The 57,671-nt window shown below is 40.8% G+C and carries 48 protein-coding genes and 1 pseudogene (2 of these 49 only partly in view); 16 read left to right on the top strand and 33 right to left on the bottom strand.

Going from position 1 to position 57,671, the window contains the following annotated elements; genetic code table 11:
• The 6 genes from KQI49_RS01585 to KQI49_RS01560 form a co-directional block, all read left to right on the top strand.
• Positions 1-74, top strand: the 3' end of a protein-coding gene (locus tag KQI49_RS01585; RefSeq protein WP_216486136.1) for a hypothetical protein. 613 nt of this gene lie to the left of the window's left edge; 74 of the gene's 687 nt are visible here — the last part of the coding sequence; its start codon lies off the left edge, out of view; it ends in the stop codon at positions 72-74.
• A 157-nt stretch (positions 75-231) separates the two neighbouring features.
• Positions 232-921: a hypothetical protein gene (locus KQI49_RS01580; RefSeq protein WP_216486132.1), complete on the top strand. Its 690-nt coding sequence runs from the start codon at positions 232-234 to the stop codon at positions 919-921.
• A gap of 70 nt (positions 922-991) precedes the next feature.
• A complete protein-coding gene (locus tag KQI49_RS01575) occupies positions 992-1,159 on the top strand; it encodes a hypothetical protein (protein ID WP_216486130.1) in 168 nt (55 codons plus the stop codon).
• A gap of 288 nt (positions 1,160-1,447) precedes the next feature.
• Positions 1,448-2,125: a hypothetical protein gene (locus tag KQI49_RS01570; protein WP_216486127.1), complete on the top strand. Its 678-nt coding sequence runs from the start codon at positions 1,448-1,450 to the stop codon at positions 2,123-2,125.
• Between the two features lies 1 nt (position 2,126).
• Positions 2,127-4,013 carry a DUF6792 domain-containing protein gene (locus KQI49_RS01565; protein ID WP_216486124.1) on the top strand — a complete coding sequence of 629 codons (1,887 nt, stop codon included), beginning with the start codon at positions 2,127-2,129 and terminating at the stop codon, positions 4,011-4,013.
• A complete protein-coding gene (locus KQI49_RS01560) occupies positions 4,013-4,351 on the top strand; it encodes a hypothetical protein (protein WP_216486121.1) in 339 nt (112 codons plus the stop codon). Before KQI49_RS01565 ends, KQI49_RS01560 begins: the two co-directional genes overlap by 1 nt.
• A gap of 733 nt (positions 4,352-5,084) precedes the next feature.
• Here KQI49_RS01560 and KQI49_RS01555 read toward each other — a convergent pair.
• The 6 genes and pseudogenes from KQI49_RS01555 to KQI49_RS01535 form a co-directional block, all read right to left on the bottom strand.
• Positions 5,085-6,065 (bottom strand): Rpn family recombination-promoting nuclease/putative transposase, encoded by a 981-nt coding sequence (locus tag KQI49_RS01555; protein WP_216486118.1) that lies wholly within the window; start codon positions 6,063-6,065, stop codon positions 5,085-5,087.
• Between the two features lie 421 nt (positions 6,066-6,486).
• Positions 6,487-7,641 (bottom strand): endonuclease/exonuclease/phosphatase family protein, encoded by a 1,155-nt coding sequence (locus KQI49_RS01550; RefSeq protein WP_253286602.1) that lies wholly within the window; start codon positions 7,639-7,641, stop codon positions 6,487-6,489.
• A gap of 65 nt (positions 7,642-7,706) precedes the next feature.
• Positions 7,707-7,967: an FIMAH domain-containing protein gene (locus KQI49_RS18840; protein WP_371817498.1), complete on the bottom strand. Its 261-nt coding sequence runs from the start codon at positions 7,965-7,967 to the stop codon at positions 7,707-7,709.
• A gap of 3 nt (positions 7,968-7,970) precedes the next feature.
• Positions 7,971-9,227: pseudogene (locus tag KQI49_RS01545) on the bottom strand (exo-beta-N-acetylmuramidase NamZ family protein); the annotation flags it as partial.
• A 332-nt stretch (positions 9,228-9,559) separates the two neighbouring features.
• Positions 9,560-10,147: a CalY family protein gene (locus KQI49_RS01540; protein WP_216486111.1), complete on the bottom strand. Its 588-nt coding sequence runs from the start codon at positions 10,145-10,147 to the stop codon at positions 9,560-9,562.
• Positions 10,148-10,235: 88 nt separating this feature from the next.
• Positions 10,236-12,269, bottom strand: coding sequence for a glycoside hydrolase family 3 protein (locus KQI49_RS01535; RefSeq protein WP_216486108.1), 2,034 nt, complete (start codon positions 12,267-12,269; stop codon positions 10,236-10,238).
• Between the two features lie 446 nt (positions 12,270-12,715).
• Between KQI49_RS01535 and KQI49_RS01530 the strand changes: the two genes are divergently transcribed.
• The 3 genes from KQI49_RS01530 to KQI49_RS01520 all read left to right on the top strand — a co-directional run bounded on the left by KQI49_RS01530 (position 12,716) and on the right by KQI49_RS01520 (position 15,565).
• Complete coding sequence (locus KQI49_RS01530) at positions 12,716-13,819, top strand: M24 family metallopeptidase (RefSeq protein ID WP_216486106.1); 1,104 nt, start codon at positions 12,716-12,718, stop codon at positions 13,817-13,819.
• Between the two features lie 218 nt (positions 13,820-14,037).
• Positions 14,038-14,331, top strand: coding sequence for a hypothetical protein (locus tag KQI49_RS01525; protein WP_216486104.1), 294 nt, complete (start codon positions 14,038-14,040; stop codon positions 14,329-14,331).
• 256 nt (positions 14,332-14,587) lie between these two features.
• Positions 14,588-15,565, top strand: coding sequence for a proline dehydrogenase family protein (locus tag KQI49_RS01520; RefSeq protein ID WP_216486102.1), 978 nt, complete (start codon positions 14,588-14,590; stop codon positions 15,563-15,565).
• Between the two features lie 38 nt (positions 15,566-15,603).
• Here the strand turns inward: KQI49_RS01520 and KQI49_RS01515 are convergent, their stop codons facing one another.
• Together KQI49_RS01515 and KQI49_RS01510 are read right to left on the bottom strand one after the other, a co-directional pair.
• Positions 15,604-16,302, bottom strand: a complete 699-nt coding sequence (locus KQI49_RS01515; protein ID WP_216486100.1) for a CpsD/CapB family tyrosine-protein kinase — start codon at positions 16,300-16,302, stop codon at positions 15,604-15,606.
• Positions 16,277-17,041, bottom strand: coding sequence for a YveK family protein (locus tag KQI49_RS01510; RefSeq protein ID WP_216486098.1), 765 nt, complete (start codon positions 17,039-17,041; stop codon positions 16,277-16,279). The genes KQI49_RS01515 and KQI49_RS01510 overlap by 26 nt, the downstream gene beginning before the upstream one ends.
• A 758-nt stretch (positions 17,042-17,799) precedes the next feature.
• On the opposite strand from KQI49_RS01510, the gene KQI49_RS01505 reads away from it, so the two are divergent.
• Positions 17,800-19,044 carry a C40 family peptidase gene (locus KQI49_RS01505; RefSeq protein ID WP_253286601.1) on the top strand — a complete coding sequence of 415 codons (1,245 nt, stop codon included), beginning with the start codon at positions 17,800-17,802 and terminating at the stop codon, positions 19,042-19,044.
• Positions 19,045-19,397: 353 nt separating this feature from the next.
• Here KQI49_RS01505 and KQI49_RS01500 read toward each other — a convergent pair whose 3' ends face one another.
• Positions 19,398-20,366 (bottom strand): nuclease-related domain-containing protein, encoded by a 969-nt coding sequence (locus tag KQI49_RS01500; protein ID WP_216486097.1) that lies wholly within the window; start codon positions 20,364-20,366, stop codon positions 19,398-19,400.
• A gap of 748 nt (positions 20,367-21,114) precedes the next feature.
• Here KQI49_RS01500 and KQI49_RS01495 point away from each other — a divergent pair.
• The 3 genes from KQI49_RS01495 (at position 21,115) to KQI49_RS01485 (ending at position 23,242) form a co-directional block, all read left to right on the top strand.
• Complete coding sequence (locus KQI49_RS01495; protein ID WP_216486096.1) at positions 21,115-21,696, top strand: DeoR family transcriptional regulator; 582 nt, start codon at positions 21,115-21,117, stop codon at positions 21,694-21,696.
• 155 nt (positions 21,697-21,851) lie between these two features.
• Complete coding sequence (locus KQI49_RS01490) at positions 21,852-22,448, top strand: SCO family protein (RefSeq protein ID WP_216486094.1); 597 nt, start codon at positions 21,852-21,854, stop codon at positions 22,446-22,448.
• 41 nt (positions 22,449-22,489) lie between these two features.
• Entirely contained in the window at positions 22,490-23,242 is a 753-nt protein-coding gene (locus tag KQI49_RS01485) for a FixH family protein (protein ID WP_216486092.1), read from the top strand.
• A gap of 341 nt (positions 23,243-23,583) precedes the next feature.
• On the opposite strand, the gene KQI49_RS01480 is transcribed toward KQI49_RS01485, so the two are convergent.
• From KQI49_RS01480 to nadX, 21 genes are all read right to left on the bottom strand, one after another.
• Positions 23,584-25,530: a DUF2207 domain-containing protein gene (locus tag KQI49_RS01480; protein ID WP_216486090.1), complete on the bottom strand. Its 1,947-nt coding sequence runs from the start codon at positions 25,528-25,530 to the stop codon at positions 23,584-23,586.
• Positions 25,531-26,263: 733 nt separating this feature from the next.
• Positions 26,264-26,503 carry a hypothetical protein gene (locus KQI49_RS01475; protein ID WP_216486088.1) on the bottom strand — a complete coding sequence of 80 codons (240 nt, stop codon included), beginning with the start codon at positions 26,501-26,503 and terminating at the stop codon, positions 26,264-26,266.
• A gap of 120 nt (positions 26,504-26,623) precedes the next feature.
• Positions 26,624-28,276, bottom strand: coding sequence for a GMC family oxidoreductase (locus KQI49_RS01470; protein ID WP_216486086.1), 1,653 nt, complete (start codon positions 28,274-28,276; stop codon positions 26,624-26,626).
• A 24-nt stretch (positions 28,277-28,300) separates the two neighbouring features.
• Positions 28,301-29,056, bottom strand: coding sequence for a gluconate 2-dehydrogenase subunit 3 family protein (locus tag KQI49_RS01465; RefSeq protein ID WP_216486084.1), 756 nt, complete (start codon positions 29,054-29,056; stop codon positions 28,301-28,303).
• A 499-nt stretch (positions 29,057-29,555) separates the two neighbouring features.
• Positions 29,556-30,719 carry an anhydro-N-acetylmuramic acid kinase gene (locus KQI49_RS01460; protein WP_216486082.1) on the bottom strand — a complete coding sequence of 388 codons (1,164 nt, stop codon included), beginning with the start codon at positions 30,717-30,719 and terminating at the stop codon, positions 29,556-29,558.
• Positions 30,720-30,764: 45 nt separating this feature from the next.
• Positions 30,765-31,814: a serine hydrolase domain-containing protein gene (locus KQI49_RS01455; RefSeq protein ID WP_216486081.1), complete on the bottom strand. Its 1,050-nt coding sequence runs from the start codon at positions 31,812-31,814 to the stop codon at positions 30,765-30,767.
• Between the two features lie 135 nt (positions 31,815-31,949).
• The gene (locus KQI49_RS01450; protein ID WP_216486080.1) at positions 31,950-32,912 is read right to left on the bottom strand and encodes a GNAT family N-acetyltransferase; all 963 of its coding nucleotides are present in this window, start codon (positions 32,910-32,912) and stop codon (positions 31,950-31,952) included.
• A 141-nt stretch (positions 32,913-33,053) separates the two neighbouring features.
• Entirely contained in the window at positions 33,054-33,980 is a 927-nt protein-coding gene (locus KQI49_RS01445; RefSeq protein ID WP_216486079.1) for an N-acetylglucosamine kinase, read from the bottom strand.
• Between the two features lie 13 nt (positions 33,981-33,993).
• Positions 33,994-34,884 (bottom strand): MurR/RpiR family transcriptional regulator, encoded by an 891-nt coding sequence (locus KQI49_RS01440; RefSeq protein ID WP_216486078.1) that lies wholly within the window; start codon positions 34,882-34,884, stop codon positions 33,994-33,996.
• Positions 34,885-34,919: 35 nt separating this feature from the next.
• A complete protein-coding gene (locus KQI49_RS01435) occupies positions 34,920-37,082 on the bottom strand; it encodes a metallophosphoesterase (RefSeq protein ID WP_216486077.1) in 2,163 nt (720 codons plus the stop codon).
• Positions 37,075-37,974: an N-acetylmuramic acid 6-phosphate etherase gene (gene murQ / locus KQI49_RS01430; RefSeq protein ID WP_216486075.1), complete on the bottom strand. Its 900-nt coding sequence runs from the start codon at positions 37,972-37,974 to the stop codon at positions 37,075-37,077. Before murQ ends, KQI49_RS01435 begins: the two co-directional genes overlap by 8 nt.
• 10 nt (positions 37,975-37,984) lie before the next feature.
• The gene (locus tag KQI49_RS01425) at positions 37,985-39,133 is read right to left on the bottom strand and encodes an exo-beta-N-acetylmuramidase NamZ family protein (protein WP_216486073.1); all 1,149 of its coding nucleotides are present in this window, start codon (positions 39,131-39,133) and stop codon (positions 37,985-37,987) included.
• A gap of 30 nt (positions 39,134-39,163) precedes the next feature.
• Positions 39,164-39,781, bottom strand: a complete 618-nt coding sequence (locus KQI49_RS01420) for a YesL family protein (protein ID WP_216486071.1) — start codon at positions 39,779-39,781, stop codon at positions 39,164-39,166.
• 66 nt (positions 39,782-39,847) lie between these two features.
• Complete coding sequence (locus KQI49_RS01415; RefSeq protein WP_216486069.1) at positions 39,848-40,738, bottom strand: carbohydrate ABC transporter permease; 891 nt, start codon at positions 40,736-40,738, stop codon at positions 39,848-39,850.
• 12 nt (positions 40,739-40,750) lie between these two features.
• Entirely contained in the window at positions 40,751-41,698 is a 948-nt protein-coding gene (locus KQI49_RS01410) for an ABC transporter permease (RefSeq protein WP_216486067.1), read from the bottom strand.
• Between the two features lie 69 nt (positions 41,699-41,767).
• Positions 41,768-43,390, bottom strand: a complete 1,623-nt coding sequence (locus KQI49_RS01405) for an extracellular solute-binding protein (RefSeq protein ID WP_216486065.1) — start codon at positions 43,388-43,390, stop codon at positions 41,768-41,770.
• A 205-nt stretch (positions 43,391-43,595) separates the two neighbouring features.
• Entirely contained in the window at positions 43,596-43,847 is a 252-nt protein-coding gene (locus KQI49_RS01400; RefSeq protein ID WP_216486063.1) for a hypothetical protein, read from the bottom strand.
• 133 nt (positions 43,848-43,980) lie between these two features.
• Complete coding sequence (locus KQI49_RS01395) at positions 43,981-45,588, bottom strand: extracellular solute-binding protein (RefSeq protein WP_216486061.1); 1,608 nt, start codon at positions 45,586-45,588, stop codon at positions 43,981-43,983.
• Positions 45,589-45,729: 141 nt separating this feature from the next.
• Positions 45,730-47,310 carry a beta-N-acetylhexosaminidase gene (gene nagZ, locus KQI49_RS01390; protein WP_216486059.1) on the bottom strand — a complete coding sequence of 527 codons (1,581 nt, stop codon included), beginning with the start codon at positions 47,308-47,310 and terminating at the stop codon, positions 45,730-45,732.
• A 156-nt stretch (positions 47,311-47,466) separates the two neighbouring features.
• The gene (locus KQI49_RS01385) at positions 47,467-49,344 is read right to left on the bottom strand and encodes a beta-N-acetylhexosaminidase (RefSeq protein WP_216486056.1); all 1,878 of its coding nucleotides are present in this window, start codon (positions 49,342-49,344) and stop codon (positions 47,467-47,469) included.
• Between the two features lie 590 nt (positions 49,345-49,934).
• Positions 49,935-50,714: an aspartate dehydrogenase gene (nadX, locus tag KQI49_RS01380; RefSeq protein ID WP_216486054.1), complete on the bottom strand. Its 780-nt coding sequence runs from the start codon at positions 50,712-50,714 to the stop codon at positions 49,935-49,937.
• A gap of 475 nt (positions 50,715-51,189) precedes the next feature.
• Here nadX and KQI49_RS01375 point away from each other — a divergent pair, with 475 nt between their 5' ends.
• From KQI49_RS01375 to KQI49_RS01365, 3 genes are all read left to right on the top strand, one after another.
• Positions 51,190-51,570: a DnaA N-terminal domain-containing protein gene (locus KQI49_RS01375; RefSeq protein WP_216486052.1), complete on the top strand. Its 381-nt coding sequence runs from the start codon at positions 51,190-51,192 to the stop codon at positions 51,568-51,570.
• A 270-nt stretch (positions 51,571-51,840) separates the two neighbouring features.
• Complete coding sequence (locus KQI49_RS01370) at positions 51,841-52,407, top strand: uracil-DNA glycosylase (protein ID WP_216486050.1); 567 nt, start codon at positions 51,841-51,843, stop codon at positions 52,405-52,407.
• Between the two features lie 335 nt (positions 52,408-52,742).
• Positions 52,743-54,098, top strand: coding sequence for an MATE family efflux transporter (locus KQI49_RS01365; protein WP_216486047.1), 1,356 nt, complete (start codon positions 52,743-52,745; stop codon positions 54,096-54,098).
• Positions 54,099-54,344: 246 nt separating this feature from the next.
• Here the strand turns inward: KQI49_RS01365 and KQI49_RS01360 are convergent, their stop codons facing one another.
• The 3 genes from KQI49_RS01360 to hemH form a co-directional block, all read right to left on the bottom strand.
• Positions 54,345-55,352 carry a nuclease-related domain-containing protein gene (locus KQI49_RS01360; RefSeq protein WP_216486045.1) on the bottom strand — a complete coding sequence of 336 codons (1,008 nt, stop codon included), beginning with the start codon at positions 55,350-55,352 and terminating at the stop codon, positions 54,345-54,347.
• A 183-nt stretch (positions 55,353-55,535) separates the two neighbouring features.
• Positions 55,536-56,951 carry a protoporphyrinogen oxidase gene (hemY, locus tag KQI49_RS01355; protein WP_216486043.1) on the bottom strand — a complete coding sequence of 472 codons (1,416 nt, stop codon included), beginning with the start codon at positions 56,949-56,951 and terminating at the stop codon, positions 55,536-55,538.
• On the bottom strand, positions 56,948-57,671 hold the 3' portion of the coding sequence (gene hemH, locus KQI49_RS01350; RefSeq protein ID WP_216486041.1) for a ferrochelatase. Its footprint extends 215 nt past the window's final position; 724 of the gene's 939 nt are visible here — the last part of the coding sequence; its start codon lies beyond the right edge, outside the window; it ends in the stop codon at positions 56,948-56,950. The genes hemY and hemH overlap by 4 nt, the downstream gene beginning before the upstream one ends.

Here is a 57,671-nt window from a genome sequence, read left to right as displayed (position 1 = left end):
TTGAGCACAAAGTAAAAAGTCTTATGAAGTCGGTAGAATTTAATGATGTGGAGCTTGAGGGTGGAGAGGGTTAAGTGGGAGTATTTTCAGAGTCTATAAAAGAGACTTGATAAACTGATCAACACCAACTGTTATAGATAATAATAAGTTCCCCCCCCTGCTCTTCCCTTTTCAATAATGATACCTCTGTTTCTAAGGTGAAAAAAACAATACGAAAGGAGATTCTCCTTGATGAAAAGGTCTTTATATTTATTTGTCAGTGTACTTATTATTTTAATAATCGGCGGTTGTGGATTCATGGAAAAGGACGTTGCGGACATGGATCCGAAAGACTTGCCGGATGTGACTGCTTTTCAAGATGATTTTACTAGGGAATTTATGGCATCCAAAGAACCTGTGGAAGAAGGTTATTATGAATTTGAATCGAAAACTGGTGGATATACGATGAAGTTTCCGGAAAATGCGAGACTAAGTAAAAGGTTTTACGAAAGAAACAAACGAACTTTTGAGCGATTACGGTATGCTGAAAACGAAAATGAATTATCATCCTCCTATGCTGTTATTTCTACTTACAATCACTTTCAAAAAGCTAGAGAAACGGAGAGGCTGCTGTATTTGTTATCAAGTTCTGTAAATTATGAAGGCGATTATGAAAAACTAGACCACTTAGATAACACTATTTATTTTGCGACTTTAGAAGAAACAGTCAAAGTTGAAGATAAAAAAGCAACTTGGTATAACTTTTTCGGATTAATTAAATCAAAGAAAAGCAATCAATCATTAAGATATATTATTAGTATAAAGTGTGATAAACCGAACGAAAATTGTTCTTATGATTTAGATGCTATTGAGCATAAAGTAAAAAGTCTCATGAAGTCAGTAGAATTTAATGATGTTGAGATCGAGAAGGGAGAGAGTTGAGTGAAAGTATTTTTAGAGTCTGCCTGATAAGCTGATCAACACCAACTATTACAAGAGAGTTTTTGGGCTAGTGAAATCTAACAGTAGTAATCAATCATTAGAATATATCTATAATGTTCAATGTGAAAATCAGCCCGATAATTGCTCCTATGACTTAGAGACAATTGAACAGAAAGTAAAAGACATTATGAAGTCGGTTGAGTTTAAAGATATGGAGCTTGAGGGTGGAGAGAGTTAAGTGGAAGTATTTTCAGAGTCTATAAAAGAGACTTGATAAACTGATCAACAGTATCTGTTATATATAATCAATTAAGTTCCACATCACCCCCCTATTCTCCTCCCCCATCAAATGATGATTCTTCTATTTCATATCTTCTCAGTATAACTAGTTCTAAAGAATGGTTAACTTCGAAATTAACTAGTCAAAAAGTTTCAATTTTGACCACTTTCTAATTTGCTACTCCTTTGTCTTAGACTGTATGGTATTATAAGGAAAAAACACCTATACGAGAGGAGTTTCTCCTTGATGAAAAAGTCTTTATGTTTATTTGTTAGTGTACTTATTATTTTAATAATTGGGGGTTGTGGACTTATGGAAAAAGATGTTGCAGACATGGATCCGAAAGACTTGCCGAACGTGACTGCTTTTCAAGATGATTTTACTAGAGAATTTATGGCATCTACCGAACCTGTTGAAGAAGGATATTACACGTTTGAATCGAAAACTGGTGGATATACGATGAAGTTTCCGGATGATGCCTCTATAGACAAAGGGTATTACGAGAGAAAAAAGGATACATTTGAACGTGTTAGTTACGCAGAGGAAGTTGATGAAGACTATGTGTCCTATTATGTTATAGCAACTTATGACAACTTTAATAAAAGTCAAGACGTTGATGATTTATTATATCTTTTATCCAGTTCACTAAAGTACAAGGGTGAATATGAAGATTTTGAACATGAAGACAACACCATATATTTTGCATCAAAGGAAAATGTGACTAAAGATAAAATGACTACGTGGTTTCGGTTTTTCGGATTGATTAAATCAAATAGAAGTAATCAATCGTTACGGTACATATATAGCATAAAATGTGAAGAGCCAGAAAATAAATGTTCTTATGATTTAGATTCTATTGAACAAAATGTTAAAGATACCATGAAATCAGTCGAGTTTACGAATATCGAACTTGAGGAGGAATAAAGTGAGTGAGAATGTTTTTCAAAACAGGCTGATGCAAGAAGAATATAGCGGGCTAACTGAAAAAGAAATTCGTCAAATTTATATAGAAGAAACAGGCAAACAACCCCCAGAGTCAATTGACATATATTATTCTGAGGATTATGTTGACAAAATAGACAGTTATGGATTCAATGGCACAATCATCCACCTTTATGATGAAGAACAAGATATCAATCAGATGTATACTATTACACGTGGTTCAGAGGCTTCTGAAATCGATAATTGGCGTCCTGAAGATTGGGCTTATAACCTTATGGGAATCTTTGTAGGACAAAATTCAGATCAGTATGAAGCAGCCAAACTTTTTGATAATAAAGTAACTAGAATAATAGAAAATAAATATGATGACGCTAAAAATAATTTGAACAAAATTGGCTTAGGGCACTCACTCGGTGGTAACTTAATTACATTAATACAACTCACCGATGATATATATGATGATGTGTTTACTACAAATGCAGCTCCTCCCACAACTTTTCAATTAGCAAATATTGACGTAGACTTTTTGGAAAACTTATCCAAAGAGTATAATATAGATTTTATGAATAACTTCAACGCCATCTACAACCTCAACCCAACCGAGCTCGAAGCTTTCGCAGAGGAATATTATAAAGAAGCTGGTGAAAACATCAACCACCTTGTTATGGATCAGGATTTTTTAAATGCATTGAGTGTGGTTAGAGGGTTTATTGAGGTAGGAAATTTCCAAAGGATGGATGCTTATGCTGATCAGGATGTGAGGAGTCTTGATGATTTGTTTGCTGAGTTGCCTGATGGGGTTATCAAAGATATTCAAATCTTTTTTGCTGAAAACTACTCGGATATTTATAATAGCGATGGATTTGATGGTTTACTACAGAGTTTAACTGGGATTAATCCTGACATTATCGACTTAATGACAGGGACAGAGACTGATAAAGAATATAAATTTTATGAAGTGGGCTACGATTTTGTGAAAATGATCAATGATTCGATTAAAAAAGTACCGGTAGCGCTTGAACATATTAAAAACTTGTATACACAGGCAAGGCCCATCATTAATTCACTAGTGGATTTGGGGTACTTGGATAAAAATGAAGGTAAATTAATTTTATCGGAATTAGAAAGCTTGGAAAATGATCTGACTGAACTTAAAGACTTACTCAATGCCGCGAAAGGTTCCCAACTCCTCCCCACCGTATTTAAACCAAGTTATCTCATTTATGCAAATAGAATTAAGGAATTGTTTGCCAGTATTGGAGACAGATTTAATAATTTAAGTGAATATACCGAGGATATTTTTGATCTTATTTTAAAGAATGTTGACGCACATAGCTTAAAAGTAGTCATAAAGGCTTTAGCATCTGACTTAAATAAATCGTATGAATCTGGGAATGTGTATGTCCATGTTGTCATTGATGGAGAAGAAATCAAAGTCAATTTGTCATCATTAACTAAGGTGTATCTTGAAGGTTTAACAGTGCTTGAGTCCAAAGAGTTTTATTTAAGTCTTCTTAAAAATAGTTATGAACATGAATATCTTGACGATTTCCCCACTCGTAAGAACAAAATTGTTGATAAAATGGATGATATGGAAGCAAATCCGTCACATTATCAGCAACATTTTTTAGGAAGCTTTACTTATGATACTGAAGCATACTATCGCTTGACGAAAATTAATGTTCATGATGATTTTCCTGTATTCCCGGACGACAGTTTTACAGCTGTTTTTGATAATATGTTCAATTTTATTGAAAGTGAAATAAGCAAAATGAGGGATCTTCTTCAATCCATCATGGATGGAATAGAGTCTTTATTTGATAAGGATCAAGAACTTGCCGATACTAATTTTACTTTGGAGGGAATGTGATGGTGGACACACAAACACAACTTATTCATTACCAGTTTGAAACCGAGACAGACTTAACGGATAAGGCGAATAAGTTCCTGACATATTTAGAAAACTTAGAGGAACAGTCTAAACAACTCCATCTCTTAGCGGAGAATGAACTCAGTTCAAACCTAGGTTTAATTATTGATGAAGCTAAAGAAAAAATTCAGCAGCGAACGGAATATCAACAACTCTATTATGACGCCAGTAAATCCAGTATGAAGAATATGGCAGCTAAATATACAGATATCGTTAATTCTATGAATTCTCATCAGTTAACGATCTATTATGATGTCATAAAAAATGACGAATCTTAATGCCAAGTGAATAATCATGTACAGTCGCTTCCAATTGGGGCGATTTTTTTGTTGGTTTTATTTGTTGTGGATTGAATGTTTTGAACCTAGATGACGTCTGTCAATCCTACGGAGGAGAAAGTCATAGTAATCGTCGTCTTCACCTATATTCAAAGAGCGGTAATCAATGCTGCAGAGATAGTCAGCGCTCTTAAAGAGTACATCGTATCCGTTATAAGATATTACTGTCTCTAGCTGTAAAAAACAAAACACACACGCCCCTAATTTCTACTATTTTAAGGATTTCCCCCTAATAAAGTATTATTTTCCAGAAGACCGATAGTCGAAAGTATCAATTTAAGCTATTACTTCTTTATTAATCTTTTTCTTTAATTTGTATGATAATATAAGGAAAAAACACCAATACGAGAGGAGATTCTCCTTGATGAAAAGGTCTTTATGGTTATTTGTTAGTGTACTTATTATTTTAATAATTGGTAGTTGTGAACTCATGGAAAAAGATATTGCACGAAGGTAATCAATTACTAAAATATATATTTATATTGAATGTGTTAGTGACGCTACTAATCCTAAATACTCTGATGAAGTAGAAGTAATTGAAGATGATGTAAAGGAAGTCATTAAATTAAGGACATAAAAGTGTGTGCGTTAATATTAATATATTTTAACATCCACAAGAAAAGACACTCAGAATATAGCATGCGTGTAGGTGGTATGATGGTGCTAAATATTGTTACTGCCCTTCTTCCTTAAGCTTTTCGACTTCCTTTATATCCATATGAGTGACGTCTGCCACGAATTCTAGACTTAATCCTTTTTTCAGCATTTCAATAGCTACTAATCTTATTCCTTCTTCTCTGCCTTTTTCGTGCAAAATATCTGCGATTGTCATCATAAGTTCGCTCCCTTCTGAATAGGTAGTTTCTAATTTTTGGACGATGGTGTCCACGTCTTGCGGTGATAGGTCTCTTGCGGCGTTGAATATATAGCGTACTGCAGTTTCGAAATATTCTATGCCTGTTTGTTTATCTTCAAGTTCTTTAAAATAATATACTGCTTTTTCAATTAATGTGAGGACTTCTTGTGCTGTTTTTGCCTGTTGGACGTCTCGAAATAGCGTTATCATTATTTTAACACGTGCGTCGCCTTTTATTTCATCATCTGTATAGTTTGATAAGTCGTAAAGCAAATATTCATAATCAGGGGTATACCTTTTGGCGGCTGGAGGTGATTTTTCATATTCTAAAATCATGCGAGCTAGTCTTGTTTCATGGTTCCATTCGCTTGAACCGTGATAAATGACGAGTGGGATAATGACTGGGAGATGGTCTGTTTGTTTTTTTGTCACGTTCGTGTTCCAGATTTCGACCATGTATTTCAGTAGTTGAAAGATGACGCTCTTATCAGGATAGCTTTTGTGTTCGAATAGGAAATAAATGTACCCTTCTTTTCCAGCTATTTCTGCGCTGAAAAGCAGGTCGGAAAACCTCTCTTTCATGTCCTTGTCGATAGAGCTATCTTTTTCCGGGTATAATGTAGTTGTGTTAACCATTTTCAAGGTGTCAGTGGGTAAATAGTTCTGCAAGAAATCTCTTGCCACGTCAACATTTCCAAGGGTTTCTTTAAAAAGCTTGTCATGTGGATTCTGAATTTTTCCAGGTGGTTCTTGCGAGTATTGCGAAGTCTCCTCTCTGACTGTCAGTGCGATAGTCATTTGATCACTTCCTTGGGGGAGTAGTTGGTGAGGTTGTGTGTGGGTAGTCTGGCTTTAGTATACCATTTTCCCATTTGCCGGACAAATTAACTTAATATTGAAGTATTTATTTTAGATAACCCGGCCATAAGCGTTTTATCTGAGTGCTTGGTGCTGGTGATAGTTTTTTAAATGAGATAAACGTCCCTCGTCGTCTGCTCGAGATGACATGAATGGTGCTCGACCTGGGGGTGGGGCTGCTCGAGTTGAGGTGGATGCCGCTCGACCTGAGAGGTGCATCGCTCGAGTTGAGATGGATGCCGCTCGACCGAAGCCGGTTCCCGCGCGAGTGAGAGCTGACCCCGCGCGAGTGGCCTTTTCCAGCATATTTAAGCGTTAATACATTGTAACCAAGCTATTTTAAGGTCATCTGGATATCATTTTATTCCTTATTCCACTGATTGATTAAAAACTCGGTATCTGCATACAGTTCTGTATATGTTCTGTCGGTAATATGTTCTTTTTCCATTTGATAATCAAGAAGTGTTTTAAAATTTTCTAAGTGTTTCACGATCTTTGTTGCATTGGATTGTTGCTCATAATGTTCTAATGCTGCCAAATGAATATCAATTGAATGGGCAGTTTCTTCGTCTGCGAACTCATCTTGGTTGACAAGTTTTTCTGCTAGGCTTCGCATGGCTTTTAGTGAATCCGAATGTTCACCGCGAAAAGAAATATCCGCTGTTACAGGCAAATGATCAGAAGCGAGTGAATCGGTAACTTTCGTTGAATTGACGTCCATTCGTGGTGAAGTCAAAACATAATCAATCCGCTTAATGGGCTCGTCTGCCGGAAACGTATAACCTTTGTCATCAAGATTAATATCCCACGCATCATTAAACCACTGAAAGACAGGTTGTAATTCAGGAGCGTCTGGATTCGCATTTAAGTCACCAACCAAAATGCTATAAGGGTGTTCTGCCATATGATCGAACATGTCCTCCACTTGCATCTCCCTAACGGTTGGATCCCCTCGATAATCTAAATGAGTCACGTAAAACCATACATCTTCTCCTTCTACATCCAGTTGCGCTTCAAGAAAACCCGGCTCTAATTTTGGCTCTGGATCAGGGTCTTGAGTTGATAGTCTCGTGATTTCCCTATTATAAGCATTTTTAATAGGATACTTACTTAAAACGCCAACACCATATTGTCTTCGTTCATCACCCTCTTCCAAAGGGTCAAAATCATAAATGGGTGCAAAAAAGTAATGCATATCTAACTTGTCTGCTAGTTTTTCTATTGTATTCTCATAGTCACTTCTACTGCCCCAATGTACATCGACTTCCTGGAGGCCGATAATATCCGCTTCTGTTTCTCGAATGGTATCGGCTATCCGATCAAGGTCGTATTCACCATCCATTCCACTACCCGCAGCCATATTATAAGTCGCTACTTTACTTGTCACCACACTTGTCAGCCGACTTTCATTATCAGTATTTTCCGCGTGAGCTTTGCTGCTGGTCGCTGACATAAACGTCAATGATGAAACAATTAAAAAGACCGTCAAACATAAAGAAATATACCTTTTCAACATCCCCACTCTCCCATCCTTTTAACAACTCCCCCATCTTAATAGATGAGGGAGTTGTACTCAGTCTTTTATTCCCACTGCTTCAATAATGACTCTGTATCGTGTTTCAATATGTTATAAGCTTTATCTGTAATCAAGTTTTTATTGTTCTGTTGATCGAGCAATAACAGCATGCCTTCGAGATGTTTCTGCATTTTATCAGCAGCATCTCTATTCTCGAATTGGTTGAGGGCTGTTACATGCATCGTCAACTTACGCATAGCCTGCTCATCAATATCCCCAGTTTCTTCTAAGTCATGAAGTGAAGATTCGAGGTCCTCAATATTCATTTTATAAATGAGATAATCCCTACGTACATCTTTAAACGAATTTAAATCGTCTTGCCATGTCTCGACCATGGACTCGACTGATTCACCGTTTTCAATCGCCTCGCGAATCCAACCATTTCCGATAAGTTGATCAAAGAATGAGATACCTTGTTCATCTTCTGCTCGGAATTCAAAGTCTTCCGGATACATATCATGTAACGTCTTGACGACATGAAGTCCTGTTTCGACTGCTTCATAATTTTCCATATCTGTTATATGAATTTGAACACCGTGGCTTAATTCACCGCTGTGTTTAGAAAACGTTGGTGTAAAGGATGCCGCTCGGAACGTCACTCCTGGTAATTCCAAATTATTTAAAATGCCCGCAAACTCAGTACTATCCACAAATGGTGCCCCTATTAATTCAAACGGCTTAACGGTTCCTCTTCCTTCAGACACGTTTGTTCCTTCAAATAAAGCAGCTCCAGGGTAAACGAGTGCTGTATCCAAGGTGGGCATATTTGGTGATGGTAACACAAACTCCAATCCAGTATCATCGTAGTACATACCGCGTTCCCATCCGGTCATTTCCACCGTTGTTAAATCAGCTCCAATATCAAACTCCTCATTAAATAAATGAGCCAACTCCGCCACGGTCATGCCATGTTTTAAAGGGATAGGGTAATTGCCGACAAACGATGCATATTCTTCATCTAGAACAGGGCCTTCGACATGATAGCCACTTAGAGGGTTCGGTCGGTCAAGCACGATAAACTCAATATCGTTTTCCTGAGCTGCTTCCATAGCATAAGCCATCGTATAAATATACGTATAGAATCTTGCGCCTACATCTTGGATGTCAAACAGAAGGACATCGACATCTTCAAGCATTCCTGGTGTCGGTTTTCTCGTTTCCCCGTATAAGCTGTAAACAGGAAGACCCGTCACGTCGTCGATGTAGTACTCGACATATTCACCAGCTTGAGCATCCCCCCGTACACCATGTTCTGGACCATATAAAGCTGTTAATTCAACATCTGGATCATGATGCAGACGGTCAACAATACTGTTTAACTCCTGATCGACACCGGTGGGATTCGTAATTAAACCGACACGCTTATCCTCGATCAATTCCTTCTCGTCATCAAGCAGAACGTCAACACCTAGCTTAAAAATTTCCTCGTCTTCTTCAATATTTTTTGTATCGTTATCAGCTAAAACAACCGTTAAAGAACCTAATATTAAAAACAAGGAGACAACAGCTATAAAGTATTTTTTCATCCTTTTATACTTCCTCCTTAATGATTAATAATTAAAATAAAGAGGATGGGGCATAAGTATTTTAGTTAATTTAAAAGCGAACATATTAACGGATATTTCTTTTAATATACACTTTTTAAATCAGCGTAGGAAAAATACGTAGACTCCAGTGGGAGGTGAGGCCTAGATGAGACCCCACAGTGCGTAGCACGAGGAGGCTCATCAGCGACGAAGAATGAACTGCAATTCTTCTTTGCCCACGGAAAGCGAAGTATTTTTCCGAAGCGAATAGCGCTCACTTAAAATTGTTCGGCATTTAATAATCAATACTTTGTTTTGTCCCAACCTCTTTATTACTTGCTTTCTCCATCTGATTGTTCGGCTATAAACGTCCATTCAAGCTTTAGTTCGTCCCCTTGAAATTGGTTTTGATCTTCGCCATTATCGACAAAATTAAACTTAACAACAAAGTCATTCTCGGTTCCCGCTTCTAGCCCGCCGTCACCCAGCATAGGATCAAATACATTTTCAGCAACCGCTTCTGGTGCCATATCTTTTAATTCAGCAAGGGTTGTCTCATAAATCACTTCATCAAAATTATCCGCGTTGTACAAAAACTCGACTTCAATATGCTCACCAAAGTCTTCATCATTGTCACCTTCTGCATCGATAACGCTATACTCTGTTTCAAGGTACACTTTTTTCATATCAAGCGTTCCATTGTTTTGTAATTCGAAATCACGAACCATTTCATCGCCTGGTTTCATATTATCAATATCAATAATTTCTGTTGGCTCAGCTGATAAATCTAAAGTTCCTGCTGCAAAGGTGTTATTTGAGACCGCCGTATCGCTAAAGTAAGCGTATGTTCCCCCACCAACTAAAGTTAGTCCAAGCGCTGCTGATGCAACAGCCATTCCTAACTTCTTCTTTATTCTCATAATACTTATTCTCCTCTCACTTTTTTTATGATTATTCTCAAATTATCTTCTTAGTAGCAATACGTATCGCTTGTCTGCTACACTCACTTTATTTAGCTGACCACAACTCAATCAATTGATCCGTATCAACTGTGAGGTAGTTGTGTGCTTTTTGTGAAATATGCTCATTTTCCCTATGATGATCAAGTAGCAGGTGGAAATTGTTCATATGTTTCAAAACTTTGTCAGTTAACTCTTTTTCTTCATAGTGTGCCACTGCTGTTAAGTGCATGGAAAGAGCATGGCTTGTTTCCTCGTCTACAATTTCGCCTTCATTTTCTAAATAAGTAACGAGTTCTTTCATTCCTTCAGCATTGATTGGTGTATCAATAAAACTTAAACCATGGCCTGTCTCATACAGATCCGGAATGGTTACAGGTAAAGTGCCTCTTGGATTAATATCTCCAACAAGCGCATTTGCGATTGCGTTTACTGATGGTTCTAAATAACTGTATGCGTTGAGATATGCGTCAACCTCTGAAAACTCCATTAAATCATAAGGGTTACGCATGGCAGCAACAGCGACAGGTTTATCTGTTTCCACTAATCGGTCAACCAATTGTTGTTGTTGTTCGTCCGTATTGGCTGTATACGTAGTTACAATAACTTTATCCACGTCACTTGCTTTCTCCACAGCCTCTGAAATCTCATCTTCAGTTGGGCTCATTCCAGTCTCAAAACTGTCGGCGGTAACACCTTTTTCATTCAATTGTTCCGAAATAGTGACTGGATTCGCGTCCCCAGGGCCTGTCACGAGCACCTTTTCTGACGATTGAACAGGTAAGGTATCTGCTTCATTTTTAACAAGGGTCACACCTCTGTTCGCAATATCTTGAGCTACTTGTAAATGGTCGTCCGAGCCGATTCCTTCAATTCGCTCTTTATCCGTATATGGATCCTTAAAAAGACCTTGTTTCATTTTGGACTTTAATACACGAAAGACGGATTCATCTAGTCGTTCCATGCTAACATCGCCTGATTCTACAGCTTCTAACATTCCTTCAAAAGCGACGTCAACTTTAGGCGGATTTAACAAAATATCTGCTCCTGCTTTAAAGGCCTCAACAGCGACCCGGTCTTCAGGGTATACGTTCGCACCAGACATGCCTAAACTGTCTGTAATAATCAATCCATCAAAACCCATTTCCTCTCTTAATAAATCCGTTAAAATAGGCTTCGACAATGTTGCAGGCAAACCTGAATCATCAAGAGCAGGCACAACAATATGAGCCGTCATAATTGATTCGATGCCTGAATTAATAGCCTCTTTAAAAGGCTTTAAATCGACCTCATGGAGCGTTTCCAAATCATGATCAATCTCAGGCAACCCATAGTGGGAATCTACATCGGTATCCCCGTGGCCTGGAAAGTGTTTGGCTGACGTTATCACATTTTCTTCTTTATACCCATTAATTTGCGCAATCCCAAGGTCTGATACAAGATCAGGATCCTCCCCAAAAGAGCGGATGCCAATCACCGGATTGTCCGGATTCATATTGACATCAACTGTCGGTGCAAAGTTCATATTAATACCTAAACTGCTTAACTCATTACCAATGATCTCACCACTCTGATGAGCAAGCGATTTAGAGCCTACAGCTCCAAGTGCCATATTACCTGGAAATACAGTTCCCGGTTCTTCAACTCGTTGAACAATGCCACCTTCCTGATCCGTTGAGATAAACAATGGAATTTCAGAACGCTGATCTTCTGCAATCTCCTGCAAACCATTGGAAAGTTCATTAACTTGTTCTGTATCAACAGGTGTTCCTATATTGTCCGTCCAGTTAAAGTAAATAATCCCACCAACATGATAATTTTCAATGACCTCTTTAAAATTTTTACCACCACGGTTATTATTTAAATTCGTATCCTCATAATTTGGATCCGTTGGAGTCTCTCCATAAACATGAACAATGAACAGTTGTCCAATTTTTTCTTCAAGTGTCATATCATCCATCACATCCTTAATGGCTTCCTCATCTTGGTCAGATACTTTATTTTGTTCATCTGCTAAACCGTGTAACGGCGTCATTATAATGAACAAAATAGATATGACAATTAGAAAATGTTTCCGTCTCATTTTGAACTCTCCTTTTCGTTGTATGCTATCAACCCCCCAACTAGTAACCGCTTACATTAAATGAATAACTTTTACATTAAAAAAACACCTACCTTCCCTTGTTATGAGATTCATAGATGCTTTCACTTTATTAAGTCTATATTTATTTATTTCTATTCATAAACATATCACTAATGGACAAAAAACGATATGATAAATGCTTATTTTTCCAAGATTGAGTCGTTATATCCAAGACAATTGCCAGATAAGGTAGGACGAATCATATATTTTAAACAACAAGAAAGGTATTTAGGGCTATTCTAAAGTAACTTCTAAACTCCAAAAGGAAATCTAATCCAATCCCTTAACATAAATTTTTTCAACCTCTTCCCTTTCAATTTCTCTCCCCTAACTGCTACAATAAAACTAACAGTATCTTAAACTAAACGTAAATTGGAGGAATACATATGTCTGAACACGAACAACGCATTAATCAGTTAAAAACTGAACTAATAAATGAAAACATCGACCTTGCACTCATCACGAATCCGGCAAATGTGTTTTACTACACTGGATTTAACTCTGAACCCCATGAGCGCTTTATGGCTTTCGCTTTCGAGCCTAAAATTGACCGCATGACTATGTTCGCCCCCGCCCTTGATCAAGAGGCAGCGAAAAAAGAATCCATCATCGAAAGCGTCATTCCTATTTCAGATGAACAAGATCCTTTTCAAATTTTAAGCGAGAATATAGACGTCGACATAAAATCGATCGGCGTTGAGAAAAACTACGTCAGTATGTTACGGCACGAGCAGTTGCAAAAGGTTTTTCCAAAGGCTGGCTTTGTAAATATAGAGTCGTATATTAATTCGCAACGCTTGAAAAAATCCCGTTCTGAAATTGGCTATTTACAAGAGGCGGTCGACATTATTGAGAAAGTGTTGGCTGAGGGAATTAAGCAATTTAAAGTTGGGATGACTGAGTTAGAGCTTGCCGGTCAGCTTGAATTGCTCATGAAAAAGTTTGGTGCTGTCGGTCCTTCCTTCTCGACCATTGTGCTTTCTGGTGAAAAGTCGGCATTACCGCATGGTGTCCCAGGCGACCGTGAGATTAAAAATGGTGACTTCTTATTAATTGACTTCGGCGTGGTTACGAAAAACGGTTATAATTCGGATATCACACGTACGTTTGTGGTCGGAGAGGCTTCGGAAAAACAGAAGGAAATTTATAATATTGTGCTTAAGTCAAATCAAGCGGGCATTGATGCTGTGAAAGCCGGTAAACCTCTGAAGAATTTTGATATAGCGGCTCGGGATGTGATTGAGGAGTCAGGATACGGCGATTATTTCCACAATCGTGTCGGCCACGGGCTTGGTATCGAGGTGCACGAAGCCCCTTCTGTCCATAAGAAGAATGAAGATATCGCAGAATCTGGACTATTTTTCACTATCGAACCAGGGATCTATCTTCCAGAATTGGGCGGCGTCCGCATTGAAGATGAAGTGTATATCAATGAAAATGGTGATGCTGAAGTTCTCACTTCATTCCCGAAAGAATTGCAAGTGCTGTAAAGTGCGCAATTTAAACGTCGTGAATATTCTGTAGCTCCAGGGTCGAAGGTGGCTTCTTTAGGAGTGTAGAATAATAATTTTAAAATAATTAACGACTTAATACAGAAATTTTTCTCAAAAACTTGTATAATAGAGGTTGGTAATATTATTTCTATTATGCAGGTTTTTTTATTATTTATTTTTTCATTTTGTAAACGTTATAGTGGTTATTGTTGCTGATGTTAAGGCGAGCAACAGAGGAGGACACTCGGGCGGAAAGTGTGCTTACTCGGGCGATTTTTGCTTCGACTCGGGGCAAATGTGCATTCACTCGGGCGAAAGCTAGTCTCACTCGATCGATTACTGTTCTCACTCGGGCGGCGACTGATCTTGCTCGAGCGGGAGTGGAGCGCAGTCGAGCGACGATGACTTTTACTCGAGCGGGAACGACCTTAACTCGCGCGGCAATCGGTGCAAGTCGAGCAGGATTGACGCTTAGTCGAGCGAGAAGCGTTATAGGTCGCGCGCCATAGAGACTCACTCGAGTGGCTTGAACCTTAACTCGCGCAGGTTTGTCCCCAACTCGCGGGCGCCCGCCTCGCTTGTGAGGCAGATTTCAATCTAAAATTAGATGCAACTTCACTTAAGCAGCGGTGACTTGCGGTAGCAAGTCGTCATCTTTTCTTTTTAATTGTCTTTATTTTTTTAATAATTTTTTTGAGGGTGTGAAAGCCTTTTCATATATAAGTGCATACCTATATTATTTTACATTAGAAAGGATCTATGATTATGTTATTAAAAAACTTTTTTATGAATCTATCACAGAATAAACTATTAAATGAGATGGCGCAGAAATATGGTTATAAGCTTGGGGCGCAGACGGTTGTGGCTGGTGAGAATGTTGATGAGATGACTCAGAGTATAAAAGAGTTGAACGCGGCTGGGATTTCGGCGACGATTGATAATTTAGGAGAGTTTGTTGATAGAAAAGAAGATGCTATCGATGCTAAAAATCAAATTTTGCAAGTAGTTGAAGCGATTCATGAGCATAAGTTGGATGCACATATTTCATTGAAACCGACGCAGCTTGGGCTTGATATTGATTATGACTTTTGCCTGCAAAACTTGGAGGAGATTGTTGAGCAAGCGTATCAATATAATATTTTTGTAAACGTTGACATGGAAGATCACTTGCATTTGCAGCCGTCATTTGATTTGGTTGATCAGCTGCTACAAACATACGATAATGTCGGGACGGTTATACAGGCGTACTTTTATCGTGCTGAAGAAGATGTTAGGACGTATAAGGATGAACGTCTGCGTTTGGTGAAGGGGGCGTATAAGGAGTCGGAGTCGGTGGCGTACCAGGATAAGGGGGATATTGATCGGCATTTTATTGAGTTGATTGAATATCATCTTTTGCATGGGAAGTTTACGTCGATTGCGACGCATGATCATCATGTGATTAATCATGTGAAGGCGTTTGTTGAGGAGCATCATATTTCTAAGGATAAGTTTGAGTTTCAGATGTTGTATGGTTTTCGTAATGACCTCCAGCATAAGTTAGCGAATGAAGGCTATCATTTTTGTACGTATGTGCCGTTTGGGCATGATTGGTATGGCTATTTTATGCGCCGGTTGGCTGAGCGTCCGCAAAACATTAATTTAGTTGCTAAGCAAGTGTTTAATAAGAAGACGAATACGGTGATTGCGGTTGGTACTTTAGCGTTTTTACTTGGACGGTTGAGTAAGCGGAGAAAAAAATAAAATTGGATTAAAAAAAGCCTCCCTGAGTGGGAGGTTTTTTATGTTCCGTAATAATAGTAATAGGAATTTGAGCCTTTCTTTGGTAGGTCGTTGAGTACAGTGCCTAACAGCTTTGAAGTGGATCGCTCTAATGCTTCTTTTGCTTTGCCAGCTGTTTCGTATTCAGTCTGTCCGCTACGTACGACTAATAGTGAACCGTCCACGAGATTTGCTAGAACCTGTGCATCTGTTACGGCGAGTACTGGTGGCGAGTCAATAATAACCAAATCATAAACCCTGTTCGCTTCTTGTATGAAATGTTTCATTCGTTTTGAACCAAGCAGCTCGGATGGATTTGGAGGAATCGGCCCCGATGTAATGACATCTAAATTATCAACGTCACTTATTTGCACTGCATTGTTAAAGCTTTCTTCTCCGACAAGAACTGTGCTTAATCCTGTTAAGTTATCAAGTCGAAATGTATAATGAACAGTCGGCTTTCTTAAATCAGCGTCTATAAGCAAAACTCTTTTTCCTTGCTGGGCATAAACAATTGCTAAATTCGCAACCGTGAGTGATTTTCCCTCGCTTGGTTCGGAGGAAGTGACAACCATTGATTCTAATTCTTCATCAACCGATGCAAATTGTAGGTTTGTGCGTATGGTTCTAAACTGTTCAGAAATAGGAGATAGCGGATTTAATTTCGTAATCAGATGGCGTATTTTATTTTGTCTAGACTGATTTTTTCTGCGAATCATTAATTCCACCTCTTTTCGATACTTGTGGCTGCGTTTTAAAGTGACTAGGACGTGCATCTCTATCTGAAATCGTTGAAATTGAGCCTAGGACAGGCAATCCTAGTTTCTTCTCAATATCTTCTTCAGTTTTGACGGTGTTGTCTAAGTATTCAAGCAAGAATGCGAGTCCGACACCTATCATTCCCCCCAGTACAATCGCGATAGCAATATTTAGTAACGGCTTCGGTGCGACAGGTGATTGATCTGGCAATGTTTCAGCTTCCGATAAAATGTTCACGTTATCGACATTCATAATTTCGGGAATTTCCGTTTGAAAGATTCCCACAGTTGTATTAGCAATTTTCGTTGCCATATCCGGGTCTGGATCTGCCACAGTTACGGTCACAACTTGTGAATCTTGTTCACTAGAAACTTGTAGTTTATCACTTAAAGTTTTTGCTTCAAATGGTAAATTTAATTCTTTCACTACATCATCAAGAATAGCTGGGCTTTTAATGATTACATTATATGTATTAATCATTTCAACGTTAGTCCGAATATCATTGACGTTGTAAACGTCAGCTGACGACTCTTCGCTTTGATTTACAATAAATTGACTACTAGATTCATAGGTCGGAGTAATAATAAAATAACTTATAATTGCGGCAAGAAGTGCGGCAGCAATGATTAGACCAATAATCATAAGCAAGCGCTTCTTAATAACCTCAAAAATTTCTTTGAGGGAAATTGTTTCTTCCATCGTAGTACCTCCAAAATTTTTATTTTTTCTCGTACTTATTTAATAAGAAAGTGGCTCACGTTAAGTACTTCTATATTAAAAGGCCAGAATACATTTACCCCGTATTTTCGACATTACAACAGAAAGTATAACACATATTTCAATTTAACAGCACAGGTTTTTTGGCAAATCACAATTTAAATGATTAACCTTTTTATTTAAGGGTATAGAGATGGAAATGATAGAACCTTATAAAATCATCGATGGATGTAGCTAGTTTCAATGTTTAATAAAGTTTACCATAAATTAGACGTATGGTAAAAAAGATCTATTTGTTTTTATTTGCAGTAATCAGATTTAGCGATTAGATTGTAAGGTTTCATTCTTTTTTATAATCTTTTTTTATTAAGTTATCATTCTCTTTTCGATTTTAGTTATAACGACTCATGTTATTAAGGGATATTAGACCTATCCGACTGGTCTTTTACATGATTTTATGAGGTTTATTTTTCTGTCTATTCTGTTAAGTTAGCCTTATTATGATTCTTTTTATCTACTATTTTATATTTTATCTGATTTAATCCCGTTTTATATTACATTTACTTTACAAGTTCATTACAAATCATCAAGAGGTATGTTATATTTTGTCGTTTTACATTATAATTAGCACTAATAGACTAGATTACTGGCAAATTATGCTAGTGTGGTCACTATTTTCATAATTACATAGTGTTTTAAATGAAGGGAGCTATAAAAAATTGGCAAATAAGAAAATCATGATGTCTGTGACAGCGACTGCGGCTATTGTATCGGCTATTTACGCTGCAGATGAGGCAGAAGCAGCTACATATAAAGTGCAAAGTGGGGATTCGTTATGGACGATTGCACAAAAATACAATACCTCAGTTTCCAATTTAAAATCTATCAATAGTCTGAAGTCAGATGTTATTTTCCCTAATCAAAAAATTAAGACGAGCAAATCCTCTAGTTCAAACTCTAGTTCAAAACCTACTTCTTCCAGTTCTAAATCTACCTATACGGTAAAGACTGGTGATACATTGAGCGGGATTGCGTCAAAGCATAAAATTTCGTTATCAAATTTGATGAAATGGAATGATCTTGATACCACACTCATTTTTCCTGGTAATGTGTTAACAGTTAGTAAAAATGGTGGAGGATCAAGCAACGGTTCCAACTCAAATAGTGGATCTAGTTCATCAAATGGGGGCAGTTCATCAGGTTCAACTTCTTCATATACCGTGAAATCCGGTGACACACTTTCACATATTGCAGCACGCAATAAAGTGTCAGTAGCTAATTTGAAAAAATGGAATAACCTCAGCTCAGATTTAATTCGTGTTGGACAAAAGTTGAACATCAAAGGTGGATCATCTAGTGGAAGTTCTAGCTCCTCGGGATCTTCGAGTTCAGGGGCGTCTGGCTCAACTAAGACTTATACAGTAAAATCCGGTGACTCTCTGTCAAAGATTGCTTCTCAAAATGGGACCACAGTTGCTAAATTGAAGTCGTGGAATAATTTAAAATCCGATACAATCTATATTGGTCAAAAATTAAGTATCAATGGAAAAAAATCCTCAAATGGAAGTTCTGGTGGATCTAGTTCTGGTGGTTCAAGTGGAAGTTCTGCTAACGTAAACTATAATGTAAATACATTAGTTAAGGAAGCGAAAAAACACCAAGGCGTTCCCTACGTATGGGGTGGCCAATCAACAAGTGGATTCGACTGTAGCGGATATATCCATTACGTTTACAACAAAGCTGGCCTTAAGTCAGGACGTACAAATACAGAAGGTTACTACTCTCGTTCGTATTACGTGAAAAATCCACAAGTAGGAGATCTCGTATTTTTTGAAGGAACGTACAAATCGGGCATCTCACATATGGGTATTTACTTAGGAAACAACGAATTCATTCATGCAGGAACATCAACAGGCGTCACCATCACAAACTTGAACAACTCATACTGGAGCAAGCACTTTGATGGATTCAAGAGATTTTATTAATAAATAATAGAAAAGGGAAAACTTCGGCAGTGGCCGAAGTTTTTTTGTTTGGGATGGATGGGAGCTTTTCTACCTGCGTAGAAAAGCAGCTTTATTATGTTTATAATGAAGTGGTTTACGTGAGGCGGCGCGAGTTGAGGGGGAGGCGGCGCGACCTGGGGCGGAGACCGCGCGAGATGAGGGTGAAGCGGCGCGACCTAGGACCGAGGCCGCGCGAGTTGAAGGTGAGGCGGCGCGACCTGGGGCAGAGACCGCGCGAGATGAGGATGAAGCGGCGCGACCTGGGGCGGAGACCGCGCGAGTTGAGGGTGACGCCGCGCGACCTAAAAAAATAAAGACTATTAACTAAATAACTAACACAAACTTCCACCTCTTCTTTGTTGTGTCCATATTTGTCGATTAGAATTGTATATAAATTTTTCTTGTTTAAATAGTCTTGTTATTACACTTTTGGATGAAACCCCTAACCAATACCTTCCAATCTTATTTGTAATCCAAGGCTGAATAAGTAAGAAGAAATCTCTTAGTGCTGCCTTATGTGCGTATTGGGAGGTTACTTTACATTTCGGGCACTGCCAATTATTGAAAATACGTTCCATACCAAGCCAATCGCAATGAGGACAACGGACACCTGGTCTAATGTCTTGTGATTTAATATCAAATCTATTTAGTATATCTACATCTGGTTCTTTATTATGATTAATGATTAATTGGGTTAATTTTTTATGTGGGATGAAACGTTGGCTTGAGTGTTGTAGCTGGCGTTCTTTTTCCAGTATCATATGAGGGATATATTCACCGTGAGCGACAATATTTTTAATAGAAGAATCATCGCCTTTCACCTTGATAATCGTACTTGGTTCACTAACTGCGATAAAGCAATGAATTGGAACATCCTGTAAACCGTGTCGGTGGAGCCATTGTTGAAGCTTTAATTTTTGCGTTTGAACCTGTGTAACTGGATAACGGTAGCCTGTCTCTTTTTCTCCATCGTCACGAATCAACTGCTTATAAACAGTGTCAAAAGTGATGGTACCTACAAAGTTTTTGGTGTCGATGATATAGACAGCATGTGGCGTAGCAAGGAAATGATCCATTTCAAAATTTCTACCATTATTTTGCAAGTTAACACCCGGCAGAATTATAGCTTTGTGACTTAAGGTTTCTAAATGATAATCCACTTGCTTTTCTCCAATATAACCTCTTATTCGTTGTGCTAATTCTTTCTCCATTTCAGCGTATTTCGGGTGAGTGGGATTGATACGTGGGAGGATAGCTTCGAGTTTTTGAAGACGTATAGGTTTGGGGCGTTGTATATTCATTTCTGCTCCTTTCCATTTTGAAAATATTCTATAAATTATATTACTTATTTTAGCATAAATGAATAGAAAGTGGTATTAAATTTACTAGACTAAAGAATAGAACCGTTTGTACTAATGATAAATGACTTTTTGATTATTATTCTATATGCTGTTTGCTGTGTCCTTCCATTTATATTGAATACAAATCTAAGTGGATTCTAGCGCGAGGTGAGAGTATAGCTGCGCGACCTGGGGCGAATCCCGCGCGAGGTGAGGGTGAAGCGGCGCGACCTAGGGCGAATCCCGCACGAGATGAGGGCGAAGCGGCGCGACCTAGGGCGGAGACCGCGCGAGGTGAGGGTGAAGCGGCGCGACCTAGGGCGAATCCCGCACAAGATGAGGGCGAAGCGGCGCGACCTAGGGCGGAGACCGCGCGAGTTGAGGGGGACGCCGCGCGACCTAGGGCAGAGGCCGCGCGACCCAGGGCAGAGGCGGCGCGACCTAGGGCAGAGCCCGCGCGAGGTGAACATGAAGCCGCGCGACCGGAAGCTGACCCCGCGCGAGCACCGCAAAACCGCACGTCCACTCCCCCGCCACAAAACCGTCACAACTCCTACCGCTTCCCCATCAACAACTGAGTCAATTTCATCAAAAAGTCACAAAGAGTTCGAAATCTAATCGTTGATAATGCATACGTTCATTGATAAACTCATTGTTAGAGTATGTTTTAGATTGTTATAAATAATCATAAGGTGGAGGTGTTAGAAACATGCTACCTGTTGAGAGGCAAAATCGGATTAAGAGCTTGATGCAGGAACGGGAGCATATGAAAATTTCTGAGCTGAGTCAAGAGCTCAATGTTTCGGAAATGACCATTCACCGGGATTTGAAGCCGCTCATTGACCAAGAATATGTAATTAAAACATTTGGTGGCGTAACGTTAAGTCAGCATTTACAAAAATCTCCCCCATCACAAGAAGTATGCGTAATTTGCCAGCGTGATATTAACGAGCGACTCGCCTACCGACTCATTTTGCCGAATAACCAAATTGAAATGGCGTGCTGCGCACATTGCGGCTTGATGCGACATCGCCAACTATCCGGAAATGTCATCCAAGCCATTTGTCATGATTTCCTTAAACACACGACAATCAGCGCTCCGGATACTTGGTATGTGATGGACACATCGATTAACATTGGATGCTGCCAGCCCCAAGTGTTGACGTTTGAACAAAAAAATGATGCGGAAAAATTTATCAAAGGTTTTGGTGGTCAAATCTATACTTTTGAAGAAGCAGTTACTGCGGTTCATGAGAAAATGGATTGCCCCAGCTGTCATCAACATGAATAGCTCATCATAGAAAACGATCCCATCAAGTATCAAACAAACAGTCAGCAGCAACAGAAATCCAATCACCTATAAATTGGGGTAATATTCACATGTTTTTCATATAATTAATTTAAGATAGAAAGACACCAAAAGCACGTTCAGAAAGGAAGGAAACAATGAAAAGTTTTAAAACTTCATTAAAGTTATTTGCTTTCTCAAGCATTCTTCTCTTAGCATTGTCAGCGTGTGGTGGAGGCGAAAATATCGAAACCACCATGTCAGAAGAAGTGCCTGATTTCGAATTTACCACCCAAGATAACGAAACAATGACCACAGACGATTTAAAAGGTACATACTGGGTAGCCGACTTTGTCTTTACAAACTGTACGACCGTTTGTCTGCCAATGACATCAAACATGGCTTACCTGCAAGACTTGATTAACGAAGAAGGGCTCGACATACAACTTGTCTCATTCAGCGTTGATCCAGACTACGATTCACCAGAAGTCTTAACAGAATACGCTGAGGACAATGGCGCTGATTTAGATAATTGGACATTTTTAACGGGCTATGATTTCCAAACGATTAAAGAACTTTCCATCAAAACATTTAAAAATATGGTCCAAGAACCACCTGAAGGATCCGACCAAGTCACCCACGGAACGAGCTTTTTCCTAGTCAATCCAGAAGGTGAAGTCATCAAAAATTATAATGGTGTCCAAAAAAATAACATGGAAGATATTTTCGAAGACTTAAAAGAAGTGAGCCGTTGATTTAATCAAAATCAACGAACCCACATAAGGAGAGATGAACCATGAAAAAAAAGTTAGGCTTTCTTATGTTAACATTTATGCTCATCGCCCTAGCAGCATGCAGCAACGATAACGCGAAAGGCGACCCAGATACAGACCTTGACGAACTGCAATCACTAGACGTTGAACTTCACGTGACCGAAGAAGCCGACGTCGATGAAACTGTCGATATGGAAGCAGACGTCACTTACGGCGATGAAAACGTCGATGACGCCGACGAAGTTATTTTCGAAGTTTGGGAAGAAGGCGATCAAGACAACTCCGCAATGATCGATTCAACCAATAATGAAGACGGCTCCTACTCAGCAGAAACAGCCTTCGACCATGACGGCCTTTTCCACGTTCAAGTCCACGTCACAGCACGCGACCTGCACACAATGCCGAAAAAAGAAATCACAGTCGGTGAAGGCGGCGAATATGACGAAGCGGTTAACGCAGAAGATGAATTCGACACAGACGGCTTCAGCATGCACTTCATGGAACCCGAAGACGTCAAAGCAGGCGACGAAACCGAACTCATGACACATATCGAAATCGACAAAGAAGCACTTAAAGACGCCGACGTCCGCTATGAAATCTGGAATTACGACGAAGACAACAAACACGACTGGGTCGACGCAGACGAAACCGAATCCGGCGAATATACCGGCACCCACACATTTGAAGAAGCAGGCACCTACTCCATTGAAATTCACGTAGAAGACGACGATGACCTCCACGAACACACAGAAGTCAAAATCGAAGTCGGAGAATAAAGTGAAACTTCAATCAGTGGGGGTTTTCATATTTCCCCACTGATTGTTAGTTGAACGAATCGGGCTTTTACTGGCTGATGATCCCCCACTTATAAATCTTGTTTCCCTCGAATCCTTAAAGTGGGGGTCTTACAGCCAGTTAACCTGCGATAAACAAAATAAGGCTCTCACACCCCTCAGGCGTGACAGCCTTATTTTTTCATAAAAATCCTTATCGTAATTCCAGCTCAAAGCCATAACATCGACCCACACCAAGCGCATCACACCACAACACGCTACGGCTAACCCCACATCACAAACGAGACTTATTAACTCGAATTAACAACTAAAACTCTCAACAACTAAAATGCACCAGCGCCTCCACCGCCTGTTGACGAGGTCGATGATGTACCCGAAAAGCTCGAACTCGATCCACCAACAGATGAATACAGAATCAAGAAAGTTGGATCAAACATCATCGTCGTCCCCATTGGATTATTGAGTAATGGGTAAGCCCTTGCCATCGACATATCCCACTGCTCCACGTCAGCCTTTTTGCCGCATTCCTCACCATATTCTTTCCCTGCACCAAGAATAATCGCGTACTCCAAACGATGTTCCACCTTTTTAGGATCCGTTCCGATAGGATAGCGTTTTGTTTTAAATTCATGATAAGCGACATTTATTGCTTTTTTAAGCTTTTTAATATCATCACGCCACACATGCGCAGGCACAATCATTAGGATGAGCCACGATATCACCAGCAATGCCACTAACCAAAGCAAGCCGTCGGTGAGACTGAAGAGTAACAGTGACACAATAAGCGACGCTAAATAATAGGCAGAAATCACCCATTTGTTTTTATTGAAAAAAATGACGCTCAGTGTGACTAGACCAAGAACTATTGGAAAGAAGATTTCCTCGGTCGACGTGAGTAGGTCGACTTTTGTAAAGTAGTAGATGAAGCCGAATGTTGTGAGTGCGATGAGACTTGAAATTATGCCGTAGCCGTTAAAGGGTGAGCGCAAACCATGGTAGGCTTCCCTTTTTCCGACGAGGTCAGCCCACTGGGCACGATGTTTTTCAAAGGTTTCAGCCTTCTCTTCCTTCACGGTATCGGACTCTTCTTCCTGAGCGATAACTGATTCGAGTAAAAAGTAGCGCCCATGTTTATCTTCATCTGCAAACAGCCATTCGATCAGATAATCATCGGCTTGGTCGATGTCCGCTTGTTCATCAACAAGTGTGAACCGGAGCGTAGTTTTCGTGTCGATTTCTTCTGATTTTTCTTGGTTCGTTTTTTCTTTGTCCGCTTCTTCTTGATGTATGGATGGCACTTCTTCAAGCGTGATAATTCCTCGTTGTTTTAAAGAGAAAAGACCGGCGATGAAACTTTCATGATCTAAATATTCACTCTTATCGAGGTAATTAATAAGCATGGGATCAGTTGCTTCCACTAAACGCAGTAAATGATCTGGACTTTTATCACCACGGTAGCGATTTGGATGAACGATCATCAGACCGACGCCTGCCACGATGAGGATTACGCAGGCTGACAATATCAGCGGTGTAATATCAGACATTTTTTCATCAAGATGATCACGTTTGTTCGCTAGTTCACGCTCCGCCGCTAAAATGTCGTTCTCTTTTTCCTTGTTTTTCGTCATGTCCATTTGCGCCATTTGCTCCGCTGGATAAACGAGGCGCATTTCAGATGTTTCGCCTTCCTTTAAAACTTGCGCCAAATATTGAACCATATCTTCCCTCTGGACCAGTTCACCTTTCACATCACTATGTAGGAAAACATGATAATCCTTTTGTGACGCTTTATCAGGTAAATGCATCTTAATTTCGACATTATTCAGATCGGTTTCGTTAGACTCATCGAAAAACGCATAAGTGAGATCGGCCACGTCCGCATATTTATCAATCGAACCATGCACCTCATAGCTGTACAGCACACTCTTCGTCTCGTCCTCAGAATCCGTAAAAATCTTCAGCAGCTGATCATCATCGTCATCTTCTTCAACCTTAAGCTTCTCCATCTCAGCCGTCTCAGCATTCGGATTGGTCTCATGCGTTTCATACGCTTCAAAACCTTTCATATCTGAATGGATAGACCGCGTCATCCCTTCAAACACACCATCAAACGTATACGTGTAAAGCTCCCTCACCTCGATGACGCCATCTTCTTCAATTTGCGCATCAATCTTAACTTGATCAATCGTAAAAGAACGATCCTCATCATCACAAGCGGAAAGTAAACCAATTATTAATATAGCAAAGAAAAATAATTTAATCTTCTTCATCGTGTGCCCCCTCGTGTTTTAAATTCTATTTGAATGTCGAGCTTTTAAGGTAACCTCTACAGTCGATAATTTATACAGCACCAGCCGCAACCGTCGACAAGCCTTATTTTGAAATAGCGCCACTCCGACTTGTAAATGCACTGGCTTGGGCGGGAATACGTCAACTCGGGCCGTAAGTACGCTAGCTCGTGTGGGAAGTGCGCCAATTCGGGGCGGGAATACGCCAACTCGGGCCATAACTACTAAAACTGGCACCATGTCCTCTTCATCCCAAAGTAATCATTAATCCAATCTGCACTCCATTTCCAACGGCTATCCACATCTATACGTATCATCAATCTGCATAAAAATATTGTTCTTCCATAAATACTTGTACTAATTAAGACGAATTAAGTAGAGAAAAAGTTTCACTATTTTTGAATAAATTAGTTTTCACTCTAATTTTTTGATGTGGTTCAATAGGATTGGTTTAGCTAATCAACCATATAATAATGTTCTATCACTGATTCCAACCAGTCGACACGCTTATGCTTCTTTCTAAATTGTGATTGTAAGGTTTATTACCTTTATTTTGTTAAAATTAAACTTTTCGTTTTCAAAGATTGTCGAAAGGGAAGATATATTACCCATTTATTCCCCGGGAAATGTCGCAATTAAAGGAACATAGAAAAAAAGCTTAGAAAATTGTTCTAAGCTTTTTTGACTTTACTATTTTTTCTTTTATGAATTTATTTTATTCGTCAGGGCCTCGATCTTTATCGAATTGGAGGTCCTCCCCTTTTTCTTCTTCCGTATCGAGATCATCTTTGTGCGTCTCATTATCATTTTCATCAGGACGATCACTATTTTCTTCTTGGTTCGGTTCATTGTTTTCATTTTCATCTTGATGCTGATTATTGTCCGTATTGCATCCAACTAAAAAACCTAATGAGAGTAATGCTGCCATAAGCAGATGTTTCCATCTAGATGTCATGTCTTTTCCTCCTTGTCAAATAGGTAGAGATATAGTTACTATGTGCAATAATATACCATGTTAGTCACAAAATCCTTATCTAAATAAGAACCTGGCTGAAAATGAAAGTGACATACCCATTTACACAAGTGACCCGCCATCTTTTAGATATTTTTCAATCCCCTCAGACGCTCTGTAGGACAAAGCACCAATAGTCCCTGTCGGGTTGAAACAGCTATTATGTGGAAAAGCACTGGCACCTATCACAAAGACGTTATCAGCATCCCACATTTGGAGATATGAATTGACTGCGGATGTTTTCGGGTCATCTCCCATAATGACGCCGCCAGTGTTATGTGTATTCGTATCTACATTCACATTAAATGGCGCTTGCTCATCAACGGTTTCAATATGATCTGGTCCCATATCTTCACCAATTTTTTTCGTCACTTTTGATATATATTTGACAAGTTCCCGATCTTGTTCTGTGTAATCGAACGTCATCCGTAGTAACGGCATGCCGTAAGCATCTTTGTATGTCGGGTCAAGATCAAGGAAATTTTCTGTATGAGGCAAACTAGCTCCTTGAGATTTGACCTGTAAGACACTATTAGCGTATTTAATAGACTGTTTTTTAAATTCGGCTCCCCATGATGGCGTGCCTGTTGGAACTTGGTTATTAGCAATTGGGCGGTTTCCATACTGAGTAGTACGAATTCCTGCCCCGTGCAAAAAATTCAAATCGGAATGATCAAAGTTATCGCCGGCATACTCTGGAATTTCAATACCTAATGCTCCTGCACCTGCATAAAGATTCCATTCTTTATTATCATAATAAAGCGTAGAATAACCTGAACTTACTTGATAACAATAATTTTTACCAATAACGCCATTGCCCGTATCTGGATTATATGGTTCCCCTATCCCCGAGTTAAGCAGCAGTCTTGCGTTATTAAAGACATAACTTGTGACGACAACGACATCTGCCGGTTGCTCAAATTCTTCTCCAGTTAGTGTATTTACGTATAAGACGCCCGTCGCCTTATCACCTTCTTTTAAAATTTTAGTCACGTTAGCATGCGTGCGTAGATCAAGATTGCCTGTTTCCTCAGCTACAGGAATGACTGTTACAACAGGATCGGCTTTCGCACCGTATTCACAGCCAAAATTCTCACAGAACGCGCAATATTGGCATGCCATACGTGAAATACCATCTGGGTTTTCATAATTCTCGGACAGATTTGCAGAAGGAATGATGTAAGGTTGGTAACCCTGTATTTTGGCGGCTTTTTCAAATTCCTCGAGTACAGGTGTCTTTACCATGGGACCTGTTGGATAAGGATTTGACCGCTCCCCGTAGAGCTCAACCGTTTCTCCTGAGATACCTGCCATCTTTTCAAAGGTATCATAGTAAGGCTCTAAGTCGTCATATGTAATCCCCCAATCCTGTAAAGGGATATCAGATTTTATCTTATCAGTGCCATATCTTTCTTCTGTTTTCGTTTTAATTTCAAAATCATATGGGAGGAAACGATAAGTTTGTCCGTTCCAATGACTTCCCGCTCCACCCGTGCCATCACCGACAATAAACGTCCCATAATGGCGCATGGGGAGGGCACGCATTTTTCGATTATTTCGATGTGTAATCGTTTCTTTAGATAAGTCTTGCATCATATCTTCCCTGTGCTGATATCTGAGTTCATCATGCACCATTAAATAATCGCTCATATTCCTTTCTCTACCTCGCTCAAGTCCGACAACAACAACAGGAACTTTATCTAACTTTTTTGCCATATGTTTTCATCACTCCTTAAATTATTATTTGTTCATATGACTATTGAGGCTTTGAGGTTTTAATTCAACAAATTTATCACTGACTACTTCTTCAACATAGTTCATACGAGTACCTGGATACTTTCTCATAGACCAGCCTACCATTTTATTATTCCCGCCATACATTGGATCAGCGTAAACTCCTTCCATCGTCAGCTTTTGAAGTAACTTAAAAAATTCTGCCGATGATGTTCCAGATATCGACCCTGCTTCACCTTTTTCAAAGGCTGCTAACACATCATCTTGTTCATTGTCTTCAAGGTCAACGAAGTCTTTTTTAAATTTTTCATTACTATAAGCATCTAATCTCTTCAAACCTAATCGAAATAAATCTTTACGAAGAAGCCTAACCTGGTCACCTTGTGTAGATTCTGGTTTATACCACGGTCCCATTCTATAATCTCGCGCATTCACACCCCATTGACTATCAAGTTGATGATCAATATATATAGCGGCATTTAATTCAGCGGCACCAGGGCCGGAATCATCCGCAGGAAAAATACGTTCAGAGGCAGCCACAGTTGTTTGAAACTCATCGGGATAAAAAAACATCAAGGCTTCATTTGGATTGCTTACCTGAGCTGCGTCTTTATCTGTATCTTTTTCAGACTCATTCCCTACAATTAACCCTCCAACTGCACCCCCAACAACAAGTCCTCCTAGAGCTAACCCTGAATTTTTCAAAAAATTACGTCTGGAGTTTGATGTTTCCTCTAAATTATTCTTCTCTTCATCTGACATAAAAAGCCCTCCTAATTCAAAAGCAGAAAAAATACATGGTGTCAATTTTTTCTAGTTAATATTTTTATCTTTTAACCATTTTTTCCACTTCCTCTAAAAATAAACCTTTCAAATTGTGAATTTAAACATACGAGACGGTTCAGCTTTCACACTATTTAGTGTCGAAGAATATCATTTTTTTATTATTTCCCGGGAAATGTCGGAATACGTAAATTCGATTTACTATCATTCGTGCTTCTTTTTATGGATTGTGTCGTTAAAGGGAGTTGGAGTGGTTCGTGCTCGATTGTAATGGTGATGTTCGAATTGGCGTGAGTGACGCTCTCGACTGAGTCAGCGCATTTATGGACCGATCGCACGACTTCACCGACCGAGTGAGCGCTCTTACTCAACGAAAAAAAGTTAGCTGTCATCAAACAGCTAACTTCGCTAAAAATTTTTAATTATACATGTCAAAGAGTCAGGTTATTGGGATTATTCCCTGCCGGCCCCCTTGACATCACCAAGCTATTTTCCCCATCACAACAGGATGTTCTGCGCCTGTGGCTGTTGGGATATTGTTCGTTCTTTTGTGATAACATTGATAGCCAAGCAGCGCAAAGACGATTGCTTCTTTTGCGTCTGCGTTCATATTCACATCGTCGGTAGGTTTGACCTCGAGAGCGGATAAATTCACGCGAATTCGTTCCATTAAAAACGGATTATAACGGCCACCTCCACTGACTAGCACGTCGCTGAGATGCTGCGTTTTGACATGACGCTTAATCTCATCCGCAATGGTTCGAGCCGTTAATTCCGTCATTGTTGCCAGTCGATCTGTGGGTGCTAACCCTTTAGTCTCCGCTTCTTCCCATAACTTTTTCGCATAAAATTCACCAAATAATTCTCTTCCTGTCGATTTCGGTGAAGATCTGCCAAAATACTCATGCGCTAATAATTCATCCAGCCACTCTTCGTTAATTTCACCTTGCCGTGCAAGTCGTCCATCCCGGTCATATGTTTCTTCGCCACCCGTTACCCACTTCGCAAAGGCGTCAATCATCATGTTTCCAGGGCCAGTATCATAAGCGAAAACGTCAGATTCACTCGCTCCTCTTGGAATAACTGTCATATTCGCGATCCCGCCTATATTCAGTAACACCCGCCCTGCATCCGCTTTTTTAAAGAGCATATAATCAGCATAAGGGACGAGCGGTGCACCTTGTCCGCCAGCCGCCATATCCCGGGTGCGAAAATCCCCGACCGTGGTGATTCCCGTTTTTTCGGCAATGACACCAATATCGCCTATTTGAAAAGTCGAGATAATCACTCGCCCGTCAATCCGCTCAGCATCGGGTTGATGGTAGATTGTTTGGCCATGTGAACTGACGAGACGAATATCCTCTTTTGCGATGCCTGCTTCATGGGTCACTTTTTCAACGGCATCAGCGAACACATCACCTAAATACATATTCATTTTAGATATCATAGCGAGATTTGCCGTATCAGGATGACAGAGTTTTAACAATTCTGCTTGGATTTCTGGAGTGTAATCTATCGTCGAAAAATGAACAAGGTCAACTTCAATTTCACCATCTGTATCAAGAATGTTAACTAAAGCAGCATCAATACCGTCTAATGACGTACCGGACATTAATCCTACAACATAACTTTCTTTTGTCATCGTTTTCCTCCCAAGTTCGCAAGTTTAACTCAGCTTGTTTTCCAATTAAAAATGACTTCTAATCATATTATGTAATCGTGGTCTGAGTCGAATCATATGTGGTTGCCTCCCGTAATGCACGCGATTTGTTAGAAGAATAACGTTCAAATCGACCGTTGGATCAAACCACATACTCGTGCCTGTGAAACCAGTATGACCATAAGATTCTGATGAAAAGTAATCACCACATGAAGCTCGTGTTGGGCTTTTTCGCATCCATCCCAAACCACGATGTTCTGCACTGAACTCGGTAAAATTGGAGCGGGCTAACTTTAAAGCAGCTGGTGATATAAGCTGTTTATCATCGTACCTTCCATCGTTTTCAATCATGTTAGCAAACTTAGTTAGATCACTAATTGTCGAAAAGAGTCCAGCATGACCACTTATCCCACCCATTGCTTCTGTATTTTCATCGTGAACGATGCCAAACTTATAATCATGCAGTTTTTCACTGTATTCTGTTGCAGCATAACGATCTTTTTCGAATGTCGGACAAAATCCCGTTTCCGTCATATCCAGCGGCGTGAATAATTGTTCTTGTAAAAATCTAGCAAATGGCTGAGCAGTTACTTGTTCGACAATATGATAGAGTAGGATAAATCCAAGATCGCTATAAGCTACCTCATCCCCAGGTGATGCGACGAGTTGTTCATTATTAATCTCGCGAATCACGTGTTCAGTCGTCAGCGCCCTCTTATAAAATTGCCGATGGGCGGGCAGGCCTGATGTATGTGTTAATAAATGTCTTAGTTTGACTTCATCTTTATTATGTTCCGAAAAATGAGGGATGAAGTGGGCGACTGGATCATCAAGTCGCACGACACCAGAATCGATTAACTTCAACACAGCCGGTAAGGTTGCAACAACTTTTGTTAACGAAGCTAAATCAAACACGGTGTCGATTTCCATCGGTGCTTGTTCTTTTGGATAAACATAACGAGAACCAACTGCTTCTTGCAGTAGAATATCACCTTGATGCATCACTTGCACAACCGCTCCGGGCAAATGATTGAGAGCTATTTCTTCTTCTAAAAACTGCATGACTTGCTCTTTCAATTGGTCTCCTCCTTTAAAAATGGGTTGTATTAGCTTTACACATGACTTTTACTCGTTTTAGTATGGCTCTTACTAACTTTACGCATGGAGTTAACTAGTTTTATGCATGAATTTTACTAACGTAAGCATGTTCTACTAAACAACTGCTTTTTTATAAGATTCATAGCTTTTCCAAGGTGTGTAGCCTAATTTTTTATAAAAATCGACAAGACCGGTCCAATCAATGACAATATGGCGGATGCCGCGCTGTCTTAAAAAAGCGATGCCTGCTTCGACAATCGCGAGTCCAAATCCTTGTCCTCGTTCGTTGGCATCCACGCCAAGCGGACCAGCTCCTCCCAATTCTTCAGCAAACAGGGGCGCCCAGTATACATTTTGAGCGATGAACGGTGATTTAGCATCATTGATTCGGCAAAATCCGATAATCTTGCTTCCTCTCTTTAGTACGGCAAATTCTCTGCCGGTGCCTCCTTTTTGAAAATAATGGATGGCCTCGTACTCCCATCTCCCTGGAAAACAACGGTTCAAGAAAGCTAGAAATTCATCTTTATCTTCCATATCAAGTAAGCTGAATTCCACATCTTTCATTTGCGGAACAACCTTCGTCTCCTCATCACCTAATGCATACGTACGCATTAGATCATACTCTGTCCCTTGATGTGTAAAGCCTTTTTTCTCAAACCATTTTGCTGTTTCGTCGTACCCGCTCGGGATGCCCGGAAAGTAATGATACGGATCGCGACCAAGTAAGATTTGCTCAGCACCCGCGGCTATCAAATGCTCTTCAGCATGGGAAAGTAATTGAGAGCCGATACCTTGATGTCGAACAGATTTATCAACGAGCAAAGCTTGGATCCATCCGGTCGTCGCACTCATAGCAACATCCAATTCTTCTTGCCAACGTTTTGCAATAACAAAAGCGACAATCTCCCCTTGTTCATTCAAAACGACTTGAGAACTTTTCTTGCACACATTGTCGTCATTCAAGCTATTTTGTTCAAATAATTCCTCTGTCATTGGAAAATCATCTCTTAAGTGGTTATTCCATAGGTTTACCAATTCACTGAGTTGACTTTTTTCTAAAGGAACGAATGTCATTTTTCATCCTCCTTCATTTAGTGATCTGCCATTTACCTGCTGTGTTCTACAAAAAGATTACGGTAGCCGTCACACATTATGATTATTCATCTAACAGCCACTCGATTCACGATTAACGTTATTTAGCTGACAATTAATTTTTCACAAAGAAGTGTCCATCATCAGAGCTGCACTGACGGCACCGCTTACTGGTGGTTTGTCGGGAATAATTAACCGCGTGCTGTCCGAATAATTCCCGAGGCCTTCTTCAATGGTGCTACGAAATAGATCTACTCGATTGAAGAGACCGCCGGCTAAGACAACGGGAATGTCACCTTTCTTGAACAGTTTCTTCATTAATGCGCTGACAGACTGCCCGATATAGAGTCCGTTTTGCTGGATGATTTCTGTCGCAATGGTGTCCTTTTGATCGGCCGCTTCCATAACTAAACGTCCGAGTGAGGCAATGGTTTCTTTCGGACTTGTAGCTTGGTAAATTTCGGGTATGATATCGGGAAGTGATTGTTTTTTGAAAAAGTGGCGGATGGATTCTTCGAGCATGGTGGCGGGTCCGGCTTGATCATGGGCGGCAAAGGCAGCTTGGAGCGCGTCGCTGCCAAGGCCAAATCCGCTCCCTTTTTCGCCGATAAAATGGCCCCATCCACCAACTCGGTCTCTTTCGCCGTCATGATTGATGCCGTATGTAATCGAACCGGTGCCGGAAATTTGGACGATGCCCGGCTGGCCTAACGTCCCGGAGTAAAGTGCGATTATCGCATCGTTGTCGACGGTCATTGACATCGCGGACGGCATGGTTTCACTCAGCGCCTGGTGCACTGTTTGTCTAGCACTCGGATGACCAGTTCCTGAAATGCCTGCAAAAAGCCGATCCACTTTTTCGAACGCGGCTTTATTTTTCTCCTTTAATTGAGCTTTTAACTTTAAGAATGTCGCCTTTAGGTCGATCGTGCTGACGATGTTCGGATTGGACGCACCGACTGTAACTTCAGCAATGGTCCAACCTTTCTCATCAGCTATCACTCCCGTCGTTTTCGTTCCGCCACCATCAATGCCAATAACATATCCCATTTAATCGTCTCCCTTAATCAGATTCTTTATTAGTTGCATGCTTTCTCGTGTCTGATTTTATGAAGTCCACCGCATCTTTTGTTGCCGCTAAATGCATTACTGTCTCGTCATATTGCAAAGAAGCGACAGACATAAATAAAATATCGATGACCTGGAGCTGTGCCAGTCGAGAAGAGGTGGCTCCGCTTCTGAACGTCGGTTCTTTCGTTGCTGACGTGTACAAATTCACATCCGCTTGTTCGGTCACCGCCCACCTGCCATATTTGGTTAAACTAATGGTACGCGCGCCATTTTCTCTAGCCAGTTGTAAAATATTGGCGACTTCGCCTGTTTCACCAGAAAAGGAGATGCCGACGACGACATCTTCTTTTTCCGCATTGGCTACAAGTGTTGCTGCCATATGCATGTCTTCAAACGCGTAGGCGGTTTTATTGATTCGTAAAAATTTCTGTTCGGCGTCTTGCGCGATGATACTGGATGCGCCGACACCGATAAAGTGAATTCGTCTGGCTTTGTTGAGTATGTCGACTGCCTTTTCCAGTTCGTCAATGCTTAGTAACTCGGCTGTTTCATGGATTGTTTGAATGCTGTTATTTGTCATTTTATCGATGATTGACATAGCGGATTCGTGGGGTTCAATATCACGAAAACCTTGCTGTGTCGTTTTCTGCAGATCACCAGCCACCCTGATTTTCAAATCATGAAATCCTTTTAAATTTAATGATTTGCATAAGCGGATGACCGCCGCACCGCTTGTTGTACTGCGTTTTCCCAGTTCATTGGCTGTCATCGAAATAATGTCTTGCGGGTGTTCTAAAATATATGCTGCAATTTTCTTCTCTGAAGGTGGTAGAAGCGGAAGCATTTCTTTAATCCTCATTAAACCACCAGTCATATAGACCATATGATCAACTCTTTTCGTTTATGGGGTGTTTACTTTTACGTCACCCCAATCGTTATTTTAGCTGTTTTGCTAGGTTGGACATCCACTAACGCCACGGTAATAGTCGCGGTTCCTACCTTTTTCGCTGACGCTAGACCGCTAGGAGATATAGATAAAATACTGTCATCGCTTGTTTGCCACTTGATGTTGATTAAATCGTGAGGTGTGAAGTCCACTGTATAATTCGATTTTAATACATTCACTCGGCCAAAAACACGAAATTGCTGTGTGGATCCTCGCGGCATTTCCCAATCCCTATCAGGCCAATCATCCGTACCCGTTGCATCCCCGCTATTTTTAGGTTGAATAAACAGTTTTTCGACAATCGGTTTGAAATTATATTTCACTCCAGCACGTCCGATTTCCAAAATGCCGTAGCCTAGGATGTTACCTTTTTCATGAGCGACGTAGCCTTTGGCAGCACCATTTCCGTTAATAATATAAGTCACGCCACCTTTTTTCCATGACTGTAAAACATGTAAATGGCCAAACAACACCGTGATGCTGACATCTTGATTGTTCCTTTTATAATCGTTTAATAGTTCTTCCAGTTTTTGGGCGTCGTCTTCAACCATTTGATGGGACGTGCCGAATGCATCTTGAACTGGAACATGGGTGGCGATAATGATGTTCTTCTGTTTATTTTCTCGTAAAAGTTGCTGCAAATAATGAAACTGCGTTGAGTCCGATTCACTTATACTTTGTTCAAAAGCTGAATTCAACACCACGATTAATGAATCACCGTATTCAAGATGGTAAGTCGGTGCACCGAAATGGGCTTGATAAAGGGCGAGATTCCCTTGAAAAGATTCATGATTGCCGGCTACTGTCAATAAAGCTTGATTGTTTTGATCGGTTTGATCGGCCAGCACGTCTTTTATCTCTTGAAATTCCGCTTGTGTCGCCTCATCCACGAGATCGCCCATATGAATCACGAAGTCCGCTGGCTCTTTGGCAACATTTTTGAGCAATAAGTTTAAGTAATCGGGTGAATGAGTATCCGGGATTACTGGGATGATTGTTGATTGATCGACGCTCGACTCTCGTGAATCCTTCGTGAAAAAACATTCCTCAACCGGATCAAGTTGATTACCTGCTCGATCTGTTACTATGATGTCCACCCGGTGCTCCCCAGCGGGAATAGGGGCTTTAGGATACCCATAACACCACCCTGTTTCTTCATCATAAGTGACGTCGAGTATCTTACCATCCAACCTTAGCTTAATATCTTTCACGTCAATGCCACTTTTTTCATCCATGACCTTAAACGTTATTCTCGGTGTATCGGTATGGATAACTACGCGATGACTCGGTGTAAGATTTGAAAGTACCGGTTGTTCAAGATCAGGACTTAAATCAATTGAATAGATTTTGTTAATCGAAGGCTGTGAGACGTTCCCTGCCTGGTCATAAGCCGCGACTTCAATTTCAACTTCTCCCTCACGTAAATCGTTTAACTGATATTGTATCAAACCTGTCCCGCTCGAATAGGAATGCTCTACGATTTGCCCATTTACTTTCACTCGAATCGATTCGTCATCAACACCTGACATCTCGTCGAAAATTTTTGCCGAAAAAGTAAATGAATCGTTGTAAATGACCGACACTTTCGGAAAAACATTCGTAAATTCAGGTCCTTTTAAATCCACATCATCTTTATAAACGAACTGGATTAAATCAAAATAAATATCACCTTGAATCTTAGGATTTCCTTGCCGTGATTTATCTGTTTCAACGGCATAAATTTTTTCTAATCTGAGCGGTAGTTTCCACTTGTGGTCAATGTCCACATCGATATATTTCCAGCCGACCCAATCAATATTTTCTTCAGTCAGATTTAAAGTTTTCCGGCTTCCTTCACCATCAAGTAAAGTCGCGCGAAGCCAGGGAGATTGACCATCGCCATACACCCATACCGCTAATTTTTCCGGCATGGTTTTAGTCTGTAAACTTTCTTTAAATTGTATATACATCGCGCCGTTCCCAGTCGTCCACTGACCGAAATGATAGCTTAATTTAAGACTGTTATGGCCTGTTTTCGCTCGTTCTTCCGTTATACTCAGCGCATAACTCCCGACAAAGTGGTGATTCGTTTCGTATTTTGTGAGATCACCGTGCTCAAAATCGTCAAGCATCAATCTGGGTGGATGTTTATCCAAGCGCAATCGCCTTCCTCACGAAACCATCTGCCGCGTCGATAAGTTTCTTCGCTTTTTCATAATCTACATTAGCCTTAATCATGACGATGGCCGGCTTCACTTCAAGATGCGCCTTGTCTAAAACAGCGCCTGCTTCTTCCATAGAAACGTCGGTAATAGTTGAGATAATATTTTTCGCTCGTTCTTTTAATTTATAGTTACTTACCTTGACATCGACCATCAAATTTTCATAGACTTTTCCGATTTTAACCATTGTTGTCGTAGTAATCATATTTAAAATTAATTTATGTGCGGTCGCTGCTTTTAGTCTCGTTGAACCTGTCAGCACTTCGGGACCTGTATCGACAGCAATTTTCACATCAGCATGCTCGCTAATTTTGGCGTTGATGTTACTTGATAAGCTAACGGTGGACGCGCCAATGTCTTTTGCGTATTTTAAAGCCCCAGTGACGTAGGGTGTTCTGCCGCTTGCAGCGATCCCCATCACGACGTCGAGTTCAGTCAAACCTCTCTCTTTTAGTTCCTCTCCACCTAAACTCTCATTGTCCTCTGCCCCTTCAACTGCTTGCATGAAGGCACTATCTCCACCAGCCATCACGCCTTGGACCAAATCAGGTGGTGTGCTGAACGTCGGCGGGCATTCCACAGCATCAAGGATACCAATGCGACCGCTCGTCCCGGCTCCTACATAAAATAATTTTCCACCACGACGTAATGATTTATAAATTAATTCAACTGCTTGATGAATATTAGGAAGCACGTCTTCTACCTTCTTTGCCACGGTCATATCTTCTTGATTAATCGTTTTTAGTATATCGAGTGTTCCCATATTATCTAGATTCATCGTGTGCTCATTCCGCTGTTCCGTTCTTAATGTCGTTAATTTCTCCATCTGCCGTCACCTACTTATAAATGAGATAGTTCTCACGTATTTTGTTAAAATCCTCAAGCTGTCGCTCACATTCTTTAAAAAATTCTTTGGTCTGTTGGTCTAAAATGGCTTGTTTCAGCTCTTTGGTCCCTGCGAGTAAATCGATAAAATACCTACCAGGCTTACTCTCAATAAACTTAAAATCATCCGGATACATACTGGCAATCGTTTCAAGCAGCGCTACACCTGTTTTTAACGCATGGACCTTATGCCGATGTTCAATATGAAGTTGCACGCCGCTACATAATTCACCCTCATGCTTTTGATAGGTCGGGATAAACGTAATCGGACGCGCCAGGACTCCCGGAATTTTTTTTGCATTAAATTGTTTTGCTAACGTCTGACCGTTAATAAACGGGGCACCAATCCATTCAAAAGGTTTCGTCGTGCCACGTCCTTCTGATAGATTCGTTCCTTCAACTAGACATGTGCCTGGATATAACATCATCATATCCATGGTTGTTGTGTTCGGCGATGGCGGTACCCAAAACAGTCCCGTCTCATCGAAATACATCTCCCTTTTCCAACCTTGCATCGGAATCACCGTTAAATCACATCTATAGCCAAATTCATGTTTAAATAATTTAGCCAGTTCGCCCACCGTCATCCCGTGTCGGTTTGGGATAGGAAAAAGACCGATAAACGAACGCACTTCTTTTTCCACCAAATTCCCTTCAAGACGTTGACCTGAAATAGGGTTAGGACGATCAAGCACAACAAATTCTTTATTATATTCCGCGCACGCTTCCATCACATGGGCCATCGTATAAATATACGTGTAATAGCGTGACCCGATATCTTGAAGATCAAACACCATGACGTCCACGTTTTCCATCATATCTGCAGTCGGCTTTCGTGTCTCGCCATACAAACTATAAACCGGCAGATTTGTTGCTGGGTCCGTAAACGACGTGACGTCTTCGCCTTCTTTCGCATCCCCGCGAATGCCGTGCTCAGGACCAAAAAGCGCCGTTAATTCAATATCTGGATGATCGAAAAATAAGTCAATCGCCGGGACTAGTCGCTCATTGACACCCGTCATATTTGTCACGAGGCCGATGCGCTTTCCAGTATATTTTTTATAATCATTTTCTAAAAATACATCTAAACCTAAACGCAAATGAGGTACACATCCTTTACTTTTAAATTCTCACACTTCTGCACTCTCATACTTTGAAAATGTCAGCGAAGCGCCCCACATGAGGATATAAGCGGAAATGCTTCCTCCAAAGAAAAATAACAAGGCCGGTATCGTTATAAATGTAAGATACACAAGCGCTATCATAACACCGAATAAAAATAGTGTTAAAAATGGATGACCGATGCCAATGACAAACGCCCATTTGATATACTCAAGTGGCTTTAAATTAAAATGAACGAAAATCGGAAATAGGTATAACAGTATAATAAAGTAAATAATAAACAGCCCGACAACACCAAAACTTGCGATCAGATAAGCGATATGCTCTTGGGAGCGTAAAATCTGAAATTCAATTGTTAATAGATAGCCAACAATGAACACACTGTATCCTAGCACATTGATTTTTATAAATTCTTTTCGGTAAGATTTCCAAAATGTTTCAAAAATCGGTATGTCCGACTCCCCATCAATCCACTTTCTTACCACCGCAAACATCGCTGTCGTTGCAGGCAGAATACCAAAAAACAATAAACCCGCCACTGAAAAAAGCACCCATAATATATTTAAATAAGCGAAACGCGTAATCCACAAGGCAAAACGATAATAGCCAGCTACAAATCCACTCATTGATGTCCCTCCTTACATATGTTGCCTACGTATTTTTAACATTTTCAAGTCTGAATGCGGCCCTTTTTACTCTTTAATCGATCCAATTAACACACCTTGTACGAAATATTTTTGGATAAATGGATAGACGAGCAACAAAGGAAGAGATGACACGATAATGACAGCATATTTAATCAATCCTGCTGTTTTAACTTGATCAACCAAGGATTCAGCGACACCTGCTCCCGGATCATTTAGCTGCATCTGGTTAACGACTAATATTTCCCTTAAAATTAACTGTAACGGAAACTTATCCCGATCGGATAAATAAATCAACGCATTGAAATACTGGTTCCATAAATTCACCGCATGGAAGAGCGCCATCACTGCAACAATTGGTAATGATAACGGCAACACAACACGGATGAATATATAAAAATCGGATGCCCCATCAATTTTCGAAGCTTCGACTAATTGGTCAGGGATACTTTGTTGGAAAAAGGCACGCGCCACAAGAATCGACCAAGCCCCAACCACGTTTGGGATCACAATCGCCCACATGGTATCTAACATACCTAATGATTTAACGACTAAATACGTTGGAATCAAACCACCGTTAAATAACATCGTAAACAAAATGAACCAGAGAATGCCTTTTTTAAACATCAATTCTTTTCTTGATAACGCGTAAGCACAAGGCAATAGAACGAATAAATGGATGGCCGTTCCAACAGCCGTATAAATGATCGTATTACCATAGCCCCGCCAAATCGCATTATCCGCAAAAACTCGTTCATACCCTTTAAAGGTAATATCGACTGGCCATAACCACATTTTACCAGAACTGACAGCTGCCGGATCACTTATTGAGGCACTTAATACAAAAATGAGCGGATAGACGACCAGCACTAAAATAATTAATAAAAAGATCGTATTAATAACGTCAAATGCTTTATCAGATAGACTAAAATTCTTCATAGTTCTCACTCCTTACCATAGACTCGAGTCAGTTGCTTTTCTCGCTAAATAGTTAAACATAACGAGTAATGTAATATTAATCACTGAGTCAAATAATCCTATCGCTGCCGCAAAACTATACTGACCTTCAAGTAGTCCTGTCTGATAAACAAACGTTTGAATAACATCTGATGTCGAGACGTTTAAATCATTTTGCATCAAGAGTACTTTTTCAAAGCCTACCGTCATAAAACTCCCAATATTTAAAATAAATAACACGACGATGGTTGGCAAAATACTCGGGATGTTAATGTGGAGGATTCGTTGTATGCGGGATGCTCCATCCACTTTTGCCGCTTCATGAAGTTCAGGATTGACTCCTGAGAGAGCGGCTAAATATATAATCGATCCCCACCCAAGGGTTTGCCAGACACCTGACCATGTAAACACATGTCTAAACCATTTCGGGCTTGTTAAAAATGGAATCGGATCGCCGCCAAATGCAACAATTAGACGGTTCACTAACCCTGTTGTCGGGTCTAGAAAAATAACAATCATACCTACGACAACAACGACTGAAATAAAATGCGGGGCATAAGTTAACGTTTGTGCCCATTTTTTAAACCAGCCATTTTTCACTTCATGAAGTGAAAGAGCTAGAATGATCGGTAACGGGAATAATATTAACTGATAACCACTTAAAATAATTGTGTTTTTAAGTAAACGCCAAAAATAATATGAGTCAAAAAAGCGTATGAAATGGTCAAATCCTTTCCAAGGACTCCCCCATATCCCTTTTGTAGCAATAAAATCTTTAAAGGCAATCTGTACTCCATACATAGGTACATAATGCATTACGATAAAATAAATCACCGCAGGAAGCAGAAATATATAAATTTGCCAGTTTCTTTGCAGATTTTTCTTTACGGCTTCAATACGCTTATGAGTTGGTAGTTTTACATCTGCTTTTGCTGTTTTCATTCAACAACCTCCTATTTATTAGTGGTCGGAGAAGCTTCCGACCACTAATAACCTTACTTCTACTTCAGATTAATTTTCTTTGTAACGTTCAAAAGCAGCTTGTTGAATTTCCATATAATCATCAAGTCCCATGCTCTCAACTTGCTCAACATAATCATCCCATTCAGAGAAGTCTTTCTCACCGGTGATAAACGCTGCTTGCATTTCACTTACATATTTATCTAAGTCTGTTTCGAGTACAGAAATATCATCATTTTCTTCAGCTGTATACGTAAAAGCAGGCCAGATTTCGTCGATTAAATAAGGTTCAATTTCCTCAACAGCTTCGATATCTGTTGGTGCATTTTCCGAACCAGTAAAGTAATCGTCTGTGACCATGACAGGGTGGTTTCCACCTGGATTGATAATATATTCAGCTAGCGCCTGAGTTAATGTTAAGCCATCCGGATTGTCGGTGATTTCATCTTTGAGTTCTGGGCCATCTTCTGTTTCTTCATAGGTGACACCTTCAATTCCCATAAAGAACATTTTGGATCCTTCGTCACTCCAGAAATAGTCAATCCATCTTAGCGTTGCTTCTGGATTTTCATTTTCACTTGTGATTAAGAAGTTTCCTAAAGAACGAAGTGGCGACGTGATACCTGTATACATTTTCGTCCCATCTGGTCCTTCAAGCGCATTCCCTGGAATAAATTGACTTCCAACTTCTTCACCATACAGTTCAATAGGGTTATAGAACTGCACCGCCCCGTACAAATTATCCGCTGCATTAGCAAGGTGCTGGTCAACCTCAAGTGAGTAAATACTTTCTTCGATTAAACCTTCGTCATATAAACGATTTAAATACTCAAGCATTTCTTTATACTGTTCATGAATTGGGAAAAAGCGAATATCCCCTGAATCTGGATCCTCATCGATTAATGTGTGAAGCTGCCCTTTGTTTTGAACGCCGAACGCTCCAGAAATCCAGTGGATAATACGAGACATTTCAGCAACACTACTTAATGGAATTTCATCGTTTTCACCACTGCCATTAAGATCCGTTTCCTTAACAGCTTTTAAATACTCGTAAAATTCTTCCGTTGTTTCCGGATTATCCATATCAAGCTGTTCTAACCAGTCGCCATTCACCCAACCTTTAGCTCCGATTAACAGAGATTCAAAATCAGGCGAATAGACAGTCGGCACCGAATAAATATTACCATCCGGGAATGTCAACCCTTTTCGAATATCCGGGTTTTCGTCAAGTACTTTAGAAATATTTGGAGCATATTCTTCAATCAAATCATTCAGCGGAATGAAGGTACCTTGATCCCCATACTTTTGAATGTCAGAGACAGGTATATTGGCAGCATAAAAAGCATCAGGCAAATCCCCACTCGCTAAGGCGAGATTACGCTTTTCATCCAAACCGTCTGCCGCCACTTGATTCCAGGTAATATTCATATTTGTCATCTCTTCATATTCATTTAAAAGCAATACATCATTCCAGTCGTCAGCCGTTGTCGCCGCCTTACCAGCAAAAATTTCTAATTCAATCTCTTCATCAACAATCGGCATACCTTCTTCATTCAAATTATCTAATGCCTCTTCACTTCCACCTGCATCCGTTTCGTCATCATCACTACACGCTGCCAGCATCACAATTAACGAAGCAGCCAAAAGTAGAAACACTATATTTTTGAACCTCATGTCAAACCCTCCCATAATTCTATTTTAAAATTTAATTTTACTTTTTATGACAGCTTGGAGTGGTGGCGAGCGGCGTGGCGCACCCTCGAGCGACAAGTCTGCGTAAATGCGCGGCTGGATGAGCAGCTCGAGCGAGATCACCCCTGAGTCGAGCAGGAAACCACCTCACTCGAGCGGAAAACGGCCCAACTCGAGCGGGATCAGCTCAAGGTCGAGCGGCGTCCGGCCCAACTCGAGCGGGAGTCACCCCAGGTCGAGCGGCTTCAAGCCCAACTCGAGCGGGATCAGCTCCAGGTCGAGCGGCGTCCGGCCCAACTCGAGCGGGATCAGCTCCAGGTCGAGCGGCGTCCGACCCAACTCGAGCGGGATCAACTCCAGGTCGAGCGGCGTCCGGCCCAACTCGAGCGGGAGTCACCCCAGGTCGAGCGGCGTCCGGCCCAACTCGAGCGGGAGTCACCCCAGGTCGAGCGGCGTCCGGCCCAACTCGAGCGGAATCAGCTCCAGGTCGAGCGGCGTCCGGCCCAACTCGAGCGGGATCAGCCCCAGGTCGAGCGGGGGCACCGCGAACTCGCGCACCACAACACCAAAACTTAATTCTCTAAATAACGTTCTAATGCTTTTTCTTGAATTTCCATATAATCGTCTAAGCCCATGCCTTCGATAGTCTCGACGTAGTCATCCCATTCGGAGAAGTCTTTTTCTCCGGTGACAAAGGCCGCTTCCATTTCGTTGACGTATTTTCCTAAGTCTGTTCCAATGGCGTCGAGTTTGTCTTGCTCATCATCTTCATAGAAGAAGAGTGGCCATGGTTCTTCGATTAGATATGGTGCGTTTTGTTCTGCGTTTTCAATGTCTTCAGGCTGAAATTCCGGTGCTGTTGAGTACCTTGGGTCATCGATGACCGGGTGCCCTCCGCCTGGATTGATGATATACTTGGCTAATGCTTCTTGAATGGTTAAGCCATCTGGGTTGTCTGTGATCTCGTCAAGTAATTCTGGTCCATCATCTGTCTCCTCGTAGGTTTCGCCTTCAAGTCCCATGAAGAACATTTTGGCTCCTTCATCACTCCAGAAGTGATCAATCCAGCGAATCGTTGCTTCTGGATTTTCATTCTCACTTGTAATTGAAAAATGCCCTAAACTATTAACAGGTGAGAGAACCGCTGTAAATAATTTATCGCCATTCGGTCCTTCGAGCGCGTTACCTGGAACATAGCGACTTCCGACCTCATCTCCGAAATAATCAATTGGATTAAAGAAGTTCATGGCTGCATATTTACCTTCAATTCCGTTAGCTAGGAACTGGTCCACTTCGATGGAATAAATATTTTCTTCAATTAATCCTTCTGTGTATAACTTGTTCATATATTCAAGCATTTGCTTGTATTCGTCGGCTATTGGGTAAAAACGCATATCTCCCGTTTCAGGATCTTCATCAATCAGTTGGTGAAGGATTCCTTTATTGGAAACGCCGAATGCTCCGGAAATTAAGTGATACAGACGATCCATTGACACACTGCTGAATGGAATAACGTCTTCTCCGTCAACGGATAGTTCCTTAGCTGCCTTTAAATACTCGTAAAATTCATCAGTTGTTTCTGGGTTATCCATGCCTACTTCATCGAGAATTTCCTGATTAATCCAAGGCTTATCATCCATTAATGATGTCGGTGAATCAGGGTCTCTTAATCGAGGGACCGCGTATATATTGCCATCTGGGAATGTGATTCCTTGTTTAATTTCTGGGTATTCATCCAAATAGGCTTTAATATTTGGTGCATACTCATCAATTAAATCGTTCAATGGAATAAATACACCTTGCTTCCCATACTTATATAAATCAGAGTTCGGGATGTAGGCACCATAAAATAAATCTGGTAAATCATTGCTTGCCAATGTTAAATTTCTTTTCTCTTCTAGCCCATCAATCGCCGTCTGATTCCAGTTCATTTTGATATTGGACATGTCTTCATACTCATTTAAAACCGGAACATCATTCCAGTCTTTAGCTGTTGAGGCGGCTTGACCCGAGAAGACTTCTATTGTTATTGGATCATCAACAATCGGCATGCCTTCTTCATTTAAATTATCAAGCGCTTCTTCACTTCCGCCTGCATCAGCTTCTTCATCGTCACTACAAGCTGCTAAAAATAATAATGAAACCGCTACCAAAATATAAAAGATATGTTTAATTCGCATCGTTTACCTCCTTAATTATTAATTTTTGAACTGTTAACTTATCTGTCTTTAAACCTGTTGTTCTCTATGCCTTTTTCTTGACCCACTTAAAAATCCATCGTTGTTATGCTTAAATCACCTCCTTAAATATGAACCAACTCCCTAGATCGTGACCGGTAGTTTTCCGCCAACTTTAACTTCACCGAAGATCGCACTGGCAGCTGTCCGTAATGCAGGGTATGATGGCTCATATGTGTTTATAAAAGCATCCACCTCTGTTAATTGATTCACGTCATACGGATTTCTCATCCCAACACCAATCATTTTCACTTCTTTAGCTAGTAATACTTTTACTAACTCATGATAAGGACTTTCAGGGGTGATTCCTGACGTTCCAAAAATAACGTAATCACAGTCGCAAGCTTTGGTAATTAAATGGTCGAGCTGACTTTCTGTTAGCTCCGTTACTTCAATATCTGCCGAGGGTGCGCTTTCTGTAATCGCTTCACCAAGCCCTTTGTTTATACGTACATCTTCTGCTCTTGTTTGAAGCTGTCCGGTTGGCTGAATAACGAGAATCTTAGTATTTTCATTAGCTTTAATTGGCAAAACATCATTATTTTGCACGATTGTTACACTTTTCTCATATGCTTTTCTGGAAAGTTCTTGATGTTCGGAAGAGCTCACCTTTTTTAATTCGGCGTCCTTGTCTTTTCCTAAGACGCTTTCCCAACTGATATATTTATCCAATAACTGATTAATTCTTTGAACTGATTGATTAATAGATTTCTCACTAACCTCACCTTGTTCAACCGCTGCTTCCATAGCTTTAATTGCACCTAATTGACGTTCTATCGTATGAGAAACCATGAGAAAATCACTGCCTGCTTTGAATGCTTCAACAACTCCTTGTTCTGTTCCGGTTGTTTCAGCAATCGCATCCATTTCCATACAATCGGTCGTGACAACTCCTTTAAATCCTAATTTTTCTCTTAATAAATGAGTTAAGACATTTTTTGATAAAGTTGCGGGTTTATTTTTTGCAGGTTCGATGGCAGGAAAATGAACATGAGCAGCCAAGACTACTTCGGCACCTGCATCAATACATGTTTTGAATGGCTTTAATTCGACTTGCTCAAGTCGCTCCATATCGTGGGCGATTGTAGGTATGTCAAGATGAGAATCGACATTCGTATCTCCATGCCCTGGAAAATGCTTTATCGTCGGAATCATGCCAGCCTGTTGCATTCCCTTCATGGCAGCACGTCCGAAGTCAGCTACTTTGCTCGGTGATTCACCGAATGACCGGACACCGATGACTGGATTATCTGGATTAATATTAACGTCTAATGAAGGGGCTAAATTCCAATTAATCCCCATAGCTTTCAATTCCTCACCTGTTGCATGATAGACATCATGTGCGAGTTCTGGATCATCCGTCGCTCCAAGTGCCATCGCTCCTGGAAACAAAGTTGTTCCTTCATCCAAACGGCGTACGACCCCATTTTCTTGGTCAACACAAATAAACAATGGTCGCTCGTAACCAGCACTTTTCGCCTCTTCCTGTAAACTTTGAGTTAATGTGTAAACTTCCTCTGGCGTTCCGACATTTCGACTGAATAAAATAATCCCGCCGACATGATAGGTATGAATCAGTTCTTTAACTTCAGGTGTCAAGCTTTTTCCAGGAAAACCGACGACCATTAACTTGCCTATTTTCTTTGTTAACGTAGACTTTGACATGTCTTTTCTTCCCTTCTTTACATTTAAAACTATTTATAAAATTGGCAAAACTAATCTAAAAGATATGGGTTTAGCCGTAGCAGGTCTCGTCTCGATTATCGTCATTTTTCTCGATAGGTTCCTATCGAGACGAGGCTACGTCTTGGGTTTTTCCAGTTAAGATAAATTTCCGGCTGTGACTATTCTATGATAGAGATTCCTTCCTAATGAACCGTCTGGCATTGGGTAGGGGCCTTCGAAGGGGAGGCGTTCTGCGTCCAGTTCTTCGAGTGTGTCAATGTTACCTGTCAGCCATTGGTGTAATCGATGTTCGACTGTGTCTATTCGTGCTAATACGCCGCCATAGCGAATTTCAATTATTTCCCAACCGAATGGTTTATTCAGGGTAAACCAAATGGTGCGGTGTTTTTTACGTAACGAGTTGATACGCGTTTTTAGGTCAGCGAGTTGATTTTTCAGGTGTTCAACTGTTGTTTTGTCGTTGGTGTCGTAGGCCTCTTTTAAGTTTATGCCATATTCTGCTTTGATGGATAAAACATCCGCCAATTGCTGGTAAAAGTCGAATAACAGGGTCCAAGATGGATTGGCTTGTTTGGCTTGTTTCAGCTTGGCGGTCAGCTCGGCATAATGGTTATTAAGCGGGAGGCCTTGCATATCTTTATCATATAAACCAATTAATAGATCTTGCCATAATAATAGTTTGGATGGATTGGATTCGTGTAAATTGTTCTCACTCACACCGGGTGTTTCGTCAAGTTGATTCAGTGCCATAAAGTCGTCATACTGACCATCACAACAAAACTTGAAACGCTCAGCCACATGGTCTGACGTTACATTTTTGTAATAAGCATGCTCGGCATATAGTTGCAGGACGGGGAGTGCGGTAATCCACGGTGTCTCGGCACCATTATCGCCCCACATAGTGACGAAAGTTTCTTGAACGTTTTCTTTTTTACACGCCGTCATAGCGGCTTCGGTCGTCGCTATTGCTTTTCCGTAATTGGGTGAGATGCCATTCCAAGTCCAGACACCACCGGCAAAAATGGGACCGGATTTGAGCTGCTTATGTTTTTGAATAAATGTCTGGTAAAAGTCTTCATCTGTATGGTAATAATCCCAGTAAACAAGCTGGGCATCAGGGATCGACTTGATGACGTCTTCCGGAATTTCAGCTTCGAGATCGTAGTACGCGCCTCGCTTGGATCCTAGGCGAAAATACATGTCGCTCCAGATCATTGGATTGAGGTTAAGCTTTTTCGTAGTGGCCACGACTTCCTTGAGATGCCGGTTCATAATGGAGAAACGTTCCTCGTATCCGTGTTTATCTAGGTATTTTCCTAAGCCGAGTTGATGGGCCTCATCCATTCCGATGTGTATTCGATTTGATTTGAAGGGCTTTGAAGCTGCTTTGATAATTTTTTCTAAGAAGTTGTATGTTTTCTGTTCACCGGCTAGTAAAATATCAGCTGTATCTCTGAGTTCAATTGCATAATTCCATTTCAATGCTTCGGTTAAGTGAGCGAGTGTTTGGATGCACGGTATCATCTCAATCCCTAGATGGGTTGCGTATTCGTCACATAGTTTTAGTTCTTTTTCCGTGTAACGTCCGCGCATATAGCCAAAATAAGGATAATCCTCTACTTCATATGTATCTTCTGTGTAAACCATTAATGTGTTTAGTCCCATAATAGCCATTTTTCGGAGCATCTCTTTGATTCCGCCAACTGTGAGCACGGCATTTCGGGATGCGTCCAACATCACCCCGTTCATTTTAAATTGAGGTTCTTCCGTGATGTCGAAGGTCTGTTGTTTTTGATAATTTTCAATCCATAAACCTAAGCCCCGGTAAAAGTGAATCGGCTCTTGAAAAGTTATTTTGCCTTGGTTATGATCGTTTTTTATCGTGAGTGGACCGTTTTGTTGTGCGATATGAATGGGATGGCCGTTGTTACTTCTTGTAAAGTTTAATTCATGGGATAAAATGTCGATTCCTTTTTCTAGAGTTTGCGTCTCCCCTGTTATATGAAGCTTCATGCAGTAAACCCCCTATTTGCTCTTTTTGATAGCGCTTACTTTTCAGTAGAAAATAATTGCTATTAACAGATTAATAGCTTTTTAATGTCATGTGTAATTAATTTTTGATGGAAGCCCAGGTGAGTTTTATGTGTGGAAATCTGTAGTGTATTTTTATCTCACTCTGTTGTAACACAGATAATTCATTTATATAGTAGCACAGGTTGCTTGAAAATGAAATAGAATATCACGAAATATCTAAAAAATATGTTTTTTCGTTTTGTTAGTAATGGTATTTATGGATGTTTTTATATATAGTTTGGTGGGGTTTTATTTTTTAATTAAGGAGACAACAGTTGATAGTGTCATATTTTGAGATGTTTGTTAAATGGTTATGTCATTGGTGGATGAATTATGTGGACATAATAAAAATTACACGAAGAAATGTTTTTTTGAGTGGTTTTTTTTGAAATAACATTTTATATTCGACATGGATATCGTATTTTCTAGTATATTTTCAAGAAAAACATTCGTAGTGAAACTATAAAATAGGATCAACGCTTGTGAAGAATTGATCCTATTTTTGATATGTTTTCTGCTAGTTTAATAGTTTAGTTGCCAATATGGATGGTGTGAATGAGTCTTTTTAGAGTGCCTAATATGCTCATTGCTGCGAGATAACTCGTTTTCGGATTCTCAGGCAGGGGATTGTTTTTTATTGTATACGATGCTTCACCAAAATCTCCTTTGATGTTAACCTGATGAATATTTTTATCGATATGAGGATCAGCAATAATCGTGACGCCTGTTTTGTCCATACCGATACCGGCAAGTGACAAGACTATGGAAACATTAATATTTTTTGGAAATTGCGTGATCGCGTCCGCCGCTTTGCCTTCAAACACAATCACCTCTTCGCTGACTTGCTCATCAATGAGCGTATTTGCTGGTTTTCTCGTCGTTAATGCGACATCTGTTACTGTACCTAAAGCATGTGCATTTTGCAGGAGGTCCAAACCGCCTACTGCGCCTGACGGTAAATGAACCTGGTTACCATATTGCTCTGTGAGTCGGATGATTTTTTCTAGAAACGGCGCATCAGCTAAAGCCCCAATACTAATCAGGACTGCCGGCTTTTTCTGTAATACGGTTGGCAAATGGGCTTTCACTGCCTCAATATTCGCCGCTTCCACCACGATATCAATGTCAGAGTTGATGAAATCGTTCATGTCGGTATACAGGTTGATGGAAAATTGCTCCTCAAGTGATTGATATTTTTCCCGGTTCCGTACAAAGACACTTTTAACTTGTAAATTTGGCGCTTCATTTTGATTAATCTCTTTAAGTAGGAAGTTGGCAATCGCCCCTGCCCCGATAATTCCAATATTCATAGTTGGTCTCCCCCTTATCAATATGACTATCTTTATTGTGGCATAAGGTTGGGGAGATTGGAAGGGTGGTGTGGGGAGGTGCAGGTCGCTGCTTGATCTAGGGCAGGGGCTGCGCCACATAGACCGGATGCCGCGCGACCTAGACCCATTGGTGCGCGAGTTGGAGCGGAGGCGGCGTGAGTTGGGCCATGTACTGCGCGACCTGAGCCAGATGGCGCGCGACCTAGACCGATTGGTGCGCGACTTGAGGCGAAGGCTGCGCGACCGGGAGTGGTTATCGACCGACTGGACAGCTTTTCCACGTCCTTAAAAATAGGTATCACTTATCGACTAGCAATCTCCCTAGTTCAGATAGTTCCTATTCATGCAGAATACTAAAATGAGCCATATTAGTTTATCTATTAATACCTCTAGTTCAGCACCAAAAAATATGATAGAATGATTCATTATTCCATCTGGATAAGGAGAGATTTTTATGGAGGCTAAGCAACTTTGGTCGGACGTATTACAAAGTTTAAAAGAACAACTATCAGCGCCTAGTTATGATACATGGTTAAAGGATACGGAGGCACATGATGTTGAAAATGGTGTTTTTACTGTAACTGCCGCAAATGAGTTTCAGAGGGATTGGCTTAGAGAAAGATATTCAACATTGATTGAGGACACGCTAAAAGATCTGACTGGAGAGGAATGGACGGTTAGTTTTATTGTTAAAGATCGGCTCGACTCTCGTTATTCGCAATATCAAAATAACGAACGTAGCCATTCACTTACTATGACTGACCTTTTATCTAAGATTAAGAGTTTAGAAGCTAGAGTACAAGACTTGGAAGCTAGAATAAATGATGATCACTAATTAAAAAAAACTCGACCTTCATTCTAGTTCGATTCTCTCATTTGGAAAGTCGTTCTTTTTACCGGTTCATGTACACGAATGCGGGCACATAGAAAGAAAGGAAGGAACATAGATTAAATCTTCCTTTAGACAAATCCTCTAGTGTCGAATGATTATAGATATATTTAAAAGGGCATAGTAAAATATGATAGATCAACAATAATTATACCAACATCTTACTAAATTTCAGATATTTTTATTTAAAATGGTATTTATTTAGGAGGATATTACATGTCTGAATTCTGCCCAGTCATGTGGCCGGAAGACCCAACGCCAGCTGAAGAAAAAAACTGCCAGAATTGCGGGCTCTATAAACATGGCTCACGCATGATTTGGGGTGAAGGCAATCCTGATGCAAATGTCATGATTATCCTGGATAATCCAGGCGCGCGTGAGAACCGTGATGGGAACGAATTTGTATGCGGGACAAGACAGACATTACAAAAAGCTGCGCATGAAGTTGACCTCACAATGGATGACCTATATGTCACGTACATTTTAAAACGCAAACCGACGCGAAAATATGATAAAGAGGCAACACGCCAAATTTGTATGCGCCATCTCAATGAACAATTAGCGGAAATGCAGCCTTCGCTTATTTTCTGTATGGGAAATGTATCAGTTCAGTCATTTTTTGAAGATAAAAATGCAGACGTGAAATCATTGCGGGGCCAGTGGCATGACGTGCGCGGCGTACCAACAACAGTCGCCTATCATCCGCTAGCCGTAAGACGCCGGCCGAATTTGTGGAACTATTTTTTGAAGGACTTTCAGTTAGTCGCAGATCGAGTGAAATAATGATTTATTTAAAGTTTCCTATAATCCCTTAAAGAATTCTATAGCCTTTTGTCGAGATCTATAGCCCGTTAATTATTTCTATAGCCTTTCATCCGCAATCTATAGCCCGTTAAATTTTTCTATAGCCTTTCATCCGCACCTATAGCCCGTTAAAAAATTCTATAGCCCTCTCGCATGACCCTATAGAATTTTCGATTTACACTGCTATTTAAAAGCCTGGCACTAACCATGACCAGCCGTTACCTCGCATCGATTGGATAGACTTTCTTTACGCGATTCGAGTAAAATAGGAAGAAAGCATTTATATCGATTTTCCCAAGAATGAGGCGATTAAGATGAGTTCGGTGACACATAAATTAGAAACGCAATCTGTAGTGAAGAGTTTCTTCCAATATTTCCTGCCGACATTGCTCGGTATGATGTTGATGTCGGTCAATATTGTGATCGATGGCATTTTTGTCGGAAACGGTGTGGGATCGGTGGCGCTGGCGAGTGTGAATATTGCGGTGCCGGTGTTTTCGGTGATTATTTCGATTGCCCTGCTGATCGGTATGGGCGGCGGCACGCTTTATTCGATGGCGATGGGACGGAATGATGCACCGAAAGCACGGAAAATTTTTACGTTATCGATGGTGCTGATCACCGTCGTGACCGTTGTCATATCAGGCGTGAGCTATTTCAATATGGAACGGTTGGCGTATGTATTCGGGGCGAACGCGGAGACGCTACCGTATGTCATTGACTACATGCAAATTTTGTTTATTTCCGCGCTTATTTTATCGCTTGAAACGAGTTTGAGTATTTTTGTCAGGAACGATGGCGACCCGCAGCTTGCGATGATTGGGCTCGTCGTGTCAGCTGTTTTGAATATTGGCTTAAATTACGTAATGATTTTCATCCTTGGCCTTGAAGTTAAAGGTGCAGCGATTGCAACCGTGCTCGCCACGTTAATTGGCCTGCTCGTCTACACGCTTCATTTCTTTAAGAAGGGCTCTAATTTAAAACTGGAGAAATTCGCGTGGAATTGGCAAGAGGTTAAGTCGCTAAGCATTATTGGTTTTCCAAGCTTTTTATCGGAAGCCGGCATGGGCATTTTCGTTATCGGCTACAATATCACAGCGGCCTATTACCTTGGCACAGCTGGACTCGCCGCATTTTCAGTGATTAATTACTTGCACGTGTTTATGTTTCTCGCCTTTATCGGCATCGGCTCCACCATTCAACCGCTCGTCAGCTATTATTACGGCGCCCAGCGGGATGATTCGATCAAAAAGACGATCAAGCTTGCTGAGGTAACGGGTCTCAGCCTCGGCGTACTCTTCCTCGCCATCGGCTATTTCGGAGCGGATTATCTCGTCGCTATATTCGGTGTGGAATCAGAGGAGATCGCGGGGCTCGCCGCCAGAGTACTGAAATTATTCTTCCTCGGTTACCTATTTATGGGCATCAACTTTGTTTATATGACCTATTATCAATCCATCGGCCAAGTGAAACCATCCATTTACATTACCGTTTTTCGAGGGTTCGTATTGCTCATTTTGATGCTGCTCGTCTTACCGAAACTCATCGGCGATGCCGGCGTCTGGCTCGCACTCCCAGCCGCCGAAGCACTTGTAGCAATATTCATTCTAGTATTTGCAAGAAAAGGCGTTATGGAAAAAACCTTTTTTGTCGGGAAACAAATGGAATGATTAGCGTCGTGCAAAAGCCGGGCACCTGCTCCGTATAAGGTGACGGCTTTTCTTTTCTGCAAAAAGGCTAGCAACGCGCAGTGGGGGAATAGCTCCTTAAAAGTTTCTATAGCCCTTCATGCAGTTCTATAACCCGTTAAATGTTTCTATAGCCTTTCGTGCAGTTCTATAGCCTCTTAAATATTTCTATAGCCTTTCGTGCAGTTGTATAGCCCGTTAAAATATTCTATAGCCTTTCAGACGATTCTATGACCAATCTGGTAAAATTGAATTTTGTGGAAACTGCTCGAGTGGGGGCGGATGATAGAGTGTGTGGCGCCGGGAGCCGCTCATCTTTAGCTTCATGTTTTTCAATAGATTGTATGTGACTTTACGATTGGGCGCATTAAGGAAAGTACGGATTTCACCGTTTGTTGCGGGTTTCATTTCATTAAGAAGAAAGTAGTCATAAACTGTTTGGATATGAGCATTTCTATCGACGTGTCCGCATTTGATGCAATGCCAATTACGCGCCTGTCTGATCATGGGGTGCTGCCAGCATTTTTCGCATGAGACTCCAGTGATCAGTTGTGCCTGAGTAATATTTCTTTTACGTAAAATATCTTCAAAGCGATGAAAACTTTGCGCTTGAATAAAGTGAAACATTTTATATAACAAGCTAGATGGCGCTGTTTTTCTTGTATTTGATGGAAAAAGTGTATCTAATCTTTCATGTAGAAGGTCGACATGAAGAACTTTCTTTGAGAAGAGTTGATCTTGTTGAGGATTTGAAAGAATAGTCGAAGCATTGCTAATAACGACAAACGTTTCAATCGGCAAGACAGGTAAATCATTTTCAAGAAACCAGCCATTTAAATTTCGCTTTTGCTTTTCTGCTTGAGCAATCGGGCAAGGATAGCGAATTTTTCTGTCTGCCTGTAGTTGAACCAATTGTCGTAATGATGGATCATATACAAGTTCACCTGCCCAGTTTTTGGTTTCTAGAATAACGTGACGTTGATTTGTCAAAATAACAGTATCTAACTGAAAGTCGAAATTTTTATGTTTTAAGCGGATAGCTGAAAGGGCGTGTGCGCTGCTGTGAGGGTAAGTTCGAAGCATATAGTCCAAGTTCTTTTCGCCATAATAACCGGCAGTACGATTGGACAATTCTTGTCGTAAGCGTTTGTCTTTGCGCATGAAAGGCTTGACCTGACGAAAGAGTGCCTCGATACCTAGTAATTTAAAATCTTTAGTGCGTTTTGTTACATTCAATTTTCATCCTCCTTTTGATTCATCTTTATTAAGTCATAAAATTTAGAATAGTGCAAGTTAAATGTTTGTCAAACTTTTCCCTTATGTCTTTGAGTCGATTTGTTCAGAAACTTGATTTATTCTTAAGACAAACGATAACCCAGATGAATACTATTATCATCTGGGTTCTTTAATTTCATAATCTCACCCTATATTCAAAAACTCCAACACGTCTCCAACCGCTTCTTTCCCCTGTCCAATACAATCGGGAATGCCGACACCTTCATAGGAACTGCCGGCCAGATAAACGCCGGGCAACCTATCACTCAATTCACGGCGTACTTTTTCCAATCGTTCAACATGGCCGATCGTGTATTGTGGCATGACATCGCGCCACCGGGTCACCATCGTGAATTCAGGTGCATCTGTTATTCCCATGATTTTTTCCAACTCGGTGCGAACAATACTCACTATCTCTTCATCAGACATATCGACTACTCCCTGATCAGCTGGCTTGCCGACATAGGTCCTCAACAACGCCTTTCCATCCGGGGTCGTTGTTGGCCATTTGCGGTGTGTCCATGTACAAGCGGTCATGCGTAAATCACTATTTCTGGACACCACAAATCCGGTCCCGTCAAGACCTCCTTCAACCGCTGACTCGTCAAAAGCGAGCACAACATTGGCGACGGACGACATCGGCATATCTTCAAACGGCGAAAAGAACGGATACCCCTCAAACACTCTCGGCAAATGGGAATGAGGAATCGTCATCACCACCGCATCCGCATGCAGACTGCCACCATTGCCCAAGCGCAAGTCATAATCGCCCTTGCCCTCGTCCTCGTCCTCTTTCTTAACAACTTTTTCCACACGCGTATTCAGCATGACCGTGTCATCACCAAGCTCGTCAGCAAGCTTTTCCACCAACGTTTCCAAGCCATTTCGCAATGTTAGAAATTGTCCCTTTCGCTTACCCGTGCTAGCTTGACCGGTCGGCAATGTTGCCCTTAATCCTTGAATCACACTGCCATAAGACTGCTCCAACTCATAAAACGCCGGGAACGACGCCATCAAACTCATCTCATCAATATCAGAGGAATAAATCCCTGATAAAAGAGGCTCGACCAGATTCTCAATCAACTCATCACCAAAACGCCTCCGTAAAAAATACCCCAATGACTGGTCGGACAGCGCAGGCCCTTTAGGAACAGTCAACTCCTCTTTTACCCGCTGTTTGCCCGCTTCTGATATTAAATCCGCCCCATCAAGAGCGTCTTCCTTCACTGGGATTCCCATGTAAGAACCCGGTGGAATATTGTATAACCTCTCATTGACCAGCACACGTGCTTGACCTGTACTATTACGAACGAGTTCATCCGCTAATCCGAGTTCCATTACCAAGTTCACTGCTGGCTTTTTACGTTCTAGAAAAGAATCCGGCCCTCTTTCCAGCACGAAATCTTCCCGGCGCACCGTGTTAATTTTCCCACCTAACCGCTCACTTGCCTCAACGAGCTTCACTTCATAAGGCAAACTCGCACGCTTGATTTCTTTTTTCAAATAATAAGCAGCAGTCAAACCAGTTATGCCACCGCCGACAACAACTATATTTTTCATGAATGATCACGTGTCACTTGATCCAGCACCACTTTTGCCAAAGTCTTGATGAAAAGCGGATCAGTGTTCGGCATCTCGGGACGATAATAGCCAGCGCCAAGCTCATCACAAACAACTTTACATTCATAATCATTATCATATAACACTTCTAAATGATCGGAAACGAAGCCAACAGGCGCATACACAAAATTCTGGTAGCCTTTTTGTTCATATAAATCCCGCGTCAAATCTTGCACGTCAGGACCGATCCACGGATCAGGCGTGTTCCCCTCACTTTGCCAGCCAATTTCATAATTTTTAATCCCCGTTTTCTCTGAAATCAACCTCGCCGTTTCAGCAAGCTGGTCTGTGTACGGATCACCATCTTGTAAAATTTTCTTAGGCAAACTGTGCGCTGACACAACCAGAACCGCTTCATCCTGTTCGTCTTTCGTCATTTTTTCGTATTCAGCAAGAATGCTGTCAGACCAGTACTCGATAAACCCTTCCTCATCGTACCAATCTTCAACCGACGTAAGCGCGATGCCATGCTCCTCAGCCGTTTCCTGAGCCCGGCCATTATACGACTTAACACTGAATGTAGAATAATGAGGTGCGAGCACAATCGAAACCGCACGCTTGATTCCCGCTTTTGCCATCAATTCAACCGCATCTTCAATAAAAGGTTCAATATGTTTTAAACCAATATACATTTCAAATTCGTACTTATCTTGGGCTTCA

Origin of the sequence: Virgibacillus sp. MSJ-26 (assembly GCF_018918075.1) — a bacterium.
GTDB lineage: Bacteria > Bacillota > Bacilli > Bacillales > Amphibacillaceae > MSJ-26.
The sequence above is the reverse complement of the archived record's forward strand: the minus strand, read 5'-3'. Positions and strand labels throughout refer to the sequence as shown.

What these genes read in the sequence shown, in the direction of transcription:
- KQI49_RS01410 (WP_216486067.1), bottom strand. Translation starts at nt 41,698, where the DNA reads ATGAAAACAGCAAAAGCAGATGTAAAACTACCAACTCATAAGCGTATT.
- KQI49_RS01365 (WP_216486047.1), top strand. Translation starts at nt 52,743, where the DNA reads ATGAGTTCGGTGACACATAAATTAGAAACGCAATCTGTAGTGAAGAGT.
- KQI49_RS01385 (WP_216486056.1), bottom strand. Translation starts at nt 49,344, where the DNA reads ATGAAGCTTCATATAACAGGGGAGACGCAAACTCTAGAAAAAGGAATC.
- KQI49_RS01495 (WP_216486096.1), top strand. Translation starts at nt 21,115, where the DNA reads ATGCTACCTGTTGAGAGGCAAAATCGGATTAAGAGCTTGATGCAGGAA.
- KQI49_RS01370 (WP_216486050.1), top strand. Translation starts at nt 51,841, where the DNA reads ATGTCTGAATTCTGCCCAGTCATGTGGCCGGAAGACCCAACGCCAGCT.
- KQI49_RS01500 (WP_216486097.1), bottom strand. Translation starts at nt 20,366, where the DNA reads ATGAATATACAACGCCCCAAACCTATACGTCTTCAAAAACTCGAAGCT.
- KQI49_RS01535 (WP_216486108.1), bottom strand. Translation starts at nt 12,269, where the DNA reads ATGAGACGGAAACATTTTCTAATTGTCATATCTATTTTGTTCATTATA.
- KQI49_RS01560 (WP_216486121.1), top strand. Translation starts at nt 4,013, where the DNA reads ATGGTGGACACACAAACACAACTTATTCATTACCAGTTTGAAACCGAG.
- KQI49_RS01570 (WP_216486127.1), top strand. Translation starts at nt 1,448, where the DNA reads ATGAAAAAGTCTTTATGTTTATTTGTTAGTGTACTTATTATTTTAATA.
- nagZ (WP_216486059.1), bottom strand. Translation starts at nt 47,310, where the DNA reads ATGTCAAAGTCTACGTTAACAAAGAAAATAGGCAAGTTAATGGTCGTC.
- KQI49_RS01525 (WP_216486104.1), top strand. Translation starts at nt 14,038, where the DNA reads ATGTTAAGGCGAGCAACAGAGGAGGACACTCGGGCGGAAAGTGTGCTT.
- hemY (WP_216486043.1), bottom strand. Translation starts at nt 56,951, where the DNA reads ATGAAAAATATAGTTGTTGTCGGCGGTGGCATAACTGGTTTGACTGCT.
- KQI49_RS01475 (WP_216486088.1), bottom strand. Translation starts at nt 26,503, where the DNA reads ATGACATCTAGATGGAAACATCTGCTTATGGCAGCATTACTCTCATTA.
- KQI49_RS01520 (WP_216486102.1), top strand. Translation starts at nt 14,588, where the DNA reads ATGTTATTAAAAAACTTTTTTATGAATCTATCACAGAATAAACTATTA.
- KQI49_RS01445 (WP_216486079.1), bottom strand. Translation starts at nt 33,980, where the DNA reads ATGGGATATGTTATTGGCATTGATGGTGGCGGAACGAAAACGACGGGA.
- KQI49_RS01530 (WP_216486106.1), top strand. Translation starts at nt 12,716, where the DNA reads ATGTCTGAACACGAACAACGCATTAATCAGTTAAAAACTGAACTAATA.
- murQ (WP_216486075.1), bottom strand. Translation starts at nt 37,974, where the DNA reads ATGGAGAAATTAACGACATTAAGAACGGAACAGCGGAATGAGCACACG.
- KQI49_RS01480 (WP_216486090.1), bottom strand. Translation starts at nt 25,530, where the DNA reads ATGAAGAAGATTAAATTATTTTTCTTTGCTATATTAATAATTGGTTTA.
- KQI49_RS01510 (WP_216486098.1), bottom strand. Translation starts at nt 17,041, where the DNA reads ATGGAAGAAACAATTTCCCTCAAAGAAATTTTTGAGGTTATTAAGAAG.
- KQI49_RS01485 (WP_216486092.1), top strand. Translation starts at nt 22,490, where the DNA reads ATGAAAAAAAAGTTAGGCTTTCTTATGTTAACATTTATGCTCATCGCC.
- KQI49_RS01420 (WP_216486071.1), bottom strand. Translation starts at nt 39,781, where the DNA reads ATGAGTGGATTTGTAGCTGGCTATTATCGTTTTGCCTTGTGGATTACG.
- KQI49_RS01415 (WP_216486069.1), bottom strand. Translation starts at nt 40,738, where the DNA reads ATGAAGAATTTTAGTCTATCTGATAAAGCATTTGACGTTATTAATACG.
- KQI49_RS01395 (WP_216486061.1), bottom strand. Translation starts at nt 45,588, where the DNA reads ATGCGAATTAAACATATCTTTTATATTTTGGTAGCGGTTTCATTATTA.
- KQI49_RS01490 (WP_216486094.1), top strand. Translation starts at nt 21,852, where the DNA reads ATGAAAAGTTTTAAAACTTCATTAAAGTTATTTGCTTTCTCAAGCATT.
- KQI49_RS01405 (WP_216486065.1), bottom strand. Translation starts at nt 43,390, where the DNA reads ATGAGGTTCAAAAATATAGTGTTTCTACTTTTGGCTGCTTCGTTAATT.
- KQI49_RS01540 (WP_216486111.1), bottom strand. Translation starts at nt 10,147, where the DNA reads ATGAGAATAAAGAAGAAGTTAGGAATGGCTGTTGCATCAGCAGCGCTT.
- KQI49_RS18840 (WP_371817498.1), bottom strand. Translation starts at nt 7,967, where the DNA reads ATGAATATTGAGGACCTCGAATCTTCACTTCATGACTTAGAAGAAACT.
- KQI49_RS01460 (WP_216486082.1), bottom strand. Translation starts at nt 30,719, where the DNA reads ATGACAAAAGAAAGTTATGTTGTAGGATTAATGTCCGGTACGTCATTA.
- KQI49_RS01580 (WP_216486132.1), top strand. Translation starts at nt 232, where the DNA reads ATGAAAAGGTCTTTATATTTATTTGTCAGTGTACTTATTATTTTAATA.
- KQI49_RS01465 (WP_216486084.1), bottom strand. Translation starts at nt 29,056, where the DNA reads ATGTCAGATGAAGAGAAGAATAATTTAGAGGAAACATCAAACTCCAGA.
- KQI49_RS01450 (WP_216486080.1), bottom strand. Translation starts at nt 32,912, where the DNA reads ATGACATTCGTTCCTTTAGAAAAAAGTCAACTCAGTGAATTGGTAAAC.
- KQI49_RS01470 (WP_216486086.1), bottom strand. Translation starts at nt 28,276, where the DNA reads ATGGCAAAAAAGTTAGATAAAGTTCCTGTTGTTGTTGTCGGACTTGAG.
- KQI49_RS01440 (WP_216486078.1), bottom strand. Translation starts at nt 34,884, where the DNA reads ATGGTCTATATGACTGGTGGTTTAATGAGGATTAAAGAAATGCTTCCG.
- nadX (WP_216486054.1), bottom strand. Translation starts at nt 50,714, where the DNA reads ATGAATATTGGAATTATCGGGGCAGGGGCGATTGCCAACTTCCTACTT.
- KQI49_RS01505 (WP_253286601.1), top strand. Translation starts at nt 17,800, where the DNA reads ATGTCTGTGACAGCGACTGCGGCTATTGTATCGGCTATTTACGCTGCA.
- KQI49_RS01555 (WP_216486118.1), bottom strand. Translation starts at nt 6,065, where the DNA reads ATGACTATCGCACTGACAGTCAGAGAGGAGACTTCGCAATACTCGCAA.
- KQI49_RS01515 (WP_216486100.1), bottom strand. Translation starts at nt 16,302, where the DNA reads ATGATTCGCAGAAAAAATCAGTCTAGACAAAATAAAATACGCCATCTG.
- KQI49_RS01375 (WP_216486052.1), top strand. Translation starts at nt 51,190, where the DNA reads ATGGAGGCTAAGCAACTTTGGTCGGACGTATTACAAAGTTTAAAAGAA.
- KQI49_RS01550 (WP_253286602.1), bottom strand. Translation starts at nt 7,641, where the DNA reads ATGTTGAAAAGGTATATTTCTTTATGTTTGACGGTCTTTTTAATTGTT.